This is a genomic window from Stenotrophomonas sp. RS-48, from assembly GCF_030053245.1.
GTDB lineage: Bacteria > Pseudomonadota > Gammaproteobacteria > Xanthomonadales > Xanthomonadaceae > Stenotrophomonas > Stenotrophomonas maltophilia_P.
Map to the genome: position 1 here is coordinate 1 of NZ_JASGBV010000032.1, position 54,619 is coordinate 54,619.

53 protein-coding genes, 1 tRNA gene, 1 other RNA gene and 1 pseudogene (1 of these 56 cut by a window edge) are annotated in these 54,619 nt (G+C 67.5%); 35 read left to right on the top strand and 21 right to left on the bottom strand.

Annotated features, from left to right (window positions below):
* Nucleotides 1–81 precede the first annotated feature (81 nt).
* Nucleotides 82–714, top strand: a complete 633-nt coding sequence (gene catB, locus QMZ25_RS07175) for a type B chloramphenicol O-acetyltransferase (RefSeq protein ID WP_111186780.1) — start codon at nt 82–84, stop codon at nt 712–714.
* Nucleotides 715–886: 172 nt separating this feature from the next.
* Here the strand turns inward: catB and QMZ25_RS07180 are convergent, their stop codons facing one another.
* From QMZ25_RS07180 to gmk, 3 genes are all read right to left on the bottom strand, one after another.
* Nucleotides 887–3,049 (bottom strand): bifunctional (p)ppGpp synthetase/guanosine-3',5'-bis(diphosphate) 3'-pyrophosphohydrolase, encoded by a 2,163-nt coding sequence (locus QMZ25_RS07180; protein WP_053519455.1) that lies wholly within the window; start codon nt 3,047–3,049, stop codon nt 887–889.
* A 106-nt stretch (nt 3,050–3,155) separates the two neighbouring features.
* Entirely contained in the window at nt 3,156–3,455 is a 300-nt protein-coding gene (gene rpoZ / locus QMZ25_RS07185; protein ID WP_005410877.1) for a DNA-directed RNA polymerase subunit omega, read from the bottom strand.
* 110 nt (nt 3,456–3,565) lie between these two features.
* Nucleotides 3,566–4,231 carry a guanylate kinase gene (gene gmk, locus QMZ25_RS07190; RefSeq protein ID WP_053519456.1) on the bottom strand — a complete coding sequence of 222 codons (666 nt, stop codon included), beginning with the start codon at nt 4,229–4,231 and terminating at the stop codon, nt 3,566–3,568.
* A 351-nt stretch (nt 4,232–4,582) separates the two neighbouring features.
* Between gmk and fdnG the strand changes: the two genes are divergently transcribed.
* The 9 genes from fdnG (at nt 4,583) to selD (ending at nt 15,063) form a co-directional block, all read left to right on the top strand.
* The gene (gene fdnG / locus QMZ25_RS07195) at nt 4,583–7,651 is read left to right on the top strand and encodes a formate dehydrogenase-N subunit alpha (RefSeq protein WP_262100489.1); all 3,069 of its coding nucleotides are present in this window, start codon (nt 4,583–4,585) and stop codon (nt 7,649–7,651) included.
* A gap of 10 nt (nt 7,652–7,661) precedes the next feature.
* The gene (gene fdxH / locus QMZ25_RS07200) at nt 7,662–8,579 is read left to right on the top strand and encodes a formate dehydrogenase subunit beta (RefSeq protein ID WP_065181684.1); all 918 of its coding nucleotides are present in this window, start codon (nt 7,662–7,664) and stop codon (nt 8,577–8,579) included.
* A complete protein-coding gene (locus QMZ25_RS07205) occupies nt 8,576–9,223 on the top strand; it encodes a formate dehydrogenase subunit gamma (protein WP_164150895.1) in 648 nt (215 codons plus the stop codon). The genes fdxH and QMZ25_RS07205 overlap by 4 nt, the downstream gene beginning before the upstream one ends.
* 107 nt (nt 9,224–9,330) lie before the next feature.
* Nucleotides 9,331–9,516 carry a hypothetical protein gene (locus QMZ25_RS07210; protein WP_283219372.1) on the top strand — a complete coding sequence of 62 codons (186 nt, stop codon included), beginning with the start codon at nt 9,331–9,333 and terminating at the stop codon, nt 9,514–9,516.
* On the top strand, nt 9,497–10,480 hold the full coding sequence (gene fdhE, locus QMZ25_RS07215) for a formate dehydrogenase accessory protein FdhE (RefSeq protein WP_111186782.1): 984 nt from the start codon (nt 9,497–9,499) through the stop codon (nt 10,478–10,480). Before QMZ25_RS07210 ends, fdhE begins: the two co-directional genes overlap by 20 nt.
* Nucleotides 10,481–10,493: 13 nt before the next feature.
* Nucleotides 10,494–11,909, top strand: a complete 1,416-nt coding sequence (gene selA, locus QMZ25_RS07220) for an L-seryl-tRNA(Sec) selenium transferase (protein ID WP_283219373.1) — start codon at nt 10,494–10,496, stop codon at nt 11,907–11,909.
* Nucleotides 11,906–13,837 (top strand): selenocysteine-specific translation elongation factor, encoded by a 1,932-nt coding sequence (selB, locus tag QMZ25_RS07225; protein WP_283219374.1) that lies wholly within the window; start codon nt 11,906–11,908, stop codon nt 13,835–13,837. Before selA ends, selB begins: the two co-directional genes overlap by 4 nt.
* A gap of 24 nt (nt 13,838–13,861) precedes the next feature.
* Nucleotides 13,862–13,957 (top strand) — tRNA-Sec (locus QMZ25_RS07230).
* A gap of 26 nt (nt 13,958–13,983) precedes the next feature.
* Complete coding sequence (gene selD, locus QMZ25_RS07235; protein WP_283219375.1) at nt 13,984–15,063, top strand: selenide, water dikinase SelD; 1,080 nt, start codon at nt 13,984–13,986, stop codon at nt 15,061–15,063.
* 33 nt (nt 15,064–15,096) lie between these two features.
* Here the strand turns inward: selD and QMZ25_RS07240 are convergent, their stop codons facing one another.
* The gene (locus QMZ25_RS07240) at nt 15,097–15,957 is read right to left on the bottom strand and encodes a YicC/YloC family endoribonuclease (protein WP_053519464.1); all 861 of its coding nucleotides are present in this window, start codon (nt 15,955–15,957) and stop codon (nt 15,097–15,099) included.
* Nucleotides 15,958–16,080: 123 nt separating this feature from the next.
* Here QMZ25_RS07240 and rph point away from each other — a divergent pair, with 123 nt between their 5' ends.
* From rph to pepQ, 7 genes are all read left to right on the top strand, one after another.
* Nucleotides 16,081–16,806, top strand: a complete 726-nt coding sequence (gene rph / locus QMZ25_RS07245; protein ID WP_053519465.1) for a ribonuclease PH — start codon at nt 16,081–16,083, stop codon at nt 16,804–16,806.
* Entirely contained in the window at nt 16,803–17,192 is a 390-nt protein-coding gene (locus tag QMZ25_RS07250) for a VOC family protein (protein WP_074899697.1), read from the top strand. Before rph ends, QMZ25_RS07250 begins: the two co-directional genes overlap by 4 nt.
* A complete protein-coding gene (gene rdgB / locus QMZ25_RS07255; protein ID WP_053519467.1) occupies nt 17,189–17,785 on the top strand; it encodes an RdgB/HAM1 family non-canonical purine NTP pyrophosphatase in 597 nt (198 codons plus the stop codon). The genes QMZ25_RS07250 and rdgB overlap by 4 nt, the downstream gene beginning before the upstream one ends.
* 56 nt (nt 17,786–17,841) lie before the next feature.
* On the top strand, nt 17,842–19,068 hold the full coding sequence (gene hemW, locus QMZ25_RS07260; RefSeq protein WP_262100484.1) for a radical SAM family heme chaperone HemW: 1,227 nt from the start codon (nt 17,842–17,844) through the stop codon (nt 19,066–19,068).
* A 172-nt stretch (nt 19,069–19,240) separates the two neighbouring features.
* Entirely contained in the window at nt 19,241–21,511 is a 2,271-nt protein-coding gene (locus tag QMZ25_RS07265; protein ID WP_197600572.1) for a DUF1631 family protein, read from the top strand.
* The gene (locus QMZ25_RS07270; RefSeq protein WP_065175725.1) at nt 21,508–21,882 is read left to right on the top strand and encodes a PilZ domain-containing protein; all 375 of its coding nucleotides are present in this window, start codon (nt 21,508–21,510) and stop codon (nt 21,880–21,882) included. The genes QMZ25_RS07265 and QMZ25_RS07270 overlap by 4 nt, the downstream gene beginning before the upstream one ends.
* A 74-nt stretch (nt 21,883–21,956) precedes the next feature.
* The gene (gene pepQ / locus QMZ25_RS07275; protein WP_065181689.1) at nt 21,957–23,288 is read left to right on the top strand and encodes a Xaa-Pro dipeptidase; all 1,332 of its coding nucleotides are present in this window, start codon (nt 21,957–21,959) and stop codon (nt 23,286–23,288) included.
* A gap of 444 nt (nt 23,289–23,732) precedes the next feature.
* Here the strand turns inward: pepQ and QMZ25_RS07280 are convergent, their stop codons facing one another.
* Together QMZ25_RS07280 and QMZ25_RS07285 are read right to left on the bottom strand one after the other, a co-directional pair.
* Nucleotides 23,733–25,055 carry an aminopeptidase P N-terminal domain-containing protein gene (locus QMZ25_RS07280; RefSeq protein WP_111186809.1) on the bottom strand — a complete coding sequence of 441 codons (1,323 nt, stop codon included), beginning with the start codon at nt 25,053–25,055 and terminating at the stop codon, nt 23,733–23,735.
* Between the two features lie 5 nt (nt 25,056–25,060).
* On the bottom strand, nt 25,061–25,609 hold the full coding sequence (locus tag QMZ25_RS07285) for a UPF0149 family protein (RefSeq protein ID WP_053519828.1): 549 nt from the start codon (nt 25,607–25,609) through the stop codon (nt 25,061–25,063).
* Nucleotides 25,610–25,762: 153 nt separating this feature from the next.
* Here QMZ25_RS07285 and QMZ25_RS07290 point away from each other — a divergent pair, with 153 nt between their 5' ends.
* The 8 genes from QMZ25_RS07290 to QMZ25_RS07325 all read left to right on the top strand — a co-directional run bounded on the left by QMZ25_RS07290 (nt 25,763) and on the right by QMZ25_RS07325 (nt 29,833).
* Complete coding sequence (locus QMZ25_RS07290; protein ID WP_005410898.1) at nt 25,763–25,984, top strand: TIGR02449 family protein; 222 nt, start codon at nt 25,763–25,765, stop codon at nt 25,982–25,984.
* Complete coding sequence (locus tag QMZ25_RS07295; RefSeq protein WP_053519829.1) at nt 25,981–26,277, top strand: cell division protein ZapA; 297 nt, start codon at nt 25,981–25,983, stop codon at nt 26,275–26,277. The genes QMZ25_RS07290 and QMZ25_RS07295 overlap by 4 nt, the downstream gene beginning before the upstream one ends.
* A gap of 98 nt (nt 26,278–26,375) precedes the next feature.
* Nucleotides 26,376–26,561: non-coding RNA, 6S RNA (ssrS, locus tag QMZ25_RS07300), on the top strand.
* A gap of 83 nt (nt 26,562–26,644) precedes the next feature.
* Nucleotides 26,645–27,238 carry a 5-formyltetrahydrofolate cyclo-ligase gene (locus tag QMZ25_RS07305; protein ID WP_053519830.1) on the top strand — a complete coding sequence of 198 codons (594 nt, stop codon included), beginning with the start codon at nt 26,645–26,647 and terminating at the stop codon, nt 27,236–27,238.
* Nucleotides 27,235–27,714 (top strand): EVE domain-containing protein, encoded by a 480-nt coding sequence (locus QMZ25_RS07310; RefSeq protein ID WP_283219376.1) that lies wholly within the window; start codon nt 27,235–27,237, stop codon nt 27,712–27,714. Before QMZ25_RS07305 ends, QMZ25_RS07310 begins: the two co-directional genes overlap by 4 nt.
* A 22-nt stretch (nt 27,715–27,736) precedes the next feature.
* A complete protein-coding gene (rpiA, locus tag QMZ25_RS07315) occupies nt 27,737–28,384 on the top strand; it encodes a ribose-5-phosphate isomerase RpiA (protein ID WP_065175077.1) in 648 nt (215 codons plus the stop codon).
* Nucleotides 28,385–28,407: 23 nt separating this feature from the next.
* Entirely contained in the window at nt 28,408–28,854 is a 447-nt protein-coding gene (locus tag QMZ25_RS07320) for a DUF192 domain-containing protein (RefSeq protein WP_053519833.1), read from the top strand.
* 133 nt (nt 28,855–28,987) lie between these two features.
* A complete protein-coding gene (locus QMZ25_RS07325) occupies nt 28,988–29,833 on the top strand; it encodes a SirB1 family protein (protein ID WP_053519834.1) in 846 nt (281 codons plus the stop codon).
* A 39-nt stretch (nt 29,834–29,872) separates the two neighbouring features.
* On the opposite strand, the gene QMZ25_RS07330 is transcribed toward QMZ25_RS07325, so the two are convergent.
* Nucleotides 29,873–30,097 carry a rubredoxin gene (locus QMZ25_RS07330; RefSeq protein ID WP_053519835.1) on the bottom strand — a complete coding sequence of 75 codons (225 nt, stop codon included), beginning with the start codon at nt 30,095–30,097 and terminating at the stop codon, nt 29,873–29,875.
* 34 nt (nt 30,098–30,131) lie between these two features.
* On the opposite strand from QMZ25_RS07330, the gene thiE reads away from it, so the two are divergent.
* A complete protein-coding gene (gene thiE, locus QMZ25_RS07335) occupies nt 30,132–30,758 on the top strand; it encodes a thiamine phosphate synthase (protein ID WP_111186788.1) in 627 nt (208 codons plus the stop codon).
* A 15-nt stretch (nt 30,759–30,773) separates the two neighbouring features.
* Nucleotides 30,774–32,063, top strand: coding sequence for a glutamate-1-semialdehyde 2,1-aminomutase (hemL, locus tag QMZ25_RS07340; RefSeq protein ID WP_065175080.1), 1,290 nt, complete (start codon nt 30,774–30,776; stop codon nt 32,061–32,063).
* Between the two features lie 159 nt (nt 32,064–32,222).
* Here hemL and azu read toward each other — a convergent pair whose 3' ends face one another.
* The gene (gene azu / locus QMZ25_RS07345; RefSeq protein ID WP_050509801.1) at nt 32,223–32,672 is read right to left on the bottom strand and encodes an azurin; all 450 of its coding nucleotides are present in this window, start codon (nt 32,670–32,672) and stop codon (nt 32,223–32,225) included.
* Nucleotides 32,673–32,795: 123 nt separating this feature from the next.
* On the opposite strand from azu, the gene QMZ25_RS07350 reads away from it, so the two are divergent.
* Nucleotides 32,796–33,398, top strand: coding sequence for an HAD-IA family hydrolase (locus tag QMZ25_RS07350; RefSeq protein ID WP_197572400.1), 603 nt, complete (start codon nt 32,796–32,798; stop codon nt 33,396–33,398).
* 110 nt (nt 33,399–33,508) lie between these two features.
* On the opposite strand, the gene QMZ25_RS07355 is transcribed toward QMZ25_RS07350, so the two are convergent.
* Nucleotides 33,509–34,735 carry an acetylornithine transaminase gene (locus tag QMZ25_RS07355; RefSeq protein WP_164150873.1) on the bottom strand — a complete coding sequence of 409 codons (1,227 nt, stop codon included), beginning with the start codon at nt 34,733–34,735 and terminating at the stop codon, nt 33,509–33,511.
* Nucleotides 34,736–34,798: 63 nt separating this feature from the next.
* On the opposite strand from QMZ25_RS07355, the gene QMZ25_RS07360 reads away from it, so the two are divergent.
* Nucleotides 34,799–35,671, top strand: coding sequence for an ion transporter (locus tag QMZ25_RS07360; protein WP_053519846.1), 873 nt, complete (start codon nt 34,799–34,801; stop codon nt 35,669–35,671).
* 105 nt (nt 35,672–35,776) lie between these two features.
* Here QMZ25_RS07360 and QMZ25_RS07365 read toward each other — a convergent pair whose 3' ends face one another.
* Entirely contained in the window at nt 35,777–36,757 is a 981-nt protein-coding gene (locus tag QMZ25_RS07365; RefSeq protein WP_283219377.1) for a YiiG family protein, read from the bottom strand.
* Nucleotides 36,758–36,833: 76 nt separating this feature from the next.
* Nucleotides 36,834–37,652, bottom strand: coding sequence for an NAD(P)-dependent oxidoreductase (locus tag QMZ25_RS07370; protein ID WP_065181697.1), 819 nt, complete (start codon nt 37,650–37,652; stop codon nt 36,834–36,836).
* A 108-nt stretch (nt 37,653–37,760) separates the two neighbouring features.
* Between QMZ25_RS07370 and QMZ25_RS07375 the strand changes: the two genes are divergently transcribed.
* Nucleotides 37,761–38,444, top strand: a complete 684-nt coding sequence (locus tag QMZ25_RS07375; RefSeq protein WP_111186792.1) for a hypothetical protein — start codon at nt 37,761–37,763, stop codon at nt 38,442–38,444.
* A 34-nt stretch (nt 38,445–38,478) separates the two neighbouring features.
* Here QMZ25_RS07375 and QMZ25_RS07380 read toward each other — a convergent pair whose 3' ends face one another.
* Both QMZ25_RS07380 and QMZ25_RS07385 read right to left on the bottom strand, forming a co-directional pair.
* The gene (locus QMZ25_RS07380) at nt 38,479–38,985 is read right to left on the bottom strand and encodes a DUF2867 domain-containing protein (RefSeq protein ID WP_283219378.1); all 507 of its coding nucleotides are present in this window, start codon (nt 38,983–38,985) and stop codon (nt 38,479–38,481) included.
* A pseudogene (locus tag QMZ25_RS07385) lies at nt 38,982–39,643 on the bottom strand (serine/threonine-protein kinase). The gene QMZ25_RS07380 and the pseudogene QMZ25_RS07385 overlap by 4 nt, the downstream one beginning before the upstream one ends.
* 85 nt (nt 39,644–39,728) lie before the next feature.
* Between QMZ25_RS07385 and QMZ25_RS07390 the strand changes: the two are divergent.
* Nucleotides 39,729–41,726 carry a bifunctional DedA family/phosphatase PAP2 family protein gene (locus QMZ25_RS07390; RefSeq protein WP_065175086.1) on the top strand — a complete coding sequence of 666 codons (1,998 nt, stop codon included), beginning with the start codon at nt 39,729–39,731 and terminating at the stop codon, nt 41,724–41,726.
* A 96-nt stretch (nt 41,727–41,822) separates the two neighbouring features.
* On the opposite strand, the gene QMZ25_RS07395 is transcribed toward QMZ25_RS07390, so the two are convergent.
* The 3 genes from QMZ25_RS07395 to QMZ25_RS07405 form a co-directional block, all read right to left on the bottom strand.
* Complete coding sequence (locus QMZ25_RS07395; RefSeq protein WP_065175087.1) at nt 41,823–42,401, bottom strand: LON peptidase substrate-binding domain-containing protein; 579 nt, start codon at nt 42,399–42,401, stop codon at nt 41,823–41,825.
* On the bottom strand, nt 42,398–43,762 hold the full coding sequence (gene mpl / locus QMZ25_RS07400; RefSeq protein WP_065181702.1) for a UDP-N-acetylmuramate:L-alanyl-gamma-D-glutamyl-meso-diaminopimelate ligase: 1,365 nt from the start codon (nt 43,760–43,762) through the stop codon (nt 42,398–42,400). The genes QMZ25_RS07395 and mpl overlap by 4 nt, the downstream gene beginning before the upstream one ends.
* Nucleotides 43,763–44,084: 322 nt before the next feature.
* Complete coding sequence (locus QMZ25_RS07405) at nt 44,085–44,648, bottom strand: adenylate kinase (protein WP_053519211.1); 564 nt, start codon at nt 44,646–44,648, stop codon at nt 44,085–44,087.
* A 135-nt stretch (nt 44,649–44,783) separates the two neighbouring features.
* Here QMZ25_RS07405 and QMZ25_RS07410 point away from each other — a divergent pair, with 135 nt between their 5' ends.
* Together QMZ25_RS07410 and QMZ25_RS07415 are read left to right on the top strand one after the other, a co-directional pair.
* The gene (locus QMZ25_RS07410) at nt 44,784–46,040 is read left to right on the top strand and encodes a 6-phosphofructokinase (protein WP_283219379.1); all 1,257 of its coding nucleotides are present in this window, start codon (nt 44,784–44,786) and stop codon (nt 46,038–46,040) included.
* An 8-nt stretch (nt 46,041–46,048) separates the two neighbouring features.
* A complete protein-coding gene (locus QMZ25_RS07415) occupies nt 46,049–46,438 on the top strand; it encodes a DUF488 family protein (RefSeq protein ID WP_053519206.1) in 390 nt (129 codons plus the stop codon).
* Between the two features lie 119 nt (nt 46,439–46,557).
* On the opposite strand, the gene QMZ25_RS07420 is transcribed toward QMZ25_RS07415, so the two are convergent.
* On the bottom strand, nt 46,558–47,061 hold the full coding sequence (locus QMZ25_RS07420; protein WP_065175090.1) for a hypothetical protein: 504 nt from the start codon (nt 47,059–47,061) through the stop codon (nt 46,558–46,560).
* Between the two features lie 282 nt (nt 47,062–47,343).
* Between QMZ25_RS07420 and QMZ25_RS07425 the strand changes: the two genes are divergently transcribed.
* Nucleotides 47,344–49,371 (top strand): sodium-translocating pyrophosphatase, encoded by a 2,028-nt coding sequence (locus tag QMZ25_RS07425; protein WP_065175091.1) that lies wholly within the window; start codon nt 47,344–47,346, stop codon nt 49,369–49,371.
* 49 nt (nt 49,372–49,420) lie between these two features.
* Here QMZ25_RS07425 and QMZ25_RS07430 read toward each other — a convergent pair whose 3' ends face one another.
* Nucleotides 49,421–49,852, bottom strand: coding sequence for a YbaN family protein (locus tag QMZ25_RS07430; RefSeq protein WP_345782729.1), 432 nt, complete (start codon nt 49,850–49,852; stop codon nt 49,421–49,423).
* A 31-nt stretch (nt 49,853–49,883) separates the two neighbouring features.
* Nucleotides 49,884–50,471 (bottom strand): biliverdin-producing heme oxygenase, encoded by a 588-nt coding sequence (locus QMZ25_RS07435; protein WP_065175093.1) that lies wholly within the window; start codon nt 50,469–50,471, stop codon nt 49,884–49,886.
* Between the two features lie 107 nt (nt 50,472–50,578).
* On the opposite strand from QMZ25_RS07435, the gene QMZ25_RS07440 reads away from it, so the two are divergent.
* Nucleotides 50,579–50,836, top strand: coding sequence for a DUF2789 domain-containing protein (locus tag QMZ25_RS07440; RefSeq protein WP_053519195.1), 258 nt, complete (start codon nt 50,579–50,581; stop codon nt 50,834–50,836).
* A gap of 71 nt (nt 50,837–50,907) precedes the next feature.
* Here QMZ25_RS07440 and QMZ25_RS07445 read toward each other — a convergent pair whose 3' ends face one another.
* Together QMZ25_RS07445 and QMZ25_RS07450 are read right to left on the bottom strand one after the other, a co-directional pair.
* Nucleotides 50,908–53,823, bottom strand: coding sequence for a TonB-dependent receptor (locus QMZ25_RS07445; protein WP_283219381.1), 2,916 nt, complete (start codon nt 53,821–53,823; stop codon nt 50,908–50,910).
* 169 nt (nt 53,824–53,992) lie between these two features.
* Nucleotides 53,993–54,619, bottom strand: the 3' portion of a protein-coding gene (locus QMZ25_RS07450; RefSeq protein ID WP_283219382.1) for a FecR domain-containing protein. The gene runs 312 nt beyond the window's last position; only the last 627 of its 939 coding nucleotides appear in the window; the start codon falls outside the window, past its right edge — the gene reads right to left on this strand; its stop codon occupies nt 53,993–53,995.

The following is a 54,619-nucleotide window of genomic DNA, read 5'->3' on the forward strand; positions in this document are numbered from 1 at the left end:
CGCTACCGGTGCACCATCCACCCATGGTCTCCGGGCCGGGCGCATCCGTAGACTGGCTGCTGATTCCTGTGGGACCAAGCCATGGCAAACGTGTTCGACTCCCCCTTCAAGGGCAAGCTGCTGACCGAAATGGTCACCAACCCCAACATCCTCGTCGGCCGCTACAGCTACTACTCCGGCTATTACCACGGGCACGGCTTCGACGACTGCGCGCGCTACCTGCTGCCTGATCGCGACGACGTGGACAAGCTGATCATCGGCAGCTTCTGCTCGATAGGAAGCGGCGTCAGCTTCATCATGGCTGGCAACCAGGGCCACCGGCACGATTGGGCATCGACGTTTCCGTTCTTCTACATGCAGGAAGAGTCGGCCTTTGCCGCGGCCAATGACGCCTTCAGGCCGGCCGGTGACACCGTGATCGGCAACGACGTGTGGATCGGCGCCGAGGCGATGATCCTGCCGGGAGTGCGCATTGGCGATGGTGCCGTGATCGGTAGCCGGGCACTGGTGACCCGCGACGTGGCGCCCTACGCCATCGTGGGCGGCAACCCGGCCAAGGTGCTGCGCAGCCGGTTCGAAGCGGAGGACATCGCGCGGTTGCTGGAAATGGCGTGGTGGGAGTGGCCGCTGGCGCAGATCAAGGCAGCGATGCCGTTGCTGACCGCTGGGGATATCCCGGCGCTGCATGCGTATTGGCGCGAACAGGCGGCGTGATCCGACCTCGCGCATCGTGTGCACGGAATATCATCCACGCATGGCGTGGATCTACTTCAATCCGGGCCTGCGATGCGCCATCCGTAGAGCCGAGCCCATGCTCGGCTGCTTCAGGCAAGAGCAGCCGAGCGTGGGCTCGGCTCTACAAGAACCATCCACGCATGGCGTGGCTTTACTGGCGGCGCACCGACTGCACGACCGACAGGCGGCGCAGGCGCCGCATGACCTCGGCCAAGTGGTTGCGGTCGCGCACCTGGATGTTGAACGCCAGCACGGCAGCGTTGAAGTCGCGATCCAGATAATCCACGCGCTCGATGTTGGACTGGCTCTGCGCGATCGCGGCGGCAAGCTGGGCCAGCACGCCGGTACCGTTCTCCACCTCCACCACCAGCGAGGTGTCGTAGTCACCGGAAACGGTGGTATCCCAGCCGATCAGCACCCAGCGCTCGGGCGACTTGCGCAGCTCGGCCAGGTTCGGGCAGTCCATGCGATGCACCACGATGCCCTTGCCGGCGGTGTGGTAGCCCATGATGTCGTCGCCGGGAATCGGCTGGCAGCAGCCCGCGAAGGTGACCACGCCGCGCTCGCTGCCATTGATCAGGATCTTCTCCTGCGAGTGGTGGCGCGAATGCGGGCCGCCACGCAGTTCCGCATAGGCCATCAGCGCCTGCGCGGCCTGGGTCGGCATCCAGTTGCCGAGCGCGACTTCGGCCAGCAGGGCCTCCAGACGCGGGAAACGGTGCTCGGCCAGGAATGCATCCAGGCGCCCCTTCGGCAGCCGCTCCAGCGAGGAATCCATCGCCTCCAGCGCACGGTCAAGCATGCGGTGGCCCAGCTGCACGGCGTCCTCGTGCTCCAGCTGCTTGAGCTGGTGGCGGATCGCGGTGCGTGCCTTGCTGGTGACCACGAACTCCAGCCACTGCGGTTTGGGCGTGGCCGAACGCGCGGTGATGATCTCCACCGACTGCCCGGAGACCAGCTTGGTGCGCAACGGCACCAGCTTCTTGTCCACGCGCGAGGCCACCGCCATGTTGCCGACATCGGTATGCACGGCGTAAGCGAAATCGAGCGCGGTGGAATTGCGCGGCAGGGCCAGGATCTTGCCCTTCGGCGTGAACAGGTAGACCTCGTCCGGGAACAGGTCGACCTTCACGTTGTCGAGGAATTCCAGCGAGGAGCCGGCCGCGCGCTGCGAATCGATCAACTCGACGATCCACGCGTGGGCACGGCTCTGCGCGCTGTTGGGAGAATCGCCACCGAACTTGTAGGTCCAGTGTGCGGCCACGCCTCGCTCGGCAATCAGGTCCATTTCCTCGGTACGGATCTGCACCTCGATCGGCGAGCCGTACGGTCCGAAGAGCACGGTGTGCAGCGACTGGTAGCCGTTGGCCTTGGGAATGGCGATGAAGTCACGGAAGCGGCCGTCCAGCGGCTTGAACGTGGCATGCACCGAGCCCAGTGCGTGATAGCAGGTGGGCACGCTGCGCACGACCAGGCGGAACCCGAACACGTCCATCACCTGGTCGAAGCTCTTGTTCTCGTCGCGCATCTTGTTGTAGATGCTCCACGGCGTCTTGATGCGGCTGACCAGGCGGTGTTCGATGCCCTCCTTCGCCAGGCGCTGCGACAGCTGCACTTCCACCTGCGCCATCGCCTCGCGGCGCACCACCGGCTGGCTGCGGATGTGCTTTTCCAGGATCGCGTGGCGCCACGGATACAACGCCTTGAAGCCCAGGTTCTGCAGCTCGCTCTTGACCAGGCTCATGCCCAGCCGCTGCGCGATCGGCGCGTAGATCTCCAGCGTCTCGCGGGCGATGCGGCTCCTCGCTTCGCGGCTCTGGGCGCCCAGCGTGCGCATGTTGTGCAGGCGGTCGGCCAGCTTGATCATGATCACGCGCAGGTCGCGCGACATCGCCAGCAGCATCTTGCGGAAGCTCTCCGCGGCAGCTTCCTGGCGGTCCCGGAACTTCAGCTTGTCCAGCTTGGTCACGCCATCGACGAGTTCGGCAACCGGCTCGCCGAACTCGGCGGCCAGCGCCTCGCGGGTCAGCGGCGTGTCCTCGATGGTGTCGTGCAGGATCGCGGCGATCAGCGCTTCGACATCCAGGCCGAGCTCGGCCAGCACCTGCGCAACCGCCACAGGATGGGTGATATAGGGCTCGCCCGACTTCCGTGTCTGCCCAGCGTGCGCAGCGGCCCCGACTTCCCAGGCACGGCGCAGCAGCGGCAGCTGCTCCGGCGGCAGGTAATGGGCGGCGCGTTCAAGCTGGAGGACGTAGTCGGGTACGGCGGCAGTGGGGGCTGCGGCGACCTTGGCAGTGGGGCCTGGGTTCATGCCCGAAGCCTATTCCAGCGCGACGTTTACGGCAAATCCTGAATGCGAAACAGCCCGCACGGGGCGGGCTGTTCGGCGTGTCCAGCGATGACGTTGATCGATGCGATCAATCGTCGTTCTTGGACATGTCTTCATCGGCGACCACTTCCGCGGCGGCCCACTCCAGCGCTTCGCGCTCGGCGCGCTCACGCTCGGCCTTCTCGACTTCGTCGATCAGCGCGTTGTCGATCTTGCGGGCAGCGATCTCGCGCAGCGCCAGCACGGTCGGCTTGTCCTCGGTCTCGCTGTTGTCCAGCGTGGCCTGCACGCCATTGGCGAGCTGGCGGGCACGCTTGGAGGCCATCATGACCAGCTCGAAACGGTTGTTAACGACTTCCAGGCAATCTTCTACGGTGATGCGGGCCATACGGGCTCCCGGCGACCGGTCGGCCGCTCAGTCGAATGAGGGAAAGGGGACGGAGTGTACCGGCAGGGGCTGGACAAAATCAAGCCAACCCTCACCCGATTCTTTTGGAATCAGTCAGTTGCGCCCGGATCAGGGGTCAACAGGGCCTGGATCAGCCCGGCGTGGCGGACCTTCTGGGCCTCGCGGCGCAGGCGGCTGGCGGTGAAGATCGCGCACAGCTCGTCCACGGCGGTGTCGAACACCTCGTTGACGATGACGTAGTCGAACTCGTTGAAGTGCAGCATCTCGTCGCGGGCGGCGCCCAGGCGCTGGGCGATCACCGCCTCGCTGTCCTGCCCACGCTTGCGCATGCGATCCTGCAGGGCCTGCTTGGACGGCGGCAGGATGAACACGGTGACCGTGCCCGGTACCAGCTGCCGGACCTGCTGCGCGCCCTGCCAGTCGATCTCCAGCAGCACATCCTGGCCGGCCGCCAGCTGCGGTTCCACCGACTGCCGCGCCGTGCCCTTCCAGTCTCCGTGCACCCATGCATGCTCGAAGAAGTCGCCCGCAGCAATCATCTGCTCGAACTTCTCTGCGGTGACGAAGTGATAGTGCTCACCGTTCACTTCACCCGGTCGCATGGCTCGCGAAGTGAAGGAGATCGACAGGGCGATCTGCGGGTCGCGGGCCAGCGTCGCGTTGACGATGCTGCTCTTGCCGGCGCCTGAAGGGGCGGCAACGATGTACAGCGTGCCGCGCGCGATGGTGGCCGACGGGGTGGACGGGGCGCTCATGCACGGAACCCAACTGGTTGATTTCGCAAAATTTTTCCTCGATGTTCCAGACATGGCGCGGAGGATCGCGCCAGGACGGCGGGGACTGCGCGGAACAACCTGGAACCAGGCCCGGCAGACGGCTCCCCGAGGTGCGGGCACGCAACTTTACCAGAGCGGCCCCTCCCCGCGCCCGGCCACACCCGGCCGGCCTTGTGCCACATGGGCATGCGGGGGGCTGTGCTATAACCGGGGCATTGCGGTCGTTCCCGGAAAGACGCTCGCGGCATGCTGGCGGTTCTCCCCTTCGACGGCCGTACCCACCGACAGCCCGGAGGCCTGCACGCCTCCCCGCCATCCAAGGAGAACGGCATGCCCTCGATGAGTCGCCGCCAGTTCCTGAAGGTCACCGGGACAACCCTGGTGGGCTCCAGCCTGGCCCTGATGGGCTTCGCGCCCGGCATCGCGCTCGCGGAGGTGCGGCAGTACAAGCTGACCCGCGCCACCGAGACCCGCAACACCTGTACGTACTGTTCGGTGGCCTGCGGGATCCTGATGTACAGCCTCGGCGATGGCGCCAAGAACGCCGAGCCGAGCATCTTCCACATCGAGGGCGACCCGGACCATCCGGTCAACCGTGGCACGCTGTGCCCGAAGGGCGCCGGCCTGGCCGACATCATCCACAGCAAATCGCGCCTGCTCTACCCGGAATACCGTGCACCGGGTACGAACGAATGGAAGCGCCTGAGCTGGGACGACGCTCTGGACCGCATCGCGCGGCTGATGAAGGAAGACCGCGACGCCAACTTCGTGCAGAAGAACGAGGCGGGGCAGACGGTCAACCGCTGGCTGACCACCGGCATGCTGGCGGCCTCGGCCACCAGCAATGAAACCGCGGTATTGACCCACAAGGTCGTCCGCTCGCTTGGAATGCTCGCATTCGACAACCAGGCACGTGTCTGACACGGCCCGACGGTGGCAGGTCTTGCCCCGACGCTAGGCCGAGGTGCGATGACGAATCACTGGGTCGACATCAAGAATGCCGACCTGATCCTGATCATGGGTGGCAATGCCGCCGAGGCACACCCGTGCGGGTTCAAATGGGTGACCGAGGCCAAGGCACACAACAAGGCCCGCCTGATCGTCATCGATCCACGCTTCAACCGCTCGGCCGCGGTGGCCGATGTCTACGCGCCGATCCGCACCGGCACCGACATCGTGTTCCTGGGTGGCCTGATCAACTACCTGCTGGCCGAGGACCGCATCCAGCACGAGTACGTGCTGAACTACACCGACATGTCGTTCCTGGTGAAAGACGAATTCGCCTTCACCGACGGCCTGTACTCGGGCTATGACCCGCAGAAGCGCAGCTACGACCGCTCCAGCTGGGACTACCTGTATGGCGACGACGGTTACGTACGCAGCGACCCGACGCTGAAGGACCCGCGCTGCGTCTACAACCTGCTCAAGCAGCACTACGCACGCTATACCGTGGAGATGGTCGAACGCATCTGCGGTACGCCCGCCGACAGCATCCGCCAGATCTGGGACATGATCGCGTCCACCGCCGGCAAGGACAAGGCGATGACCATCCTGTACGCGCTGGGCTGGACGCAGCACTCCGTCGGTGCGCAGAACGTGCGCGCCGGCACGATGGTGCAGCTGCTGCTGGGCAACATCGGCGTGGCCGGCGGCGGCATGAACGCCCTGCGTGGGCATTCCAACATCCAGGGCCTGACCGACATCGGCCTGATGTCCGACCTGCTGCCGGGCTACCTGACACTGCCCAGGCAGGACGAGCAGGACTACAACGCCTACATCGCCAAGCGCACGCAGAAGCCGCTGCGCGCCAACCAGATGTCGTTCTGGCAGAACTACCCGAAGTTCCATGTCAGTCTGATGAAGTCGTGGTGGGGCGATGCCGCCACCGCCGACAACAACTGGTGCTTCGATCACCTGCCCAAGCTCGACAAGCCCTACGACATGCTGCAGGCCTACGAGCTGATGAACGAAGGCAGGATCCATGGCTACATCTGCCAGGGCTTCAACCCGCTGGCCTCGGCACCGAACAAGGGCAAGCTGATCAGCGCGTTCTCCAAGCTGAAGTTCATGGTCAGCATGGACCCGCTGGAAACCGAAACCATCGCCTTCTGGCAGAACCATGGCGCACTGAACGACGTCGACCCGAGCACGATCCAGACCGAAGTGTTCCGCCTGCCGACCACCTCGTTCGCCGAGGAGAACGGCGCGGTGGTGAACTCCTCGCGCTGGCTGCAATGGCACTGGAAGGGCGCCAACGCACCGGGCGAAGCGCGCAGCGACATCGAGATCATGTCCGAGCTGTTCCACCGCATCAAGGCGCTGTACGAGAAGGACGGCGGCGCGTGGTGGGAGCCGGTGCGCGACCTCGCCTGGAATTACGCCGACCCGAAACTGCCGACGCCGGAAGAACTGGCGATGGAGTACAACGGCAAGGCACTGGTGGACGTGTTCGATCCGAAGGACCCGACCCGGCTGGTGCGCAAGGCCGGCGAACAGCTGGCCGCGTTCGGCGACCTGCGCGACGACGGCAGCACGTCTTCCGGCTGCTGGATCTACATCGGTGCGTGGGGGCCGACCGGCAACATGATGGCACGGCGCGACAACAGCGATCCCACCGGTATCGGCAACACGCTGGGCTGGGCCTGGGCGTGGCCCGCCAACCGCCGCGTGATGTACAACCGCGCCTCGTGCGACGTCGCCGGGCAGCCGTTCGATCCACGACGCACCCTGCTCGCCTGGAACGGCAGGAACTGGGGCAACATCGACGTGCCCGACTTCAAGGCCGATGAAGACCCGGCCGGCGGGATGGGCCCGTTCATCATGAACCCCGAGGGCATCGCCCGCTTCTTCGCCAAGGCCGGCATGGCCGAAGGCCCGTTCCCGGAACACTACGAGCCCTTCGACACGCCGTTGCGCAGCAACCCGCTGAGCCCGGGCCAGGCGCTGACGCTGAACAATCCGGCCGCGCGCGTGTTCGACAGCGACCGCGCGCAGATCGGCTCGCCGGACGAGTTCCCGCACGTGGCCACCACCTACCGGCTGACCGAGCATTTCCACTTCTGGACCAAGCACGGCAAGCTCAACGCCATCATCCAGCCGGAGCAGTTCGTCGAGATCGGCGCAGCCCTGGCCGAAGAGCTGGGCATCGGCAACGGCAGTCGCGTGCGGGTCAGCTCCAAGCGTGGCCACATCGAAGCCGTGGCGATGGTGACCAAGCGCATCAAGGCACTGCAGATCGATGGCAGGACGGTGCACCAGGTGGGCGTGCCGATCCACTGGGGCTTCCTGGGCGCTGCCAAGCCCGGTTACATCGCCAATACGCTGACCAACGCCATCGGTGACGGCAATTCGCAGACGCCTGAATCGAAGTGCATCTTGGTCAAGGTCGAGAAGGTGTAGGAGACACGCCATGTCACTGCAATCGCTGGACATCATCCGCCGCTCGGCCACCACCACGCCCTCGCCGCAGGCGCGCGGTGCCCACACCGGACAGGTCGCCAAACTGATCGACGTGAGCAAGTGCATCGGCTGCAAGGCCTGCCAGGTCGCCTGCATGGAGTGGAACGACCTGCGCGACGAGGTCGGCAGCTGCGTCGGCAGCTATGACAACCCGCCGGACCTGAGCGACCAGTCGTGGACGGTCATGAAGTTCCGCGAGTACGAGGACGAGAAGGGCAAGCTGGAGTGGCTGATCCGCAAGGAGGGCTGCATGCACTGCAGCGACCCGGGCTGCCTGAAAGCCTGCCCGTCGCCGGGCGCGATCATCCAGTACGCCAACGGCATCGTCGATTTCCAGGAGGAGAACTGCATCGGCTGCGGCTACTGCGTGACCGGCTGCCCGTTCGACGTGCCGCGGATCTCAAAGAAGGACCACAAGGCCTACAAGTGCACGCTGTGCTCGGACCGTGTGGCCGTGGGCCAGGAGCCGGCGTGCGTGAAGACCTGCCCGACCGGGGCGATCACGTTCGGCAGCAAGCAGGCGATGACCGAGCATGCCGCCGGCCGCGTCGAGGACCTGAAGTCACGCGGCTACGAGAATGCCGGGTTGTACGACCCGCAGGGCGTCGGTGGCACCCACGTGATGTACGTGCTGCAGCACGTGGACAAGCCGGAGCTGTACGCCGACCTGCCCAAGGACCCGCGCATCAGCCCCATGGTCGAGGTCTGGAAGGGGGTGGCCAAGCCGCTGGGCGTGCTGGCAATCGCCGCGACAGCCTTCGTGGGCTTCCTGCACTACATCGGCATCGGCCGCAACACGGTCAACGATGAGGAGGAAGAGCAGGCCGAGCACGAAGCAAAGAAGATCGAAGAGGAGCAGCGGCCATGAAGTACGCCCCGCACCCCCGCCAGATCGTGCGCTACCGCGCTCCGACCCGCATCAACCACTGGATCGTGGCGATCTGCTTCGTGCTGACCGCGCTGTCCGGCCTGGCCCTGTTCCACCCTGCGCTGTTCCCGTTGACGGCGCTGTTCGGTGGCGGGCCGTGGACACGCATCCTGCATCCCTTCGTCGGCCTGGCCATGGTGGTGGGCTTCGCCCTGCTTGCCTTGCGCATGTGGCGTGACAACCTGCCTACCGCCGACGACCGCGCGTGGCTGCGCGGCATGCGCGAAGTGCTGCGCAACGAGGATGAGACACTGCCACCGGTTGGCCGCTTCAACGCCGGCCAGAAACTGCTGTTCTGGGCGATCATCGGCTGCCTTTCAGCGTTGCTGCTGACCGGCTTCGTGATCTGGCGGCAGTATTTCAGCCATCTGTTCCCGATCGGCGTGATCCGTTTTTCGGTGCTGGTGCACGCACTGTTTGGCTGGGTACTGGTATGCGCCATCGTGGTGCACATCTATGCCGCGATCTGGATCAAGGGTTCGGTGCGCGCGATGACCCAGGGCAAGGTGACCTATGGGTGGGCCTACAAGCACCATCGGCAGTGGTTCAGGGACATCCTGCGCGGGCGGCGCGGAGAGGGGTAACGGCAGGGCCTGCGGCCCTGCACCCGCCGGATCAACGTCAACGTCAACGTCAACGTCAAAAGCAGGTTGCCGCCGGATGGCGGGGTGGGTCCCGCTGCTGTTGGTGGGTGTCGACCTTGGTCGACACGATGAACACGGCAACAACCGATGGGGTCAGATCCGTTTTCCTTTGGAAAACGGATCTGACCCCGACCTTTCAGGTGGCCGGCAACACGCTGGACGCCAGCGTCGACAACGGCGAGGATGGAGCCTGGTTCTTCCGGCTGGCCCCGCATGGCGCAACGCATCCTTGAACCCGGTGAGATCGAGACGCTGGCCTCGCGCGATGTCCCGCGCATCATTCTGCCGGATGCCGCCTCGCTGTTCGGCGGACGTGCGGACCGGCTGCGCAGCCTGGCCGGACGCAGTGCCATCGGTGGCTACCTGCAGCTGCTGGCGGCACTGGCCGATGCACAACAGGCGCTGCTGGACGAACTGACGCCGCAGCAACGCGAGGCGCTGCAGGCGCAGGCCCGCGCGCAGCAGTCGAGCGCGGCGGCCAGCGCCGGCATGCCATTGCGGCCCGCCAACACACTTCAGCTCGATGGTCGATGGCGCGACTGGTTGCGCGCGCTGTGCCGGCACTGCGCCGATGAAGCCGGGCTGCCTGCGGAGACCCGACAGGAACTGCAACGGGTTGCCGCGGCCGCTGACGCCTGGCTGGATGCACAGGCGCATGCGGTGCTGGAGCGCGACGACGCACCGTCGCTGGACGCGGTCGCTGCCCTGCTGGTGATGAACGCGCTGCAGGTGTACTGGGCCGTACTCGCGGCCAGCTTCCGCCCCACCGACCTGAAACCGCTTGCCGATGCACCCGGGCTGTGCCCGCTGTGCGGCTCGTTGCCGGTGGCCAGTGTGGTGCAGGCGCGCCCACCCTACGCCTCCTACCGCTATCTGTCGTGCTCGCTGTGCGCCTGCCAGTGGCACTACGTGCGCGTGCAGTGCAGCCAATGCGGCGCGGCCGGCAAGGACATCGCCTATCGCGCGCTGGCCGAGGTCGACGGCGATGCAGGCGAGGTGGTGCGTGAAGGCGCGATCCGCGCCGAGACCTGCGATCACTGCCACAGCTACCGCAAGATTCTGTATCTGGAGAAGGATCCGGCGCTGGAGCCGGTCGCCGACGACCTCGGCACGCTGGCGCTGGATCTGTTGCTGGGCGAGGAAGGCTACATGCGCGCCAGCCAGAATCCGCTGCTCTGGCAGTCCGACGGCGACTGAACCGATGCCTCGCGTGCACGCCCCCACCGCCCCGGCCAGCGCCCTGCCCTCGCTGGACCGCCTGCTGCGCCTGCCGGCGTTGTCGACGCTGATCAGGGACCACGGCCGCAGCCGCATCGCCCATCTACTGCGCGAGCACGTGCAGGGGTTGCGCGAGCGCAGCGGCCGCGGCCAGCTGTCACCCGAACAGCTGCAGCGGGCCGTCGCGGAACCCGGCGTGGTCGCGGCCCTGCAGTCGGCGCTGGCAGCCGATGCACGCCTGGATCTGCAGCCGGTATTCAACCTCACCGGCACGGTGCTGCATACGAATCTCGGCCGCGCGCTGTTGCCGGACGCCGCGGTACGCGCAGTGACCCGCGCGATGACGGCGCCGGTGGATCTGGAATTCGACATCGCCCTGGGCCGTCGGGGGGACCGCGATGCGCGCGTGCGGGCACTGGTCTGCGAACTGACCGGCGCCGAAGCGGCGACCGTGGTCAACAACAACGCAGCAGCAGTCCTGTTGCTGCTCAACAGCCTGGCCAATCGCCGCGAGGTAATCGTGTCGCGGGGCGAACTGGTGGAAATCGGCGGCGCCTTCCGAATTCCCGATGTAATGCGCAGCGCCGGTGCGCGGCTGCGCGAAGTGGGCACCACCAACCGCACCCATCCGGCCGACTTCGACAGCGCCATCGGCACGCGCACCGCGCTGCTGATGGAAGTGCACGCCAGCAACTACGCCATCACCGGCTTCACCGCCAAGGTCGATACTGCACGGATGGCATCGATCGCGCACGGGCACGGGCTGCCACTGGCGGTGGACCTTGGCAGTGGCAGCCTGTGCGACCTGTCTGCCCACGGTCTACCGCGCGAACCTACAGTGCAGGAAACGCTGGCGGGGGGCGCCGACCTCGTCTCGTTCAGCGGCGACAAGCTGCTCGGTGGACCGCAGGCCGGGATCATTGCCGGCCGCGCCGACCTCATCGCACGCATCAACCGCAATCCGCTCAAGCGCGCCCTTCGTATGGACAAGATGGGCCTGGCCGCGCTGGAAGCGGTACTGGCGCTGTACCGCGAACCGGAACTGCTGCCGCAGCGGCTGCCGACCCTGCGCACGCTGTCCCGCGAACAGGGAGACATCCATGCGCAGGCACAGCGCCTGCTGCCTTCCGTGCAGCAGGCGCTGGCCGCGCATTACGCGGTTGAAGCGGTGCCGATGTACAGCCAGGTCGGCAGTGGCGCGCAGCCACAGGCGCAACTGGCCAGCGCCGGCCTGCGCATCCGCGTCGCTGCAGCTGCCGGGTTGGACCGGCTGGCCAAGCGCCTGCGCGGCCTGCCACGGCCGGTGCTCGGGCGCATTGCCGAGGATGCGCTGTGGCTTGACCTGCGCGGGCTTGAGTACGGGGATGAGGCTGCTTTCCTCGCCCAGTGGAGCGCGCTGCAGGCATGATCGTCGGTACCGCCGGGCATATCGACCATGGCAAGACCAGCCTGGTGCGGGCACTGACCGGCATCGAAACCGATCGCCTGCAGGAAGAGCGCGCGCGCGGCATCTCCATAGAACTGGGGTATGCCTATGTGCCGGTGGAGGCCGCACGCGGAGAGGGGCCTCCGGCGATGCTGGGCTTCGTCGATGTGCCGGGTCACGAGCGCTTCGTGCACACGATGGTGGCCGGTGCCACCGGCATCGATGTGGCGCTGCTGGTGATCGCCGCCGATGACGGCGTGATGCCGCAGACCCGTGAGCATCTGTCGATCCTGCAGCTGCTGGGTGTGGACCGCGCTGCAGTGGCATTGACCAAGATCGACCGTGTGGATGCGGCGCGCATTGCCGAGGCCGAAGCGGAGATCGTTGCCCTGCTGGCCGGCACACCGCTGCAGGGGTCTGCAGTATTCGCCTGCAACAGCACCGACAGCGCGGATGCCGGCATCCATGCGCTGCGCGCCCACCTGCATGCGTGGGCCGCCGCTAACGACAGCCTCCGGACGGCCCAGCGCCGCAGCGAGCTGTTCCGCATGCCGGTGGATCGCGTGTTCTCGCTGGCCGGTCACGGCACACTGGTCACCGGCGCGGTACAGGGCGGCGTGGCCGCGGTCGGCGCGCATCTGCAGTTGATGCCGACCGCCATCGACGTGCGCATCCGCAGCATCCATGCGCAGAACCAGGCCAGTGGACAGGCTGCCGCGGGACAGCGCTGTGCCCTGAACCTGGCCGCCATCGCCCGCGACGGCATCACCCGCGGCGACTGGATCGCCGATCCGCGCGCGCTGCAGGCCACCACCCGCGTCGACGTACGCCTTCGCCTTGCGGCACAGGTGCGGCCCCTGCGCGACTGGACACCGCTGCACATCCACTGGGGCACGATGCACCGGCAGGCCCATGTGGTGCTGCTGGAGGATGAAGACAGTGGCAACGGCCAGCTGGTGCAGCTGGTGTTCGATGCCCCGGTCTGCGCGATGTGCGGCGATCGCTTCATCGCCCGCGATTCGGCTGCAGCGCATACGCTGGGCGGCGGCACCGTGCTCGATCCCGATCCACCGCAACGACGTCGGCGCAGCCCGGCACGCCGGGCGTGGTTGGCAGCCCTTGAACAGCTCGCGGCCGGCGCCGGCGTCGGGCCGCTGCTGCAGCAGGCACCGGCCGGCATCGCGCTGGCCGCCCTGCAACGCTACTGCCGGCGTGAGGCCGCACAGATCGATCTCCCTGCAGATGCCCGGCGCATCGCCACCCGCGAGGACACCGTGATCATCCTCGCCTTGCACTGGCAGGCGCTGCGCGCACAGGTGATCCGCTCGCTGCATGACTGGCACGAGCGACGGCCGGACGAGCCCGGTGTCGACAGCGGGCGCCTGCAGCGCAGCACCCTGCCCGCGCTCTCGACCAGTCTCTGGAACGCACTGCTGCAGGACCTGTTCGACGATGGCGCGTTGCAGCGCGTGGGCGCGTGGTGGCGGCTGCCAGGCCACGACCATGCGCCGCCGGAACGCGAGCGCGCGCTTCTCGAACGCGTGCTCCCGCGTCTGGATGCCGGTGGTTTCGATCCGCCCTGGGTGCGCACGCTTGCGGCCGATCTCGGCTTCGCCGAGGAGGAGATGCGTGCGGTCCTGCGTCGCGCCGCAGCGCGCGGCGAGCTGTTCCAGGTGGTGCCGGACCTGTTCTACGCACCGGCCCGCATCGACGCGCTGGCGGCAACGGTCGCCCGGCTGTCACAGGCAACCGGCATGGTGGATGCTGCAGCATTCCGCGATGCCATCGGTCTGGGCCGCAAGCGCAGCATCCAGATCTTGGAGTTCTTCAATCGCGTTGGCTACACTCGACGCGTCGGTGACCAGCATCGGCCGCGCGGCGACCTGCAATGGAACACCGCCCACGGTTGACTGCACCGGTACCGCCGTACCTTCGGAAGGCATGCGCATCCGGGCATGCGGCTGGGCTTCAAACCCAGCAGGGGGCGTCGATCGCTCCCTGGTAGGTTCGACTCCTGCTGCCTTCCGCCATTCGTGTTCCTGCAGGAGATGCCGGCATGGCCTCGCATGTGCAGTCCCCACTCCCCCCGTCGGCCGAGGCTCCGCAGCGATTGACTTCGCTGGCCCACGGCGGCGGTTGTGGCTGCAAGATCGCACCCGGCGTGCTGGCCGAACTGCTGCGGGGCACCCCGGCGTTCCCTGCGCCGGCCGAACTGCTGGTCGGCCGCGAGACCAGTGACGATGCCGCGGTCTACCGGCTTGATGATCGCCAGGCGATCGTCGCCACCACCGACTTTTTCATGCCGATCGTCGATGACCCGTTCGACTTCGGCCGCATCGCCGCCACCAATGCGCTGTCGGACCTGTATGCGATGGGCGCGCGGCCGCTGTTCGCACTGGCCATCGTCGGCATGCCCATCAATACGCTGCCACAGGACACGATCCGCGGCATCCTGCAGGGCGGCGAACGTGCCTGTGCCGACGCCGGCATCGTGGTGGCCGGGGGCCACAGCATCGACTCGGTGGAGCCGATCTATGGCCTGGCCGCGATCGGCGTGCTGGATCCGCAGCGGCTCAAGCGCAATGCCGATGCCCGAACCGGCGATGTGCTGGTGCTGGGCAAGCCATTGGGCGTGGGCGTGTATTCGTCGGCGCTGAAGAAAGAAGTGCTGAATGCCGAGGGCTACCGGCAGATGGTCGAGTCGACCACCCGCCTGAACAGCGTGGGCCTGCCCCTTGCCGCGCTGGACGGCGTGCATGCCATGACCGACGTCACCGGCTTCGGCCTGCTCGGCCATCTGCTGGAGGTGTGCCGTGCCAGCGGGGTCGCCGCCGAGGTGGACAGCACACAGGTGCCTCTGCTGCCGCAGACCCTGGACCTGCTGCAACGTGGCTGCGTTACCGGCGCATCCAACCGCAACTGGGCCTCGTATGGCGGCCAGGTGCATTTCGCCGAAGGCGTGGCCGCCCACTGGCAGCCACTGCTGACCGACCCGCAGACCAGCGGCGGCCTGCTCGTATCCTGCGCAGCGGACGCCGTGGATGCGGTGAAAGCCGTTTTTGCCGACGCCGGGTTTGCCCAAGCCGCGGTGATCGGCCACCTGCTGGCGGGGCCTGCCGGCGTCAGCGTGCGCTGAAACGATGAGGGCGCCCGAAGGCGCCCCGCAGCATCACTCGATGTTCTGCACCTGCTCGCGGATCTGGTCGATCAGCACCTTCAGCTCGACCGCGGCATTGGACGTGCGGCTGTCCACCGACTTCGAGCCCAGCGTGTTGGCTTCGCGATTGAACTCCTGCAGCAGGAAGTCCAGGCGGCGGCCGACCGGCTCGCGCTGCGTGAGCACGCGGCGGATCTCGACGATGTGGCTCGACAGGCGGTCCAGCTCCTCATCCACATCCAGCTTCTGCAGCCACAGCACCAGCTCCTGCTCAGCGCGGCCGGGATCGACCGGATGCGGCAGATCGGCCAGGCGCGCAGCCAGCTTGGCACGCTGGCCATCACGGATGGCGGGAATCAGCGTGCGGACGTCACCCGCGATGCGCTCGATGCCATCCACGCGCTCGGCAATGGCCGCGGCGAGCTTGCCGCCCTCGCGCTCGCGGGCCTCGACGAATCCGTCCAGCACCTGATCCAGCAAGGCCAGCGCCTCGACCTGCAGGGCCGCCGCATCGGTGGCCTCGCCCCGGGTCACGCCCGGCAGCTGCAGCAGATCGGTGAAGCTCACCTGCAGGTTGGGAAAATCCGACGTCAGGCGGTGGGCCAGATGCCCAAGCTGGCCCAGCAGGGCCTCATCGACCTGCAGATTCCCCGCCGCGTCCGGCGCACGCAGTCGCAGCACCAGATCCAGCTTGCCGCGGCTCAGGCGCGCGGCGATGCGCTCGCGCAGCTGCGGCTCCAATGCCCGCAGCTCTTCAGGCAGGCGGGTGCCGACCTCCAGGAAGCGGTGGTTGACCGAGCGCAGCTCGCAGCCCAGCGTGCCCCACGGGGTGACCCGCTCGCCACCCGCGTAGGCGGTCATGCTTCGAATCATGGAATGTGTCCGGTGCGTGCAAAGGGGGAATGGTACCCTAGCGCCCTCACCAGAGCCCCCCTGCCCGCCCCGTGAAGGTCGCGGGCATGGCGGCGTACTCCCCGCCCTTACGGAACCCGCATCATGTCCGATTCCCGCCCCAGTGGCCGCCAGCCCGACCAGCTCCGCCCGGTCGTCATCCAACGCGGCTTCACCCGCCACGCCGAAGGCTCGGTACTGGTGTGCTTCGGTGAAACCCGCGTGCTGTGCACGGCCAGCGTCGAGAACCGGGTTCCGGGCTTCCTGCGCGGCAAGGGCGAAGGCTGGGTGACCGCCGAGTACGGCATGCTGCCGCGCGCCACCCACACCCGCAGCGACCGTGAAGCGGCGCGTGGCAAGCAGGGCGGCCGCACGCTGGAGATCCAGCGCCTGATCGGCCGCAGCCTGCGCGCCTGCGTGGACCGCAATGCCCTCGGCGAACGCACCATCACCCTGGACTGCGACGTGCTGCAGGCCGACGGCGGCACCCGCACCGCGGCCATCACCGGCGCCTACGTGGCCCTGGTCGACGCCGTGAACGTGCTGATCAAGCGCGGCGAGATCAAGCGCAACCCGATCCTGGGTGCGGTGGCAGCGGTGTCGGTGGGCGTTTACCGCGGCACTCCGGTGCTGGACCTGGACTACGCCGAAGACAGCGACTGCGACACCGACATGAACGTGGTGATGAACGATGGCGGTGGCTTCATCGAGCTGCAGGGCACTGCCGAAGGCCATGCCTTCCGCCGCGATGAACTGGACGCGCTGCTGGGACTGGCCGAAAAGGGCGTGAACGAACTGCTGGCCGCACAGCAGGCGGCGCTGTCGGCATGAACCGGCGCCTTGCCCTGACCACCCTGGTGGTGGCCGACTATGACGAGGCCATCGCCTGGTATACCGGCAAGCTCGGCTTCGCACTGCTGGAGGACATCGACCAGGGCCACAAGCGATGGGTCGTGGTCGGACCGACCGACGGCAGCGCCGCCGCCCTGCTGCTGGCGCGCGCCAGTGACGAGGAACAGCGCAGCCGCATCGGCAACCAGACCGGTGGGCGCGTTGCGTTCTTCCTCAACACCGACGACTTCCACCGCGACCATGCGGCGATGCTGGCCGCCGGGGTGGAGTTCCTGGAATCGCCGCGCGAAGAACCCTATGCAACGGTCGCGGTGTTCCGCGATCTGTATGGCAACACCTGGGACCTGCTGGAGCCCCGTCAATGAAGAAACTGGTACTGGCCAGCCACAACGCCGGCAAGCTGGTGGAGATGCAGGAGATCCTTGCCGACCTGCCGCTGCAGATCACCTCGGCCGCCGAACTGGGCCTGGGCGACGTCGACGAGACCGGCCTGACCTTCGTCGAGAACGCGCTGCTGAAGGCGCGCGCGGCCTGCGAAGCGACCGGCCTGCCGGCGCTGGCGGATGATTCGGGGCTGATCGTCGATGCGCTCGGCGGCGCACCCGGCCTGTACAGCGCGCGCTATGCCGGCCACCCGACCAATGCCGCCGCCAACAACGCCAAGCTGCTGGACGCGATGGCCGACATCCCCGATGGCCAGCGCAGCGCCCGCTTCTATGCGGTGATCGTGCTCCTGCGCCACGCCACCGACCCGCAGCCGCTGATCTGCGAGGGCCGCTGGGAAGGGCAGATCATCCGCGAACTGCGTGGCACGAACGGTTTTGGCTACAACCCGGTATTCCTGGACACCACCCACGGCCTGACTGCTGCGGAAATGGAGCCGGCCCTGAAGAACGCCATCAGCCACCGTGCCATTGCCCTGCAGCAGCTCAAGCAGCAGCTGGCGACGCTGTACTGAAGCCATCCGATCGAACCAGGGAAGCCGGCCAGCGGCCGGCACTACCGATGAAGCCCATGCCGCACGCCCACGACCACTGCAACCACCTGCCCGGCGAAGCCTGCTCCGCTGACCACGACAGCCCACCGCGACTGGTGCCACCGCCGCTGTCGTTGTACGTGCACCTGCCGTGGTGCGTGCGCAAATGCCCGTACTGCGATTTCAACTCGCACCAGGCCAAGGGCGAGCTGCCGTTCGAGGCCTACATCGATGCACTGCTGCGCGACCTGGACCAGGACCTGCCGCTGGTCTGGGGCCGGGTGGTGCACAGCGTGTTCTTCGGTGGTGGCACGCCCAGCCTGTTCCCGCCGGAGGCGATCGATCGCTTCCTGCAGCAGGCCAGCGCCCGCCTGCGCTTCGCGCCGAACGCCGAGATCACGCTGGAAACCAATCCCGGCACCGCCGAGCATGGCCGCTTCGACCGCTACCGCGCGGCTGGCGTGAACCGCCTGAGCTTCGGCATCCAGAGCTTCGACGACGACGCGCTGAAGCGGCTGGGCCGCATCCACGACAGTGGCGAAGCCGAGCGTGCGGTGAAGATGGCCCAGGATGCGGGGTACGACAACTTCAACATCGACCTGATGTACGCACTGCCCGAGCAGACGCTGGCCGGTGCCGAATCGGACCTCGAGCGCGCCTTTGCACTGCAGCCGGCGCACATCTCGCACTACCAGCTGACCCTGGAACCGAACACGGTGTTCTTCGCGCGCCCGCCGCAGGGCATTCCCGATGAAGACAACGCCTGGGACATGCAGGAACACTGCCAGGCGCTGCTGGCGCAGGCCGGCTTCGGCCAGTACGAGGTCAGCGCCTACGCGCGCCCCGGCCGGCAGAGCGCGCACAATCTGAACTACTGGCGCTTCGGCGATTACCTGGGCATCGGCGCCGGTGCACACGGCAAGATCAGTTCCGGCGCCGAAGAGCACGTGCTGCGGCGCTGGAAGCTCAAGCATCCGCAGGCCTACCTGGACAGCGCTGGCACCCCGGCGTCGTTCGGTGGCGATGACGTGATCACGCCCGCGCGGCTTCCGTTCGAGTACATGCTCAACCTGCTGCGCCTGCACGAGGGCTTCAGCCTGCGTGATTTTGAATCGCGCACCGGCCTGCCGCGCAGCGTGCTCGACGCACCGCTGGCCGAGGCCGTGCAGCGCGGCTGGCTGGAGACGGCCGATGGCCAGGTCCGCCCGACCGAACTGGGCCGCCGTTTCACCAATGATGTGGTGAGCCTGTTCCTGGACGAATGAGCGCCCCGTCGCATCCGCCGGGCATGGCCCGGCGCCACCCAGCGGCCAGCATGCGGTAGCGGCGGGCCATGCCCGGCGTGCAGCGTGTGCATTCACACTAAAGTAGCGCCGGCCTCGGCCGACACGGTAAATTCACAGGATCGCTCCGCGGGAATCCGGGTACCGCACGCCGATGTCAGCTGTCTTCTCCCTCTCCGCCACCGACGCTGCCCGCCTAGCCAGCACCGACCTGCCACCGCGGGTACGTGAACTGCTGGGGGCGTTGACCGGCCTGTGCCGGCAGGCACTGACCGCGCCGCTGATCCTGACCGTCGAAGCGCTGGAACAACTTCTGTTGCACGATGCCGACCGCGCGCGCAGTCCGCAGCAGCAGGCTGAACTGATGGCGCAGCGTAGCCAACTGCATGCCTTCGCCGGCCACTTCAGCGAGCGCATGCTCGATGCGGTGGCCGAGGCACTGGCGCGGCTGCGCGAACCGACCGCCTTCACGGCAGCAGCACCACCGCCCGCACTGCCGGGCACGATCGGCCTGTCGCTGGTCGACGAGCACGAGGTCGACCGCGAACTGCTGCTCACCGAAATGGTCCGGCGCGAGACGCAGCGCTCAGCCAACGCCCTGAACCTGCTCGGCCAGCGCCTGGGCGTGCTGGCTGCGGCGCCTGCGTTCGAAGCCGATACCCTTCCGCTGGCACCACAGGCGCTGTGCGCGATGGTGCGCAGGGTCGCCGAACAGGATGGCCTCGGGGCAGAGGTGCAACTGGCGCTGTATCGCAGTTTCGAGCGCCAGGTGCTGGAACGTCTGGGCGACCTGCTTGATCGGGCCAATGCCCTGCTCGCCCAGCAGGGCGTGCTGCCGGGCCTGGTCTACACCCCGTATCTGGCCCGCTCGTCGAGTACGCGACGGATCATCACCCAGTCCGTCGCCGGCGGCCGTGCCACGCAGCCAGCCAGGCGCGCGGCGGCCCCCATGACCGGCTGGGGCGAGAACCTGCCTGCCGGCTCCTGGTCGACCCTGATGCAGGATGCCTTCCAGTCCGGTTCCGCATCCGCTGCAGCGACCCCCGGGCTGACCACCGCCACCGGCACCCTGCTGCACGACCTGCTGCAGCGCGCGCGTACCACCCCGGCGGCAGACGCGCCTGCGGTACCGACTGCTGCCGTCGATGCGGTATTGGCAAGGCTGCAAAACCAGGCCAGCGCCGCTACCGGTGTGGTCGACCTGCAGGCCGCCGTGGTCGCGCAGCTGCGCAGCGAGCATGGCCCGCATGCGCAGATCGGCAGCCATGATCGCGACAACCTGGACCTGCTGCGCCTGTTGATGCAGCAGATCCAGCAGCAGCAGCGCCCGGACCCGGTGCCCGCCGCCCTGCTGGCGCGCCTGCAGGTACCGTTGGCACGTGCAGCGATGGCCGATCCGGGCTTCTTCGTACGCGACGAGCATCCTGCGCGCGAGCTGCTCAACCATATCGCCGAAGCCGGTGCCCGCTGGCTGGGGGACGACGACGTCGATCCGCAGTTTCTGCAGCGCATGGCACAGAGCGTGCAGAGCCTGCTCGGCGAGGATGCACGCACGCCGGAAGCCTTCGCTGCTGCCAACGAAGAGGTGCAGCAGCACCAGCGCGCGGCCGCCCATCGCGCCGAACTGGCCGAACGCCGCCACGTCGAAGCCGCGCGCGGCAGGGAGCGCCTGGAACTCGCGCGGCGCCAGGCCAGCGCCCAGATCGAGCAGTGCTGCAGCACGCAGCAGCCGCCGCGCTTCGTCCAGACCCTGCTGCGCCAGGCCTGGTCCGACGCGCTGACCCTGACCCGGCTGCGCCATGGCGAGGACTCGCCCCAGTGGCAGGAGCGGCTGCAGCAGACCGAGCGCATCGCGGCCGTTACTGCAACCGCCGCCAACGGCGTCGATGGCACCGATGGCGCCTTGGCCGCCGATGTGGAGGCCGCGCTGCTGCAGGTGGGCTATCACGCCGAGGAAGCCTCAGCGGTGGCCCGTCGCCTGGCCACGCCCGGGGGCGAGGACGACAGCACGTCGCGTACCGAACTCAGCGCGCGGCTGAAGGCCCGCGCCCGGCTGGGCGAGCACACCGACAGCCGCAGTGCGTCCGCCCCTGCCGCGCCACGCAGCAGTGCGGAGGAGGCCGCCTACGAGCAGCTGTGCTCCCTGCCCTTCGGCAGCTGGTTCGACATCGACAACGGCGACGGCACGCTTCGCCGCCAGCGCCTGTCCTGGTACAGCCTGCTGACCGGCCATGTGCTGTTCGTCAATCCGCGCGGGCAGAAGATTGCCGAAACCGACCTCGACAGCCTGGCGCGGCAGATCAGCGCTGGGCGTGCGCATCTGGTCACCGAAGACAAGGGCCGGCTGGTCGACCGCGCCTGGAAGGCCAGCCTGGGCGCCCTGCGTGCGCTTGCCGGCCGCAACCCGCAGGACACCCCCGCATGAGCATGACGCCGCCGCAGGACACCCGCCGCGCCCCCCGACGCCAGGTGTCGGACCTGGTGCCGGTGACCGACCAGATGCGCGACTGCGTGGTCGGTCGCCTTGGCAATGTGTCCGAAACCGGCATGCTGATGCTGGCCAGCACTGCGCTGCGCGACGACGCGCTGTATCAGTTCCGCTTCCCGCTGCCGCTGGGCGATGGCCAGCAGGCAGCCATCGACGTGGGCGTGCACCTGTTGTGGAGCGAGCCGGCGCACGCCCCGGGACAGAGCTGGGTGGGCTTCCGGTTCCTCACCCTGTCACGCGAACACCGCCAGCTGCTGCGGCAGTGGGTAGGCGAAGACAGCGACGAAGGACCGCTTTCGACGGACTGACTGCCGGTTCCGGCACAGCGGTTTCTGCCGGTATGCGGCAGAATCTAGGGCCGTTTCCGTGTCGAGCCACCGCAATGATCCAGCAAGACCCCGGCGCCCTGTATCCCGATCACCTGGCCGTGCTGTGCCGACGCGCCGAGCAGGCGCTGGCGCGCGGCGGCTTTGATCACCTCGTGGTGCCCAGCGGCACCCTGCACTACCAGGTGTTTGATGATCGCGACTATCCCTATGCGGTGAATCCGCAGTTCAAGGCATGGTTGCCGCTGACGCGCGTGCCCAACAGCTGGATCGTGTTTACGCCCGGCAAGCGGCCGGTGGTGATCTTCCATCAGCCGTTCGATTACTGGCACGTAGTGCCGGACGCGCCGAGCGGCTGGTGGGTGGAGCACTTCGACATCCACATCATCCGCACGCCGGATGAAGCGCTGGCGTTGCTGCCGGCCGATCCGTCGCGCTGCGCGATCCTGGGTGAGCCGCAGAGCGCACTGGGCAGCCACGTGCCGAACAATCCTCCGGCGGTGGTGAATTACCTGGAATGGCACCGTGGCAGCAAGACGCCCTACGAAATCGCCCTGATGCGCCAGGCACAGGTGCTGGGCGTGCGCGGCCATCGCGCCGCCGAAGCCGCGTTCCGCAACGGTGCCGACGAGTTCAGCATCCACATGGCGTACTGCCAAGCGGTGGGCCAGGACGCCAATGAACTGCCCTACGGCAACATCGTGGCGTTGAACGAGCACGCCGCCGTTCTGCACTACACCGAACTGGGCCGCAAGGCACCGCAGCCGCTGCGCAGCTTCCTCATCGATGCCGGCGCCAGCGCGCACGGCTACGCCAGCGACATCACCCGTACCTACGCGGCGCACGGCCACGACGAATTCGCTGCGATGATCGCTGCCGTCGATGCCGCCCAGCAGCAGATGTGCGCGGCGGTGCGCCCGGGCGTTGATTACAGGACGCTGCACGTGGACGCGCATCTGTCGCTGATGGGCGTTCTGAAGGACTTCGGCGTCATCAGGGTATCGCCGCAGACCGCGCTGGAAACCGGCGTCAGCGCCGCATTCTTCCCGCACGGCATCGGCCATCTGATCGGCCTGCAGGTGCATGACGTGGCCGGATTCGCCGCCAGCGACGAAGGCGGCCGGATCGAACGTCCGGCGGGTCATCCCTATCTGCGTCTGACCCGCGTGCTGGAACCGGGGATGGTGGTGACCATCGAGCCGGGCCTGTACTTCATCGACATGCTGTTGAACGAGGTCAAGGACGCCGGCCATGGCGATGCGATCAACTGGGAGCGCGTGGACTTCTTCCGTCCGTATGGCGGCATCCGCATCGAGGACGAAGTGCTGTGCACCGATGGCGAAGCGGACAACCTGACGCGACCGGAGTTTGCGGCAGCCAACGGCTGAGCCCCTCGTGGTTGGCCTCACAGGTAGAGTCGACTGTTAGTCGACTGGCATCATGCGTGATGCGCGCTTGGCGGGGCGGGTAGGCCATGCAGGGGACGCTGCAAGTACGTCCCTGCATGCCCCCCCGCCCCACCTCTGACAGTCTTCTGCGCGCATCCAACCACGGAAAAGAAGAAAGAAAAGCAAAAGCGGGTCGCTCGCTGCGCTCGCTCTGTGTCGACCAAGGTCGACACCCACCAACAGCCACCGGCCAGCTGTCGAAGGCGGGGCACTGTGGGTTTGCGGGGTGTGAGCCGCATGGATGCGGCGACCAAGCCTCCAGGGATGGATTCACGGCGTCCCCGCAAACCCACAGTGCCCCGCCATCCCACGGATAGCCCGCTGTTGCTGTTGCTCCAGCTGTTGCGTCTGCGGGTGCAGGGCTGCAAGCCCTGCCGATAACCCTTACCCCGCCATCACCGCTTCGATCTCGTCCGCACTCCGCGCCAGCCCTTCGGTCAGCACGCGATGGCCATCGTCGGTGATCAGCACATCGTCCTCGGTGCGGATGCCGATGCCACGCCAGCGCGGCTCCACCGTCGTATCGTCCACGCCGATGTACAGGCCCGGCTCGATGGTGAACGCCATGCCCGGCTCCAGCAGCCGCGAGTCACCGGCCAGGCGGTAGTCGCCCACGTCGTGCACATCCAGCCCGATCCAGTGGCCGGTCTTGTGCCGGTAGAAACGCTGGTACAGGCCTTCGGAAAGATTCTTCTCCAGCGTGCCCTTCAGCAGGCCGAGCCGCAGCAGGCCCTCGGTCAGCGTCTGCACCGCCGCCAGGTGGCCGGCTTCGTAGGGTACGCCGGGCCGGGCCTGGGCCAGCGCCGCCGCCTGGGCCTGGCCGACCAGATCATGCAGCGCGCGCTGCTCGGCGCTGAAGCGCCCGTTCACCGGGAAGGTACGGGTGATGTCGCTGGCGTAGCCACGGTACTCAGCACCCGCATCGATCAGCACCAGCTCGCCGTCGCGCGCACGCCCGTTGTTGTCGCGATAGTGCAGGATGCACCCGTTGCGGCCGGCGCCGACGATGCTGCAGTACGCCGGCACCGCATCGCTGGCACGGAACACGCGCTCCAGTTCGGCCTGCAGTTCGTACTCATGGATGCCCGCCTTCGCCGCCTTCATCGCTGCCAGGTGCGCACGCACGCTGATCTGGGCGGCGTGCTGCATCAGCGCCACCTCCGCGCCGGACTTGAACAGGCGCTGCTCATGCAGCAGGTGGCCCAGCTCCAAGAACTCGTGCGGCGGCTGCGCACCGTGGCGCACCTGGGAGCGGACACGGTTGACCCAGCCGATCAGCTTCAGGTCGAAGTCCGCATCACGGCCGAAGTGGTAGTAGACGCGCGAGCGTCCCTCCAGCAGGCCCGGAAGGATGTCGTCCAGATCATCGATCGGATAGGCATCGTCCATGCCGAACTGCGCCACGGCGCCTTCCTGGCCGGCGCGGCTGCCGTCCCAGGCCTCGCGCTCGGCATCGCGTTCGCGGCAGAACAGGATCGCCTCGCCGTGACGACGCCCGGGAATCAGCACCAGCACGGCTTCCGGCTCCGGGAAGCCGCTCAGGTACTGGAAGTCCGAATCCTGCCGGTACGGGTAATGGGTATCCAGGCTGCGCACCTTCTCGGACGCGGCGGGCAGCACCAGGATGGCGTCTTCGCCGGCCATGTCCATCAGCTGCCGGCGACGACGCTTGTACTCGCCGGCCGCGATGCCGGTGCGCTGCTTGATGTCCATCAGTTCAGGCGCTGCCGGTGGCGCGCGGCCAGCACCACATCGCCGTGCAGCAGCAGCACCGCCACGCGGATGAATTCCTCGATCTCCGACAGCGCCTCATCGTCGTCCTCGCCACCTGCCTCGAAATCCTCGCTGGAAGCACGCGCCAGGCTGGCCATGTCGGTCAGCGCCTCTTCGCCCTCTTCGGACAGGGCCGGACGACGGCCGCCACTGCCCAGTCCGAATCCACCCAGGAAGGCGCGGGTCCAGCTGAACATGGCGTCGGCCTGCGCAGCCACGTCCTCGCTGTCGCTCAGCAGCAGCTCGAACGCGAAATCGCGGTCCTCCAGCTGCTTGATGGTGGCCTGCAACAACTGCCCGAGGGCGCTGTCGGCCGCCACCGGCGGCAGGCTGTCGTCGGCCAGCACACGCGCCGGCCAGTCGTTGCCGGGAGCTCCACCGGCGGCCAGCCAGCCGCACAGGCCGCCATGCAGCTCGGCAGCGGTGGCGCCCAGGCCCAGGTCCTGGCTGGCGCGGGAAACGTCGTCGACGGAGGGAAGTTCGGTCATCGTGCGGCTCGTTCGGAGAAGGAAACCCCGAGCGCGCACGCGCGCGCCCGTGAGCCCTGTAGTGTAGCAACCCGATAGCGACCTCACCGTGGCCATCGGGGCCTGCTGCGACAGCGCTTGACCGCCCAGACCCGGCTTGCCTATCGTGCCTGCATGGAACCCGCCGATCCCCTTGCCCAGCTGCAGGACTTCGCCGCCCGCGTGGAAGCGTTGCTTGAACGCAACCAGCGCCTGGCCGAAGAGAACCGCAGCCTGCGCCACCAGCAGGAACAGCTGGTGGCCGAGCGCTCGACGCTGCTGGCCAAGAACGAACAGGCGCGCTCGCGGGTGGAAGCGATGATCAGCCGGCTCAAATCCCTGGAGCAGCACACATGAGCGCCGAACCGGTCAGCGTCCGCATCCTCGACCGCGAGTACACCGTCGGCGTGGGCGCCGATGAACGCGACAGCCTGATGGCGGCCGCGCGCCTGCTCGACGCACGGATGCGCGAGATCCGTGGCAGCAACCGCATGGCGGCGGTCGACCGCATCGCGGTCCTGGCGGCACTGAATCTGGCCCATGAACTGCAGCTGCTGCGTGACGAGAACGCCCGCCAGGCCGTGGCCCTGCAGCAGACGCTGGCCGACCTGAACCGGCGGCTGGACCGCGCCATCGACGGCAATCCCTGACAGATCGCGCGACACGCGTCTTCTCATTTCTGAATTGGCACGGACTGTTGCCGACGAACGGCCTATCCAGATCAGGACCGGCCGCTATAATGGCCCTGCGTTCTCTGCGGTACTCGACGGCATGTGCAAACATTCGCCTTGTCCCTTAAGAACGACACCGGGAGCGCGACAGCGCCGGGAGTGCAGGTCCGCCTTGTAGCGGGAAGCCCGATGGTTCTCCAGCGTTCCCACTTGAGCCCCCGGGTTCAAGGTCGTTTCGCATGCATCGACATTGCGGAGAATGCAATATTCCAGCAAGGGCGGCGTCTTCGGGCGTCGCCCTTGTTCTTTCCGGCACAATGACGGCTGTTCCTTGCCGCACTCTGCCATGACCGACCCGCGCCAGGCCCTGCGCCACGACCTGCGGCAACGCCGCCGTGACCTTTCCGCCAGCGAGCGCATCGCCGCCGCCGATGCCCTTGCCGATGGGCTGCTGGCGTTGCCGTTTGCGCCGCTTCACGGCCACGTTGCCGGCTATTGGGCGCTGGACGGTGAGATCGCGCTGCATCGCTGGCAGCTGCAGCTGCCCGATGGACTCACCTACTGCCTGCCGGTGCTGGCCGGCGACACGCTGCGCTTCGCGCCCTGGCGGCCCGGTCAGCCCCTGACCGGCAATCGCTACGGCATTCCGGAACCGGACGTGGCCGTGGAAGACACGCTGGAACCGGCGCAGATGGCGCTGGTAGTGACCCCGCTGGTGGGTTTCGACACACAGTGCCGGCGGCTGGGCATGGGGGGCGGCTGGTATGATCGCAGCTTCGCCTTCCGCCACGACCGGCCGGCGCCGCCCTGGCTGGTCGGTGCTGCCTTCGCGGTGCAGCAGGTCGAGTCCTTGCCGGTGGCGTCGTGGGACGTGCCGGTGGATGCGATCTGCACCGAAGCCGGCACCCTGTTCCCCTCCGCTGCCCCCGTGAACGCATGACCGCCCGCAAGCGCTACTGGCTGATGAAGTCCGAACCGGACGCCTTCTCCATCGATGACCTGGCCAAGGTCAAGGTCGAGCCCTGGAACGGGGTGCGCAACTACCAGGCGCGCAACTTCATGCGCGATGGCATGCAGGTCGGCGACGGCATCCTGTTCTACCACTCCAATACCAAGGTCCCCGGCATCGTCGGCCTGGCCACGGTCGCCAGCCCGGCCTACCCGGACGATACCCAGTTCGACCCGAAATCCGACTACCACGACCCGAAAAGCACGCGCGAGAACCCGCGCTGGATGCTGGTGGACGTGGCCTTCGACCGCAAGCTCAGCCAGGTGATCGCGCTGGACGAGATCAAGCTGCACGCCGAAGCGCTCGGCGAGGGCTTCCCGCTGGTTGCCAAGGGCAACCGGCTGTCGGTGTTCCCGGTGACCGCCGCGCAGTGGAAGCTGCTGCTGTCGCTGGAAAAGAAATCCTGATTCCCTGCTGAGAGTTCCTCCCATGTCCGAAGCCAAGCGCCTGGCCGCCGAGAAAGCCATCGAGTACGTCGAAGACGGCATGATCGTCGGTGTCGGCACCGGTTCCACCGTCGCCTATTTCATCGATGCGCTGGCGCGCATCCAGCATCGCATCAAGGGTGCGGTGTCCAGCTCGGAACAGAGCACCGCGCGCCTGAAGCAGCACGGGATCGAGGTGATCGAGCTGAACCACACCGGCAACCTGTCGCTGTACGTCGACGGCGCCGACGAGTGCGATCCCGGCAAGTGCCTGATCAAGGGCGGTGGCGCTGCACTGACCCGCGAGAAGATCATTGCCGAGGCCAGCGAGCGCTTCGTCTGCATCGTCGACCCGAGCAAGCAGGTCCCGGTGCTGGGCAGGTTCCCGCTGCCGGTGGAAGTGATTCCGATGGCACGCAGCCTGGTGGCCCGGCAGATCCGCGACATGACCGGGGGCCAGCCGACCTGGCGCGAGGGCGTGGTCACCGACAACGGCAACCAGATCCTGGACATCCACAACCTGCAGATCACCGATCCGGAAAAGCTCGAGCGCGAACTCAACCAGCTGCCGGGCGTGGTCTGCGTCGGCCTGTTTGCCCGTCGCCGTGCCGACGTGGTGATCATCGGCGGCGAACCGCCGGTCGTGCTCTGACCCTCACGCGAAGGATCCTGACGATGTCGCTGCTGCGTTCGCTGCTGATGCTTCCCTTGCTGGCCCTGGCCGGCTGTGCCACCGATGCGGCCCGTCACTGGGTCGAACTGGACGGCGCCCGCTACCACGTGGAGCTGGCAACCAATGATGAGACCCGCGCACGCGGGCTGATGTTCCGCGACCAGATGCCCGTTGACCACGGCATGCTGTTCATCCATGACCGCGAGGAAATGCAGGCGTACTGGATGAAGAACACCAAGATCGCGCTGGACATCCTGTACTTCGACAGCCAGCGCCGGCTGGTGAGCCAGCAGCGCGACGTGCCGCCCTGCTCGGCCGGCGACATGTGCCCGCCCTATCCCAGCGGCGGCCCGGCCCGGTACGTGCTGGAACTCAACGCCGGCCAGGCCGAGAAGCTCAAGCTGAAGGACGGTACCGAACTGACCTTCGGCCCGGGCATCGAGAAGTAGGCCCACGCGGCCCGGCGGCCGGCCGGCACCCCGGTCGGGGTCGGATCCCTTTCGCACGCGGACGGGATCTGACCCCTGGATTTTTCACGCCACACCGCTTGAATCCGTCTGCGATTGCCGCCAGTCTGTGACCATGCCGGACCGGATCACACTCCCCGACTGGGATGCACTGGCCGACCTCGAAGACGAGGCGCTGCCGTTGTTGCCGACCGCGCTGCTGATCGCGCGCGATGAATATCCGGATCTGCAGCCGTCCACTTACGACGCGCTGATCCAGAGCCATGTCGACCACCTTCGCGCCGAAGTGGACAGCATCGAGCGCAGTCCGCTGAAAATGGCCGCGATCAATCGCCACCTGTTCGACGAACTGGGCTACAGCGGCGACCACGACGAGTATTACGATCCGCGCAACAGTTATCTCAACCAGGTATTCGAGCGCAGGCTCGGCAATCCGATCTCGCTGGCGCTGGTACAGATGGAGGTCGCGCGGCGGCTGGGCATTCCGCTGGACGGCGTGTCCTTCCCCGGCCACTTCCTGGTGCGCCTGCCGGTGGATGACGGTGTCCTGGTGATGGACCCGTTCAACGGCGGTCGGCCGCTGGATGTAGACGAACTGCGGGAGCGCGCAAAGTCACATCTGGGCGGGCAGATGCCCGACGACCAGGTGCTGGCGCAGATTCTCGATCCGGCACCGTCCCGCGCGATCCTGATGCGGATGCTGCGCAACCTGCACGGCGTGTATGCCGAGGCCGGTGAATGGGACCGTGCCGCGCGCAGTGCCGACCGCCTGCTGAAGCTGGCGCCGGAGCAGGACGACGCCCTGCGCGACCGGGGCCTGGCCTACCTGCAGCTGGAGTACCTGACGGGAGCCCGGCACGATCTGGGGCAGTACCTCAAGCGCAATCCCGAGGCCAGCGACGCGCAGTGGCTGCGCGAGAAGCTGATCGATCTGGGCGGGCCGATGCCACGGCTGCATTGAGGCGGTCGGTGCGCGGACCTGCGGCCCGCCCCACGTCCGTCAATCGACCTCGACCATCTCGAAATCGGCCTTGGTAACGCCGCAGTCCGGGCAGGTCCAGGTGTCCGGAATGTCTTCCCAGCGCGTGCCCGGCGCAATGCCCTCTTCCGGCAGGCCGTCGGCCTCGTGGTAAAGGAAGCCGCAGACCACGCACATCCAGGTACGCAGGGTGGTGGGGGTGGCGTCGCTCATCGGATAATCGGGGTTGAATTCACGGGCCGCCATTGTCCCATCGCGGTCCACTCACCGGTAGCCATCGATGACCTCTGCTTCCCCGGCGCCCCGTGGCGTCTACCTCATCACCCCGGATGAGCCCGACACCGCACGCCTGCTGGCCCGCACCGCGCCCTTGCTGGCCGCCGGCGCCACCTGGCTGCAGTACCGCAACAAGACCGCCAGCGACGCGCTGCGGCTGGAACAGGCCACCGCACTGCAGGCGCTGTGCGCAGAGCACGGCGTGCCGCTGATCGTCAATGATGACCCGGTACTGGCCCGGGCCGTGGGCGCAGCCGGCGTGCATCTGGGCGGTACCGACGGCGACATCGCCAGCGCGCGCGCCCTGCTCGGTGCCGACGCCATCATCGGCGCCTCCTGCTACGACCAGCTGGCCAACGCCGAGGCCGCCGCAGCCGCTGGCGCCAGCTATGTGGCCTTCGGCGCCTTCTTTCCGACCACCACCAAGATCACCACCAGCCGTGCCCACATCGATCTGCTGCGGCAGAGCGCCGCACTGGGCGTACCGCGGGTGGCGATCGGCGGCCTGACGCCGGACAATGTCGGTCCCCTCATCGAGGCCGGCGCCGACCTGGTGGCCGTGGTCAGCGGCATCTACGCCGCAGCGGACCCGGTCGCCACCCAGCGCGCCTACCTCGCCCAGTTCCGGTAACACCCAGGAAACCCGATGAACCACGACCAGTCCCACGCCCTGTTCTCCCGTGCCCAGCACTTGCTGCCGGGCGGCGTCAATTCGCCGGTCCGCGCGTTCAAGTCGGTCGGCGGCGAGCCCTTCTTCGTCGAGCGCGCCGATGGCGCCTACCTGTACGACGTGGACGGCAACCGCTACATCGACTATGTCGGTTCCTGGGGTCCGATGATCGTCGGCCACAATCATCCGGCCGTACGCCAGGCGGTGAAGAAGGCCGTCGAACAGGGCCTCTCGTTCGGCGCGCCGTGCGCCGCCGAAGTGACGATGGCCGAGACCATCACCCGCCTGGTGCCGTCCTGCGAGATGGTGCGGATGGTCAACTCCGGCACCGAAGCGACCCTGTCGGCGATCCGCCTGGCGCGCGGTGCCACCGGTCGCAACCGCATCGTCAAGTTCGAAGGGTGTTACCACGGCCATGGCGACTCGTTCCTGGTGAAGGCCGGCAGCGGCATGCTGACCCTCGGTGTGCCCACCTCACCGGGCGTTCCGGCAGGCCTGAGCGAACTCACCCTGACCCTGCCCTACAACGACTTCGAGGCCGCCACCGCACTGTTCGAGGCACAGGGCAGCGAGATCGCCGGCCTGATCATCGAACCGGTAGTGGGCAACGCCAACTGCATCCCGCCACGCGACGGCTACCTGCAGCACCTGCGCGAGCTGTGCACGCAACACGGCGCACTGCTGATCTTCGATGAAGTGATGACCGGCTTCCGCGTGGCGCTCGGCGGCGCGCAGGCGCATTACGGGATCACGCCGGACCTGACCACCTTCGGCAAGATCATCGGCGGCGGCATGCCGGTGGGCGCCTATGGCGGTCGCCGCGACCTGATGCAGCAGATCGCCCCCGCCGGCCCGATCTACCAGGCCGGCACGCTCAGCGGCAATCCAGTGGCGATGGCGGCCGGCCTGGCAATGCTGGAACTGGTCCAGCAGCCCGGCTTCCACGCCGACCTGGCCGAGCGCACCGCACGCCTGTGCGAGGGCCTGGAAGCTGCGGCCGCAGACGCCGGAGTGGCCGTGACCACGACCCGGGTCGGGGCGATGTTCGGGCTGTTCTTCACCAGCGAGAAGGTGGAGACCTATGCGCAGGCCACCGCCTGTGACATTCCGGCGTTCAACCGCTTCTTCCACGCCATGCTGGACCAGGGCGTGTTCCTGGCGCCGTCGGCGTACGAGGCCGGCTTCCTGTCCAGTGCGCACGACGATGCGGTGATCGAAGCGACGCTGGCCGCTGCACGCGTGGCGTTCAAGGCCGCCAAGGGCTGAGCCCTGCCCATGGCGGGTGCCAACCTTGGTTGGCACTGCCTTGCACCGTATCCACGCCTGGCGTGGATCTACTGCAACGTGTAGAGCCGAGCCATGCCCGGCTCATCGTACGCAGCGCGGAAAAGAGCAGTCGAGCATGGTGCGACGCTGCAAACGGCATCAACCAAAGACGAACGTGCCCTTCATCATCGCGAAGTGGCCGGGGAACGAGCAGAAGAAGGTGTAGTCACCGCCCTTCTGCAGGCCCTGGGTAGAGAAGCGCACGCGCGTGGTCTCGCCGCCGCCGATCACCTTGGTGTGCGCCAACACGCGCTTGTCGGCCTTCGGCAGGTAGCTGTCGGCCAGGGTCATGCGCATGCCCGCCATCGCCACCGGCTGGTAATCGGCACTGCGGGTCAGCACCCAGTTGTGGCCCATGGCAGTGGCGGCCAACTTGCCGGTGTGGCGCAGGGTCAGATCCACGGCGGTGCAGTCGGCGGCGACCTTGATCTCGCGGCTGCTGAAGCTCATCTGGTCGGTGCTGTCGATGCTCACCGCACACACACGCGCCATCGCCGACGGCGCCAGCATCAGCGCGCCCAGTCCCACTGCCACCATCCAAGCCTTCATCGTTGCCTCTCCTGCGGATTCAAGCGCCATTCTAGGCAGCCCCCTGTGGCCGCGTCTGCGACCGTCTGTCGCATGCCCGCTCCAGGGTTTCCCGCACACTTGCCGCAATGGCATGCTCGGCCGATGCGGATCGACCTGTTGCTGCTGGATGTAGACGGCGTGCTGGTGCATTACCAGCGCGCGCAACGCGTGCTGCATCTGGCGAAGGCGCTGGGGGTTCCGACGCAGGCCGTGCAGACCGCGTTGTACGACAGCGGGCTGGAAGCCGCGCATGACAATGGCTCGCTGGGCGGCCCTGCCTATCTGGCGCGATTGGGAGAGCTTCTGCACAGGACCATCGACGTGGACACCTGGACCGCAGCGCGGCAAGCCGCGAGCCATCCGCAGCGCGCAGTCCTGCAACGGCTGCAGGCCCTGCAGCTGCCGATGGCGGTGCTGACCAACAATGGCGCGCTGATGAAGCAGGCGTTGCCTTCCCTGCTGCCGGAGCTGTTCCCTGCCCTGCTGGGTCGCGTGTTCTGCAGCGCCGATTTCGGCCTGCGCAAACCGGCGCCGGAGGTGTTCCTGCGCACGCTGGAGATGCTTGATGCAGCGCCTGCGCACACGCTGTTCGTCGATGACCTGTTCGCCAACGTGCGCGGCGCACGCGCCGCTGGGCTGCACGCGGAAACGGTGCACGATGGCCGTGGGCTGGGCAAGGTGTTGAAGCGCTACCGGATCACGTGACCGCTGTAGAGCCGAGCCCATGCTCGGCTGCTGTTGCCTGACGTGGAGATGAGCCGAGCATGGGCTCGGCTCTACAGCGATTCCGCGGCAACGGGGTCAGCGCCAAGGCTTCAGCGTGCGGCGACGAACGCCGCAACAGCGGCACGCAGGCGCTTCAGGCCTTCGGCCACTTCTTCGTCGGTGATGTTCAACGACGGCACGAAGCGCAGCACGTCCGGACCAGCCTGCAAGGTCAGCAGGCCGTGTTCGGCCGCGTGATCGAGGATGGCACCGGCCTGCCCGGCGAAGTCCTTGGCCAGGACCGCGCCCAGCATCAGGCCGCGACCGCGTACGCCACTGAACACGCCGAATTCCTCGCTGATGCGGGCGAAACCATCGCGCAGCGCCTTCGACTGGCGGCTGACATTGGCGGCGATCTCAGGCGAGGACAGTTTGCGCAGCGCTACGCGGGCGACGGCAGCAGCCAGCGGATTGCCACCGAAGGTGGTGCCGTGCGCACCGAACTGCATGGTCTCGGCGACCTTCGGGCCGGCCAGCATCGCGCCGATCGGGAAGCCGCCTCCCAGCGCCTTGGCCAGGGTGACCATGTCCGGCACCACGTCATCCTGCCAGTGCGCGAACAGCGTGCCGGTACGGCCCATGCCCGCCTGGATCTCATCCAGCACCAGCAGCGCGCCGTGCTGGTCGCACAGCTCGCGCACGCGCTTGAGGAAACCGGACTTGGCCGGCATCACGCCACCTTCGCCCTGCACCGGCTCCAGCATCACCGCCGCCACGTCGCCCGCGGCCATCGCCGTTTCCAGCTGCACCTCATCGTTGAAATCGATGTAGCGGAAGCCACCGGGCAGCGGCTCATAGCCTTCCTGGTACTTCGGCTGGGCGGTGGCGGTCACCGCGCCCAGGGTGCGGCCGTGGAAGCTGCCGCGGAACGTGATGATCACCCGCTTGTCAGCCGGCCGCCCCTGGCTGGAGGCCCACTTGCGCACCATCTTGATCGCCACTTCATTGGCTTCGGCGCCGGAATTGCACAGGAACACGCGCTCGGCGAAGCGGCTGGCCTTCACCAGCTCTTCCGCCAGGTACAGCGGCGGTGCGCTGTAGAACACATTGCTGGTGTGCCAGAGCTTGCCGGCCTGCTCGACCAGTGCCGCCACCAGATCCGGGTCGTTGTGGCCCAGGCCGCACACGGCGATACCGGCCGCCAGATCGATGAACTCACGGCCCTGGCTGTCCCACACGCGGGCGCCCTGGCCACGCTCCAGCACCACCTGGCGAGGCTTGTAGACCGGCAGGTAGTAGTGCGAAAGGGAGATCAGCGGGTCGGTCGCGGCGGTCATGGCAGTCGGCAGGATTCAGGAATGCCCATTCTCGCGCCGGAACCCCTGCGGCACAATGCGCCCATGCGACCGTTCTCCGCCCCCCAGCTGAACCCCGCCACCGAAACCGGCTGGCGCCGCCAGTGGTTCGACATCATCTACCGGCACGATACCCGGCCCTCGCGCAATTTCGACCTGCTGCTGGTGGTGACCATCATCGCCAGCATCCTGGTGGTGATGATCGACAGCGTGCAGCACCTGCACGCCGAGTGGTCCACCAGCCTGTACGTGCTCGAGTGGGGCTTCACCCTCATCTTCACCGCCGAGTACCTGCTGCGGCTGGCGGTGGTCAAGCGCCCGCTGCGCTATGCCGTGAGCGTGTGGGGCATCATCGACCTGCTCTCGATCCTGCCCGCGTACCTGTCGATGTTCATCCCCGGCGCGCAGAGCCTGCTGGTGGTGCGCGCACTGCGCATCCTGCGCGTGTTCCGCATCCTCAAGCTGACCCGCTACATCGAGGAAAGCGGCGTGCTGATGCAGTCGCTGTGGCGCAGCCGGCGGAAGATCCTGGTGTTCCTGTTCACGGTGATCACCATCACCATCATCGCCGGCGCGCTGATGTACGTGATCGAAGGACCGGAGAACGGCTTCAGCAACATTCCTGCCAGCATGTACTGGGCGGTGGTGACCATGGCCACGGTCGGCTTCGGCGACATCGTGCCGCAGACCGTGCTCGGCCGCTTCGTCACGTCCGTGCTGATCCTGATCGGCTACAGCATCATTGCCGTGCCCACCGGCATCTACACCGCTGAACTGGCCAGCACCATGCGCGAGGCCGAGCTGGCGGCACGCCGCGATGCCCGAGGTTGCCCGCACTGCGGGCTGGAAGGCCACGAACCGGATGCACGCCACTGCCGGGCCTGCGGCAACGCGCTGCCGGAAGCCTTCAACCGCTGACCCGTACCTGCGCGGGGCGGTGAGCGGCCTGCCGCCGCTCCCGCCTCAGCGCATCTGATTGCTGGCACTGACCAGTGCGTCGGCACACTGGACTGTCACCCGGATCTACTGCCGGTTGCTCTGGAACACCAGCGCGTTGTAGATATGCAGCAGTCGCCCGGCCGAACCCCGCGGGGCCATCGACGGCGAATCCAGCATGCGCCGCTCGAAGTCGTTGTACGGGGTCTTGCTGCTGACCCGCTGCAGGCGCTCCTTGCCCTCGCGACGGAAGTTCTCGGCTTCGCGCTCGAAGCTGTTCCAGTCCAGCTTGCCCGGCTCCTGATCGGCCACCTTGGCATGTGCTTCGTCGGAAATGCGATTGAAGGCCTGCAGCCGTTCATCGGCCTGCGCCGGATCGAAATCGTCGTCGCCCATCAGGTCCATGATCGCTTTCGCTTCCAGCATCATCGCCAGCCGGTAGTACTCGCGGGTGCGGCCCTCGGCCTGTTCCAGCGCCTTGAGGTGCTCGCGCTGGGCAGCATCGTTCTGGCGTTCCAGTTCAACGTTGAACGTTTCGCTGGCGCCGGCGAAGGCCTTGAACGCAGCCATAAGCGGCGCGTGCAGCTGCTTGCCCTTGGCGAACTGGTCGTCCTCGTAATCCTGGCGCTCGTAGTAGTCGTGTGCCTCATGGCTGACCGGCACCAGTGCCTTCAGCGCCTGCAGGTAGCGGCCAGCCGCCGCATCGAGTTCCGGCAGCGCGGGCTGGGCCGCGATCGCCTCGGTGATCGGTGCGTCGCACTGCTTCATGTCGTAGTCGTCGATCTCGCTCGGTCCGTACACACGGGTCTCGCGTCCGCTCGGACCGGCCTCCAGATCCTTGATCCAGCCCGTGTAGGCGCGGGCGCTGCCATGCACCTCGGAATCGACCGCGTTGAAGCAGCCGATATAGGCGTTGAGCTTGGCGGTCAGCTGCTGCTGGGCATCCTGCGCCGGCGCGGCATCGGCCTTGTCGGACGTGCCGGACGAGGAGGGCGGCTTGCCACCACAGGCGACCAGGGCAAGCGACAACGACGCAGCGAGCAGCGCTGCAGTGGTACGACGGAGCATCTACGCACATCCTTGTTGAAAACGATTACAGCCGCGAATTCTATCGCAGTTGGCCGATCATGACACTCGCATCGGATCAGTCGAGGAACAGATCCGGCACCAGCGGCCGCGACGGATCCACCGCGTAGCCGGAAAGGTCGGTGATGCCGGCCTGTGCCAGCACCTCGTCATCGATCAGGAACTGGCCGTGGAAACCCGCGGCTTCGCGTACCAGCACTGCATGCGCGGCATCGGCCATAATCTGCGGCGTGCGGCATCCCGCCGCGTCAACGCCGGGGATCATGTTGATGGCGTCGGTGGCGATCACCGTGCGCGGCCACAGCGCATTGACCGCCACGCCCTGCGGCCCGAACTCGGCGGCAAGACCGAGGGTGACGAAGCTCATGCCCATCTTCGCCAGCGTGTAGCCGGTATGCGCACCCCACCACTTCGGTTCCAGGCTCGGCGGCGGCGCCAGGGTGAGGATGTGTGGATTCGGGGCCTGCCGCAGGTACGGCAGGCAGGCCTGTGCGCACAGGAAACTGCCACGCGCATTGACCTGCTGCATCAGGTCGAAGCGCTTCATCGGTGTCTCCAGCGTGCCGCGCAGCCAGATCGCGCTGGCATTGTTGACCAGGATGTCGATGCCACCGAAGGTATCGACCGTAGCGGCGACGGCCGCCTGCACCTGCTCTTCCTCGCGGATGTCGCATTTCAACGCCAGGCCCTGGCCGCCGGCCGCATTCACCGCATCGGCAGCGCTGTGGATGGTGCCCGGCAACTTCGGGTTAGGCACCGACGACTTGGCCGCGATGGCCACGTTGGCACCATCGCGCGCGGCACGCAGCGCGATCGCCAGGCCGATGCCACGCGAGGCACCGGTGATGAAAAGGGTCTTGCCCTGCAGACTGCCCACGTTCCAGACTCCAGCGTATGCAATGAGCGGCTAGTATGCCGCGGCGACGCGGAGTTCACCCCGTCTTGACGATACTCGGGCCTCCAGTCAACGCACGAGGTCCACGCCATGCGCCGTTCCCGTCTGCTGCTGCCTGCCCTCGCACTCGCCCTGATGACCGCCTGCCAGGGCAGCTCGCCCGAGCCCGGCAAGGAACCTGTCGCCACGGACACCCCCAGCGCGGAGAAGGCAGCGACCGATGGCCGGATGCGCTGGAGCGAGGCGGTGGTGTGGGACGGCGATCTCAACGCCTGCCGTCAGGGAGGCGATGCGGCGACGCGCGACTGCCTGCGCGATGCGATGCGCAGCGGCGGCGCCAGCTCGGATGCAATCACGGCCGCCGAGCAGCTTTCCACCGGCGGCGAACTGGCCTATGTCAGCGCGTGGCATGAGCATGACGGACTGGGCGTGGCCACGGTTGAATATCCCTTCCGCGCCAACACCAACCAAGGCACGCGCCTGGTGGATGCAGGCGGCAAGCGCATCGATGTCGATGCGGTGCAGCTGGACGATGCGCTGCGCGCCGACCCGACTGTGCAGGCAGTGCTGAAGGCCAACCCGCAGGCGACGCCGTTCGCACCGGCGCAGGCCGCAGGCACCGCACCACTGGAAGGCGGCGGCATCCGCCTGCTGTACCGCACGCCGCTGCGCGACTGCCATGCCTGCCCGGATGTGGGGCAGCTGCAGATCGGCTATGACTTCGATGCCAAGCGGAACTTCATTGGCCAGCAGCTGGTGCCGGCAACGCCCTAGCGCTCCGGTGGCGCCGGGTGCCGCCGGGCCCGGCCTACTCGTACGCGCGTACCTGCCTGCGCAGCAGATGCGGCACGATCAGCCGGTGCATCGGGTCCACCGGCAGCATGTACAGGCGCCCGAACGCGTTGTGCGTATGCACCACCGTCGCCACTTCCAGCGTGTCACCCTGCCACTGCAGCGCCAGCTGCACGTGCAGGTGCCGGTCGTCATCCTCCAGCACGATGGCATCATCGTGCAGCGACTGCAGGGTGAAAATGCCGAGCCGCTGCCCGGGACTCGGATGCTGCGCAGCCTGCACCGCACGCAGCGAACCCAGATCCTTCATCCCGAGCAGGCGCATGCCCTGGTTGCGCAGCGCCATCAGCCCGTCAAACCACGCGGGGACCGTCGCTGCCATGTCGCGATAGGCCTGCAGTGCACTGCGCCCCTGTCGATGGGTGGCGACGCGGCAGGCATGCACGAAACCCGCACCCGCCAGCTGCGGATGCAGGACGCTGGCCGCGCTCGGCAGCGTGGTCACTACGTTCCACCGTCTCACGGCTTCGGCCCCTGCCCTTCGTTGTCTTCCCAGTGCAGGATGCGCCGTGTGACGAAGCGGTAGACCGGCTTGCCGGTGGCGAACCACAGTCGCGTACCCACGACGTGCGCTTGAGCACGCGCTTCTCCACCGGCGTCAATGACTCGCGGCAGTACATGCGTTTGTGCTTGAGCAGATGGCGCAGATCCTCGCGGGCCAGCAGGCGCATCCAGCGCGAGCGCGGATTGCCGATCACCGCCAGCTGGAAGTCGATCAGCGCCGGACGACCATCGTCGGTGACCAGCCAGTTGGCCTCCTTGGCCAGGTCGTTGTGGGCGACGCCGCGCCGGTGCAACTGCTGCAGCAGGCGCCGCGCGGCGCGGAACCAGGCGAGGTCGCCGCGCGGCGGGCGCTGGTACATGGCATCGCCGGCCATGAAACTGCGATCCAGGTGGCGGCCATCCCAATCGATCAGCTGCGGGACATCGGCCATGCCGTGGATATGACGCAGCGCGCGTGCTTCGCGCCGCGCCAGCCACCACGCCGGCAGGCGCAGCCACAACGGCGTCGCCCCCAGATCGCGGCGCACGAACGGCCCGTCGGGGCCCTCCATACGAAGGATGCGGCCGAAGCTGTCGGCCTTCAATGCATGTGGTGGGACGTCTGGCGAATGCGGCATGGCGCCATTCTAGGCGATGCCGACGGTGGCAAACGGTCGGCAAGCGGCTGGGAACCAGTCACCTTCACGCCCTTATAATCGGGCAATGGACTCTTCATGGATCGACGCCACCCTTGCGTGGATTGCCGCTCATCCCGTGCTGGCGGGCGCGGTCATTTTTCTGATCGCGTTCTGCGATGCGGTCATCATTCTCGGCGCCATCGTGCCCGCACTGCCCCTGCTGTTCGCCGTGGGCGTGTTCATCGGCCTTGGCCAGATCTCCGGGCCGTACGCGGTCGCTGCGGCAGCGCTGGGTGCATTCGCGGGCGACGGCATCAGCTACTGGATCGGCCGCCGCTGGGGCGATCGCCTGCGCGGCGTGTGGCCGTTCAGCCGCTACCCGCAACTGCTGGACCGTGGCGAGAACCTGTTCCGCCGCAATGCCTTCAAGAGCATTCTTGTGGCCCGCTACGTCGGCGCGATCCGGCCGTTCGTCCCCGCCATCGCCGGCATGATGAACATGCCCGCCAGCCGCTACATGCAGGCCAGCGGCATCGCCAGCATTTCCTGGGCCGTGCTGTTCCTGGCGCCAGGCTGGATCCTGGGCGAAGCCTATGACGCGGTCGCGGCCGTGGCAGGTCGCCTGGTGGTGGTGGTCGGCCTGCTCGCGGTGATCCTCAGCCTGGTCTGGGCGATCGTGCTGTACGGCTACCGCTGGTCCGCCGCGCGCATGGATCATTGGCTGTCGCGCCTGCTCGACTGGTCCAACCGCCATCCGACTCTGGGCCGTTACACGGTCGGCGTGCTCGACCCGAAGCGGCGCGAGTCGGTGCCGTTGGCGATGCTGGCACTGATGCTGCTGCTGCTCGGCTGGGGCTGGTTCGCACTGCTCACCCTGGTGGTTGCGCACGGTGAACCGCTTGCGGTCGATCTGCTGGTGCACCAGGCCATGCTGGCGCTGCGCAACCCGCTGGCCGACTACCCGATGGCGGCGCTGGCCTCGCTCGGCGCATGGCCGGTACTGCTGCCGGCCACCGCCGCGGCGATGGGCTACCTGATCTGGCGCCGGCGCTGGATGGCTGCGGCGCACTGGCTGGCCGCGCTCGCCTTCGGCCTGGCCCTGACGCTGCTGCTCGGCGCGACCGTGGATGTGGTCCGCCCGGTCGACGCCAGCAGCGGCTTCGGCTTCCCGTCGGTATCGGTGACCATGGCCACCATCACCTTCGGCTTCTTCGCGGTCCTGATCGCGCGCGAGATGCCCGGCCGCACCCGCGTCTGGCCGTACCTCGTATCGGGCATCGTGGTCAGCCTGATCGGCTTCTCGCGCCTGTATCTGGGCGCACACTGGCTGAGCGATGTGATCGGCGGCATGCTGTTCGGCACGTTCTGGCTGCTGGTGCTGGGCATTGCTTACCGCCGCCGGTTCAACCGGTCGTTCTGGGTCAAACCGGTCGCCTGGCTTTTCTACGGCGTCTTCGCCGTTGCCGCGATGTGGTATGCGCCGCGCAACATCGCGGTGAAGCTGGAACGTTTCGAGCCGTCCCTGCCCGCCGCGCAGGCGATGGATATGCAGGCGTGGTGGCAGCACGACTGGTCCGCGCTGCCGGCGCGCCGCAACGAGTTCGACGATGACCAGCGCTGGCCGCTCGATGTGCAGGTCGCCGGTCCCCTGGCCCCGTTGCAGGCACAGCTGGAGGCACGTGGCTGGACGCTGCAGGAGCAGGCCGGTTGGCAGGAAGCATTGCTGATGCTGGACAAGGACACCGGTGCGGAGCAGCTGCCGGTCTTGCCGGCAACGCTGGACACGCGCGTGGAAGCATTGCTGATGGTGCGCCAGGGGGCGCGTCCGGACGAGCGCTACGTGCTGCGCCTGTGGCCGGCCGCCGTGCAGCTGCAGCCGGGCGACACGCCACTGTGGCTGGGCAGCGCACAGACCCTGCGCTACGAGCGCCACTTCCAGTGGATCGGCATGTGGCATCCGCTGCGCGGCGTGGATCCAGCCTTGAACGCGGTGAAGGACGCCGTGCAGGACCTGCCGCAACGCGAGGATGTGCACGGCGAAACCGGGTTGCCGGTACTGCGGTTGAAGACCATCGCACCGTGAGGAGCCGCCGGGCGTGGCCCGGCGCTACCGCGATGCCGTGTGGTAGCGCCGGGCCATGCCCGGCGGCACCAGTTCCAAGCGCTGCGTGAATGATTCTTACGGCATCCAGCCCAGCAACTGCTGCAGGCGCTGATGCGGATCGTCCATCTGCAGCAGTTGCAGGCGCTGCTGTTCGCTCAACGGCAGCAGCTCGGCCAGCCGCCAACCGACCCAGCTTGCCTGGTCCAGCAACGCAGGGTTGGCCGGAGCGTAGGCTTCGCCGGCCTGCTCGATGATGTGACCCAGCACGGTGGCCAGCAGCGCATGCTGTGGACGCAGCTCGTCATCCGGGTCTTCTTCGCACCAGCGCACATCGGCCACCACCAGGCCGTTGTCGCGCACCCGGGTGCGCTCGACATGGAAGCGGCGGGTACCGCGCAGGCGCAGCTGCAGCACGCCGTCGGCGCCGACATCGAAGTCCTCGATGCGTACCTGCACACCGTAGGCGGCCGGCGTTGCCGGCGCACCGACCTCCTGGCCATCAAGGATCAGGCAGACGCCGAATCCCTCCGCACTGCGGCCGCTGTCGCGGATCAGGTCCAGATAGCGGCGCTCGAACACGCGCAGGCCGATCGCCGCGCCAGGCAGCAGGGTGGCGTGCAGCGGGAACAGGGGCAGTGACGCGTCCGTGCTCATCGCGCCTGCAATGCTGCGAGGAAACGGCGCGGCGCGCCGTCGAAGCCACCATTGGACATGAACACCACGTGGTCACCGCGGTGCACGCGCTCCTGCAGCTGTGCCAGCAATGCGTCGGTATCGGGTACCGCGTGCGCGTGGCCGCGCACCGCTGCGATCACCGACGCTGCGTCCCAGGCCAGCTCGGGACGATGCAGGAACACCACCTCGTCGGCCAGCGCCAGCGAGGGCGCAAGCGCGTGTGCATGTGCGCCCAGCCGCATCGAATTGCTGCGCGGTTCCATCGCCACCACGATGCGTGCATCGCCCACCTTGGCGCGCAGGCCCTCGAGGGTGGTGGCGATCGCGGTGGGATGGTGCGCGAAGTCGTCGTAGACGGTGATGCCGTCGTGGCTGCCGATCACTTCCATGCGCCGCTTGACGCTGCGGAAGCGCGCCAGCGCCGGGATCACCTCGGCCGGTGCCACGCCCACCGCATGGGCAGCGGCCAGCGCAGCCAGGCCATTGAGCACGTTGTGCCGCCCCAGCAGCGACCATTGCACATCGCCCAGCGCTTGCCCGTGATGGTGCACGCGGAAGGCGCTGCCGTCGGCGGCCAGCAGTTCGGCATGCCATTCCAGCGCCGGATCGAATCCGAAACGCTCGACCGGCGTCCAGCAGCCCATTGCCAGCACTTCGGCCAGGTGCACGTCCTCGCCGTTGACGATCAGGCGGCCGCGCGCCGGCACGGTGCGCACCAGATGGTGGAACTGGCGCTGGATCGCGGCCACGTCCGGGAAGATGTCGGCGTGGTCGTATTCGAGATTGTTGAGGATGGCGACCAGCGGCCGGTAGTGGACGAACTTGCTGCGCTTGTCGAAGAAGGCGGTGTCGTACTCATCGGCTTCCACCACGAACTCACGGCCCTGGCCGAGGCGGGCGGAAACGCCGAAATCCTCGGCCACGCCACCGATCAGGAAACCCGGTGCGCGACCGGCATTCTCCAGCAGCCAGGTGAGGATGGTCGTGGTGGTGGTCTTGCCGTGGGTGCCGGCCACAGCCAGCGTGTCGCGGCCCGGCAGCACCTGCTCGGACAGCCACTGCGCGCCGGAGCTGTAGCGCTGGCCGGCGTCGAGCACGGCCTCCACGGCCGGGTTGCCACGCGAGAGCGCGTTGCCGATCACCACCTGATCGGTGCCCGCCGGCACGCTGTCGACCCGGTAGCCCTGGTCCAGGGTGATGCCCAGCTGCTCCAGCTGGGTCGACATCGGCGGATAGATGGCCTGGTCACTGCCGCTGACCGTATGGCCCAGTTCCCGCGCCAGGGCGGCCACGCCACCCATGAAGGTGCCGGCGATTGCAAGGATATGTACGCTGCTCATGAGCGAGGATTGTGACCGATCACGGCTGTATAGGGCCAATGTCCGTAATGGGGTCAGACAAGTCCTACACCCGATGTGAGAAAACTCCAGCCACCTGTCAGGGAATTCCCGATAGCGATGTTCTGTGAACCCGGACACAATTCGGATTGCCAGCCGCAGTACCCGAACCGGTCCTACTCCCCAAGAGGCCATCCCCAAGGGAGCTCATGCTGCGGGGCCCTGAGCAAGCCCTCCGCTGGCACCTATGAAAACGACACAGGCCTGGTCCGCAAGGACCAGGCCTGTGTTCTGCATGCCGACCGCAGCCGGCCGCGCGCCTGGTTCAGGCCTTGATCGCGGCCAGGATGCGGGCTTCGATCTCGTCGAGCTCGCCGACGCCATCGACGCGTGCCAGGGTGCCCCGGCCTGCATAGAAATCCACCACCGGCGCGGTCTGGTCGTTGTAGACCTGCAGTCGCTGGCGCACCGATTCGGGATTGTCGTCGGCGCGGCCCTGCTCCTTGGCGCGGCCGGCGATGCGTTCGACCAGCAGTTCGGTGGCCACATCCAGCTGCACCACCGCATCCAGCGGCTGACCGATCTTGGCCAGCAGGCCGTCCAGCGCATTGGCCTGCGCCACGTTGCGCGGATAGCCATCCAGGATGAAGCCCTTGGCGACATCCGCCTGGGCCAGCCGCGACTCAAGCATGCCCAGCAGGATCTCGTCCGACACCAGGTTGCCGGCATCCATCACCGCTTTCGCCTGCTTGCCCAGCTCCGAGCCCGCAGCGATCTCCGCGCGCAGCATGTCACCGGTCGAGATATGGGCGATGCCCAGCTTGTCCTTCAGGCGCGTCGCCTGTGTCCCCTTGCCCGAACCGGGCGGTCCCAACAGAACCAATCGCATTGACCTGACTCCAACGTGTTGAAAACAAAGAAGGTTCGCGTCCCGGACGGTCCGGTATCGCTGCACCGCAATAGCGCCACTTTAACGCATCCGGGTAATGTCCCTGCAATGTCCCTCCCCTGAGCAGGTAGAAGCATGCGCAACGGTACCCTCCTCTATGCCCAGTCCGGTGGTGTCACCGCGGTCATCAACGCCACCGCTGCGGCGGTGATCGAACAGGCCCGGGCCAAGGGCATCAAGGTCCTGGCGGCCCGCAACGGCATCCTGGGCGCCCTGCGCGAAGAGCTGATCGATACCAGCAGGGAGAGTGCGGCGGCCATCCGCGCCCTCGCCCATACACCGGGCGGTGCCTTCGGTTCGTGCCGCTTCAAGCTGAAGTCGCTCGATGCCGACCGTGCGCGCTACGAACGTCTGCTGCAGGTCCTGCGCGCGCACGACGTGCGCTGGTTCCTCTACAACGGCGGCAACGACTCGGCCGATACCGCGCTGAAGGTCTCGCAGCTGGCCAAGGCCTCCGGCTACGACCTGACCTGCATCGGCGTGCCGAAGACCATCGACAACGACCTGGCTGTTACCGATACCTGCCCCGGCTTCGGCTCGGCGGCCAAGTACACCGCGGTGTCGGTGCGCGAGGCGGCGCTGGATGTCGCGGCGATGGCCGAGACCTCCACCCGCGTGTTCATCTACGAGGCGATGGGCCGCCATGCCGGATGGCTGGCCGCTGCCGCAGGCCTGGCCGGCAATGGCGACGATGAGGCCCCGCACATCATCCTGCTGCCCGAACGTGCCTATGACGAGGCCGCCTTCCTGGCCAAGGTCAAGGCGGTGGTCGAACGCGTCGGGTACTGCGTGGTCGTGGCCTCCGAGGGCATCGCCACGGCGGATGGCCGCTTCGTCGCCGATGCCGGCGGCAGCAAGGATTCATTCGGTCATTCGCAGTTGGGCGGCGTCGCCGCGCACCTCGCTGGCCGGGTCAAGGACCAGTTGGGGCTGAAGGTGCACTGGGCCCTGCCCGATTACCTGCAGCGCTCGGCACGTCACATCGCCAGCCGCACCGACTGGGACCAGGCGCAGGCCGTGGGCAAGGCGGCCGTGCAACTGGCATTGAAGGGCCAGAACGGGGTGATGCCGGTGATCGTGCGCAGCAGCGACGCACCGTACCGCTGGAAGATCGAGTCCGCGCCGCTGTCGAAGATCGCCAACCACGAGAAGAAGATGCCGGCCAGCTTCATCCGGCGCGACGGCTTCGGCATCACTGCCCGGGCGCGCGCCTATCTGTCACCGCTGATCAAGGGCGAAGCGCCACTGCCGTACGGCGCCGATGGCCTGCCGAAGTATGTGACGCTGAAGAACGTGGCAGTGAAGAAGACGCTGCCGGCCTTCGAGGTCTGACTGCGATCATGGCCCTGCGGATCGTCCGCCTCGGTTCTCCGCGCGTTCCGGGCGAAGGCCTGCGCATCGGCACCGTACGCCGCCCGCCGCGCGGCGTGCCACGCAGCGAGTTCGCCCGCCAGGACTGGTACGACGTGTGGTTCCCGACGTTGTCGCCCAGCGCGGAACGGGTGAAACAGGCTCGCGGGGCGACCACCGCGGCCGACTGGAATGCCTTCTTCCGCAGCTACCGTGCCGAGATGAAGGCGCCCGACGCAGCCCACGCGCTGGATCTGCTGGCCGCGCTGTCGCAGCACACCGACATCAGCGTGGGCTGCTACTGCGAGGATGAGGCGCACTGCCATCGTTCGGCACTGCGTGACCTGCTGGTGGCCCGCGGTGCGAAGCTGGCCGAGTGATGGCAGGGGTGCCGGCCAGCGGCCGGCACTACCGGGTTCTCCGCCGGGCATGGCCCGACGCTACCGGTGCGCGCCGAAGTACATCCACGCCCTGCGTGGCTTCGCCCTGCCGGACGGCGTCAGTTGCAGGCCTTGCCTTCCACCTGCAGCTGCGCGGCGAACATCGTCACCTGCGGAATCTTGCCGGCGGCGGCCTGCTTCTTTGCTTCTTCCAGATAGATGCGCGACTGCCCCTGGCCGTCCAGCGCCTGGCGGTTGTCGACCGGCAGACGCCACACCCGCACCACCGCCTGCTGTGCCGGGCACGTCGCGCTGGGCACGCGGATCACGTCATTGAGCTTCCAGCCCTTGTCGACAGCGGGCTGCGCCTTGGCGAAGTCGACAAAACGAGCGCGCGGCTGGCACTGCTCGCTGGTACGGACCACGGCGAATCGATACGGCTCGGCAGCCTGGCCGGTGAAGGCGCCCTCCAGCCGCGCACAGGCTTCGGGAATCTGCCGCAGCGTGTGTACCGCTCCCACCGCCTGCGGCGCACCCACCGCGCGTTGCAGTTCCGGGGTCTCGGCGGCAGATGCAGGCATTGCCGGCACAAGGGCGGCAAGCATCAACAGGGACAGACGCATGGGAGGGTCTCCTTCAGGACTGAGCGCAGGCTTGCAGAGGAAGGCTTAACAGGGTGCAAAGGCGCGTCGGTGGAGGGGCAAGCGCTGCGCCTTCCACGCACGGCGCTACCATCCGGGCGCATGTGCACGCATACTGCGGCCACCAGGGAATGCTGAACACCGCCATACGTCGGACGACCGCCACGGTCGGCACGGGTTGGTTCCAGGCTGCAGCCCGTCGTCCCCCTCGTGGTGAAGTTCATCGCCACTGGATGCTCATCATCCATTCTGCGGAGGGGTCTAATGCTGGAACGTCACGGGCTGTCATTGGCGCTGGGCTGCGCCATTCTCGCGATCCTGTTCGGAATCGTCTCGGCGCGCTGGATCCTGCGCCAACCCACCGGCAATGAGCGCATGGTCGCGATCGCCACCGCGATCCAGGAGGGCGCACGCGCCTATCTGAACCGCCAGTACCTGACCATCGGCATCGCTGGCGCGGTGTTGTTCGTGCTCGTAGGCGTGTTCCTGAGCTGGTACACCGCTGTCGGCTTCGCGGTGGGTGCGGTGCTGTCCGGCGTTGCCGGCTACATCGGCATGAACGTGTCGGTGCGCGCCAACGTGCGGACCGCTGAAGCCGCACGCAACGGCATCAGCGCCGCGATGGACGTAGCGTTCCGTGGCGGTGCGATCACCGGCATGCTGGTGGTCGGCCTGGGCCTGCTGGGCGTGGCCGGCTATTACGCCCTGCTGCTGCGGCTCGGGCTGCAGATGGACCAGGCGCTGCATGCGCTGGTCGGCCTGGCCTTCGGCTCTTCCCTGATCTCGATCTTCGCGCGCCTGGGCGGCGGCATCTTCACCAAGGGCGCCGACGTCGGCGCCGACCTGGTCGGCAAGGTCGAAGCCGGCATTCCCGAAGACGATCCGCGCAACCCGGCGGTGATCGCCGACAACGTCGGCGACAACGTCGGTGACTGCGCCGGCATGGCCGCCGATCTGTTCGAAACCTACGCGGTCACGGTGATCGCAACCATGCTGCTGGGCAGCCTGATGCTCGCCGAAGCCGGCGCCAACGCCGTGCTGTATCCGCTGGTGCTGGGAGGCGTGTCGATCATCGCATCGATCATCGGCGCGCTGTTCGTCAAGGTGAAGCCCGGTGGCTCGATCATGGGGGCCCTGTACAAGGGCGTGATCGTGTCGGGTGTTCTGGCGGCGATCGCCTTCTACCCGATCACCACGGGGCTGATGTCCGACAACGTGCACGGTCCATTGGCGCTGTATGGCTGCGCCCTCATCGGCCTGGTCCTGACCGGCCTGATCGTCTGGATCACCGAGTACTACACCGGTACCCAGTACAAGCCGGTGCAGCACGTCGCCCAGGCGTCGACCACCGGACATGGCACCAACATCATCGCCGGCCTCGGCATCTCGATGAAGTCCACCGCGCTGCCGGTGGTGGCGGTCTGTGCCGCGATCTGGGGCGCCTACGCGCTGGGCGGCCTGTACGGCATCGCCATCGCCGCTACTGCCATGCTGTCGATGGCCGGCATGATCGTGGCCCTCGACGCCTACGGACCGATCACCGACAACGCGGGCGGCATCGCGGAGATGGCTGAACTGCCCTCGGAGATCCGGGACATCACCGATCCGCTTGACGCGGTGGGCAACACCACCAAGGCCGTGACCAAGGGCTATGCGATCGGCTCGGCGGCGCTGGCGGCGCTGGTGCTGTTCGCCGACTACACGCACAACCTGCAGGCGGCGAACCCCGGGCAGGAGTTCCGCTTCGACCTCAGTGACCACACGGTGATCATCGGCCTGCTGATCGGCGGCCTGATTCCGTACCTGTTCGGCGCGATGGCCATGGAGGCGGTGGGTCGGGCCGCAGGCGCGGTGGTGGAGGAAGTGCGCCGGCAGTTCCGCGACATCCCCGGCATCATGCAGGGCACCGGCAAGCCGCAGTACGACAAGGCCGTGGACATGCTGACCCGTTCTGCGATCCGCGAGATGATCCTGCCCTCGCTGCTGCCGGTGGTGGTGCCGGTGGTGGTCGGCCTGCTGCTGGGCCCACGCGCGCTGGGGGGCCTGCTGATCGGAACGATCGTCACCGGCCTGTTCGTGGCGATTTCGATGACGACCGGCGGCGGTGCCTGGGACAACGCCAAGAAGTACATCGAGGATGGCCACTTCGGCGGCAAGGGCAGCGAAGCGCACAAGGCCGCGGTGACCGGCGACACGGTCGGCGACCCGTACAAGGACACGGCCGGGCCGGCGATCAATCCGCTGATCAAGATCATCAACATCGTGGCGCTGCTGCTGGTGCCGCTGCTGTAGCGGATCGGTGGAGCCGGGCGTGGGCCCGGCTCCACCCCCTCACGCGGACTCAGCGATTCCAGCGACGCCCACAGCGGCGCGGATCGCCGACATCGCCACGTTCGACACTCTGGGGCGGCTCCAACCGTGGCGCCGGCCGGCTGAGCACATAGCCGGCGCTGACCGCGAAGAACAGGCCCACGCCCAGCAGCAGCCGCCAGGAAGGGTGCGCGCCCCAGCAGAACAAGGCGAACCCCGCCGCCATGCCAGCGCTGGCCAATGCCTTGCCCCGGCGCGACACCGCGCCCTGTTCCCGCCACAGTCGCAGCGGCGGGCCGTAGCGAGGATGTGCCAGCAGCCGTTGCTCGAACCGTGGCGAACTGCGCGCGAAGCAGCCCAGCGCCAGGATCAGGAAGATGGTGGTGGGCATCACCGGCAGCAACGCGCCGATCACCCCCAGCCCGACCATCATCCAGCCCAGCGCGAACCACAGCCAGCGCATCAGCGCATCGCCCGCAGGCAGAGCCCGGGCATCAGCCGAACTCGATTTCAACGTGGCCATGCACGCTACGGAACGCGGCATCGGCGGCATCGATCACCTGCTGTTCCTGCGCGGCGCTCAGGGGCACCGCATCCAACGCGGCGGTGAATTCCCGCCAGTGGCGGGCCGCGCCATCCGGGTGCGCAGCCAGGTGGCGGGCACCGAACCCTTGGTCCAGGCCAAGCCGCGCGGCCATCTTGTACAGCACCGTGCCCCCCAGGTTGGAGCCTTCGGCCACGTACAGCCACCCCAGCGCCACCGGCAACGGCAGGTCACCTGCCAACGGCGCCATGTCCGCGCCAGGGAGATCCTGCCCCAGGTCGTGCAGATCAGCTGCCACCTGCTGCAGACGCCGACGCCCGGCCAGCCCCGGCAGCAATGCGTCCAGCGCCGGGCTGGCGTACAGCCGGTCGATGCTGCGGTGGAAGCGGTACTGCACGCGCAGGAAGCGGGCGAAGCTGCCGAGATCGGCAAAGATGTCACCGGCCATGATGCGCTTGTCCAGTGCGCCGTGGCTGTCGCGTGTGGCGGCCTTGAGGCGCAGGCTGCGGCTGTCTTCAGGAGCGATGTGTGCGTTCATGGAGGGTACCTGGGAGAGAGGTCCTGCTGTAGACGTGTGGCGCAGGGCTTTCCCCAACCCCGCTTGCGTCGATAATGCCCCTCCCTCTTTCCCGCCGGGAACCGATGATGATCACCACCGAACCGCGCATGACCAACCTGTTCCTGCAGCTGGGCCTGGATGCCAGCGCCGAGGGCATCGCCCGCTTCATCCGCGACCACCAGCTGGCTACCGGCGTGGCGGTGGCCGACGCGCCCTACTGGAACGATGGCCAGCGGCAGTTCCTGGCCGAATCGCTGCAGGCCGATGCGGCCTGGAGCACGGTGGTCGATGAACTGAACGAGTCGCTGCACGAAGATGCGGTGAAGGCAGCGACCGGGCTGTAAGCCCGCGGTCGCGGCAAGGCGGTGCAGTGGCCGGTTCGCACCGGCCGCTGCAGGACGCCCACAGGCTACGCTCAGTATCTCCAGGTGAACGCAAGGCGCGCGGTACGGCCCGGGGCGGGCATCACGCCCAGGGCGAGCGGATCGAGATAGTAACGATCCGTCACGTTGTCCACATTCGCCTCCACCGACAGCTGGTCGCTGAAGCGCCAGCTGGCGAACAGATCCACCAGGGTGGTGGGCCGGTACAGCTGCTGGATCGCCGAAAGGCCGACATTCCAGTCCTTGTCCAGTCTGCTGATCGGGCCGGCGTTGTGGATCACCCGGGTGCCGAAGGTCAGGCGCTCGTCGAACAGGCGCGATCCAGCCGTCAGGTTCACCATGTAGCGCGGCGGGTTCTGCGTATTGGTGTAGGAACCCTCGAAGCCACCGTCCACGCAGTTGGGCGTACTGGCCAGTTCATCATTGTTGCGCTGTGCACCGTACGCCCGGCGCTCGGCGGCGATGTCCGGGGCGCAGGTCTTGGCCTTGAAGTAGTAATGCGCGGACAGGTCGGCAAATACCTTGCCGCTGTCATAGCTGGACTGGAACTCCATGCCTGAGACCTTGAACTGGTCGACGTTGCGGATCAGGCCGGCCGACAGCGTGCGGTAGTCACGCGTGATCAGGTCATCGATGCGCGTATCGAAGTACGCCAGCTTCAGCGCGAGGCGATCATCGGCGGTGAACAGGTCATGGTGGACGGTGCTGGCACCGATTTCCCAACTGCGCGCGCGCTCCGGCTTCAGCTCTCCGACGGGTCTGGCGGCGGTGAACAGGCCCAGTGTCGTCTCGAACAGGCTCGGAAGCTTGGTGCCCTCGGCGTACTTCACGTAGACCATCGTGTCCTCGCTGAAGCGATAGGCCACGCTGGCGGTGGGTGAGAAGGCACTGTCGCGGCGACGGATCGGCTGCGACCAGGTCCAGCTGACCGGCACCTCCAGGTCTTCCGGTGCATCAGCGTCGTAGAAGTTCCAGCCACCGATGTCAGCCACCGTGCCTTTCTTATACGGCGAGGCCAGCAGCGAGGCCTGGGTGAACGCACCCTCGGCGTCCGGATACCAGTTCAGCAGCGCGATGCGCTTGGCGCGCCAGGAGGGCAGTGCCGGGTTGCCATCCAGCAGCTCGGTGTAGCGGTACTGTCCCTGCACTTCATAGGCATCGGGTGTGGCCAGACGATTGCGGTCATGCACGTCCACCCGGTTCCAGCGGCCGCCGGCCATCAACTCCCAGTGTTCGTCGGGCTGCCACTTCAGCGACGCCACGGCGCTGTACTCCTTGCGCTCAGCGTTGCGCAGGAAACGGTTGTTGACCAGATCATCCTGCTTGATCGGTGCGGAGCTGCCCGGTGCGATGTCCTCGTTGCTGTAGGACAGGCCGTAGTCGAGGGTGAACACGCCTGCACGGGTGTCGAAGATCGAGGTGTTGCTGGCATCCAGGCCTAAGCGCTTCTGTCGCAGCGGATTGCGGTAGGCATCCTTGTAGCCCGGATCGCCGCTGAAACTCGGCGCGTCGTACCACTCGGTACGGCGGTCGAAGTACCACGGCGTGATGCCGGTCAGGCTGTTGTACATCACGCTGTCAGCATCGGTGTACCAGGCGTTGACGCGCAGATCGATCCGTTCGCTGTCTGGATCGAAGCGATAGCGCAGGCTGTAGCTGTCCATGTCGACGTGGCCGGAATCCCACTGTGGGATGCGATCCCGCTCAACGCGGATGATCTGCGAGGCCATGATCTCGCCGGCGCGGCCCTCATAGCGGCGATAGCCAGCTTCGAGGGTCTGCGCATCGTCGATGCGCCAGGTGCCCTTGAGCAGGGCCGACGTCGAGCGCGAGGAGGTGTTGAACACTTCGGTGCGCGGCGGATTCAACGGTGCCAGCGTGCGCCGTGTCTGCGGAAAGTCATCGTATCCGTGCCTGCCGGAGAAGTAGTTGCCGTTGTCGCGGCGGGCGTACGCCGCGACCAGATCGAAGCGGTCCCACTGCCCGGCGGCGGCAACGTTGAAGAACTGGCTTCCGGTGGCGCTGCGGTCCGTCCGGGGCACGGCGCTGTAAGCCGGCACGCTGTTGGCGCTGGCGTTGGCCAACCCAGCGCGCACGCGGACGCCGACGTCGCGGCCCTCGCGCAGGATGTCACCCACGTTCAGCGTCTCCATCTCCACCACGCCGCCGATGCCGCCGGACGCGTTGGCCTGCAGGCTGGGGCCCTTGGTGATGGTCAGGCGTGAGATCAGGTCCGGATCAAGATAGCTGCGCTGTGACTGGCCGGCGTAGCCTCGGTAGGTGTCCATGCTGGACTGCCCGCCATCGATGATGACGGGCACGCGGCTCTGGCCCTGGATGCCGCGGATGTTCACGTCGAAACCGTTGCCCACGCGCGGATCACCGGCGGTGACCCCGGCCACGCCCTTGACGATGTCGCCGCTGGATGTGCCACGGAAGCGCTCCAGCGTTGTGCGATCCAGCGTGGTGGTCGAGCCGACGCTGCGATAGGTGTCGAGCAGGCGCGCCTCGTCGCTGCCGATGCCTTCAGCGACGCGATCGCCGGCCACACGCAGCGGGCCGGTGATGGTCGGCGATTGCGCCTGCAGGGCGCCGGCCGCTGCCAGTGTCACTGCACCGTCGCCGACACGGCGCACGCCCATGCCACTGCCCTGCAGCAGCCGCGCCAGCGCCTCGTCTGCGGTGAGCGGGCCGCTGACCGCCTGCGACGTGACGCCGCTGGCCAACGCAGCCGGATAGACCACCTGTACGCCGGACTGCCGCATGTAGCTGCGCAACGCGCTGTCGAGCGGCTGCGCGGGAATGTCGAAGCGCTGCGCGGCTGCCTGCGGGTTGGCAGTGTCCTGGGCCAGCGCGGGCGGTACTGCGCCGGCAATACCGGCGGCGAGCAGTGCGACACACAGGCGGGACGGGCGCGGAGTGCGGCCCGGACGTGGGGAATCGAACATGGAGAAACCTGTCAGGAGAGCGGAGCCGCAGGCGCGGCGTCATCCACGGCACGCGTGGACACGGCGACGTACGTGGCGGCTGCGGGTACGTTCGTGGAGTAAGACGAACGGCAGCGCCACAGCCCCAAGGGGGATCACTGAAAATCGCGTCTCCACGCGTGACGTGGCGTCATCTGTGAACGATGACCACACCCATCGGCAGGCGGGTGATCCTCAGCCCCGTCGTCTCCGCGAGTGCATCCAGGGCTTGCTCGGGGCGATCGATACGCAGTGCGGCGCTCACGGCCGGCAAGGTCGAAAGGTCGCCCTGCACGAAGGTCGGACCGGCACGATAACGACCAAGCAGATGCACTGCATCGGCAACATTGGCCTGCTCAAGCAGCAGTTCGCCCTGGCGCCACGCACCCACGCTGTCGGCAGCGACATCGCTCAGGCGGACGACGCCGGACGCGGAACCGTACTGCGCACGCTGCCCCGCCTGCAGATAGGTCCAGCCACTGTCGGCCGGGGCGGCCACGCGCACCCTGCCCTGCCCTACCTGGGTTTCAACCGCTTCCTCGACCCGCGACACGGAGAATGCCGTGGAGATGTCTTCAACCACGCCGTTGCCTGCGGCCACGCTGAAGCGCCGCTGCGGATCGGCGACCACCTCGAACCAGGCGCGGCCACGCAGCAGATCGACCCGCCGAGTGCCCGCATCGAAGTGCACGGCGATCGCGCTGTCCGCGTCGAGCACCGCACGGCTGCCGTCGGGCAACTGCACATGCTGGACGCTCTGGCGGCTGCGGTGGTCCGC

Coding starts and splice junctions, on each gene's coding strand:
- catB (WP_111186780.1), top strand. CDS start 82: ATGGCAAACGTGTTCGACTCCCCCTTCAAGGGCAAGCTGCTGACCGAA.
- QMZ25_RS07180 (WP_053519455.1), bottom strand. CDS start 3,049: ATGAACCCAGGCCCCACTGCCAAGGTCGCCGCAGCCCCCACTGCCGCC.
- rpoZ (WP_005410877.1), bottom strand. CDS start 3,455: ATGGCCCGCATCACCGTAGAAGATTGCCTGGAAGTCGTTAACAACCGT.
- gmk (WP_053519456.1), bottom strand. CDS start 4,231: ATGAGCGCCCCGTCCACCCCGTCGGCCACCATCGCGCGCGGCACGCTG.
- fdxH (WP_065181684.1), top strand. CDS start 7,662: ATGTCACTGCAATCGCTGGACATCATCCGCCGCTCGGCCACCACCACG.
- QMZ25_RS07205 (WP_164150895.1), top strand. CDS start 8,576: ATGAAGTACGCCCCGCACCCCCGCCAGATCGTGCGCTACCGCGCTCCG.
- fdhE (WP_111186782.1), top strand. CDS start 9,497: ATGGCGCAACGCATCCTTGAACCCGGTGAGATCGAGACGCTGGCCTCG.
- selB (WP_283219374.1), top strand. CDS start 11,906: ATGATCGTCGGTACCGCCGGGCATATCGACCATGGCAAGACCAGCCTG.
- selD (WP_283219375.1), top strand. CDS start 13,984: ATGGCCTCGCATGTGCAGTCCCCACTCCCCCCGTCGGCCGAGGCTCCG.
- QMZ25_RS07240 (WP_053519464.1), bottom strand. CDS start 15,957: ATGATTCGAAGCATGACCGCCTACGCGGGTGGCGAGCGGGTCACCCCG.
- rph (WP_053519465.1), top strand. CDS start 16,081: ATGTCCGATTCCCGCCCCAGTGGCCGCCAGCCCGACCAGCTCCGCCCG.
- QMZ25_RS07250 (WP_074899697.1), top strand. CDS start 16,803: ATGAACCGGCGCCTTGCCCTGACCACCCTGGTGGTGGCCGACTATGAC.
- rdgB (WP_053519467.1), top strand. CDS start 17,189: ATGAAGAAACTGGTACTGGCCAGCCACAACGCCGGCAAGCTGGTGGAG.
- hemW (WP_262100484.1), top strand. CDS start 17,842: ATGCCGCACGCCCACGACCACTGCAACCACCTGCCCGGCGAAGCCTGC.
- QMZ25_RS07265 (WP_197600572.1), top strand. CDS start 19,241: ATGTCAGCTGTCTTCTCCCTCTCCGCCACCGACGCTGCCCGCCTAGCC.
- QMZ25_RS07270 (WP_065175725.1), top strand. CDS start 21,508: ATGAGCATGACGCCGCCGCAGGACACCCGCCGCGCCCCCCGACGCCAG.
- pepQ (WP_065181689.1), top strand. CDS start 21,957: ATGATCCAGCAAGACCCCGGCGCCCTGTATCCCGATCACCTGGCCGTG.
- QMZ25_RS07285 (WP_053519828.1), bottom strand. CDS start 25,609: ATGACCGAACTTCCCTCCGTCGACGACGTTTCCCGCGCCAGCCAGGAC.
- QMZ25_RS07290 (WP_005410898.1), top strand. CDS start 25,763: ATGGAACCCGCCGATCCCCTTGCCCAGCTGCAGGACTTCGCCGCCCGC.
- QMZ25_RS07295 (WP_053519829.1), top strand. CDS start 25,981: ATGAGCGCCGAACCGGTCAGCGTCCGCATCCTCGACCGCGAGTACACC.
- QMZ25_RS07305 (WP_053519830.1), top strand. CDS start 26,645: ATGACCGACCCGCGCCAGGCCCTGCGCCACGACCTGCGGCAACGCCGC.
- QMZ25_RS07310 (WP_283219376.1), top strand. CDS start 27,235: ATGACCGCCCGCAAGCGCTACTGGCTGATGAAGTCCGAACCGGACGCC.
- rpiA (WP_065175077.1), top strand. CDS start 27,737: ATGTCCGAAGCCAAGCGCCTGGCCGCCGAGAAAGCCATCGAGTACGTC.
- QMZ25_RS07320 (WP_053519833.1), top strand. CDS start 28,408: ATGTCGCTGCTGCGTTCGCTGCTGATGCTTCCCTTGCTGGCCCTGGCC.
- QMZ25_RS07325 (WP_053519834.1), top strand. CDS start 28,988: ATGCCGGACCGGATCACACTCCCCGACTGGGATGCACTGGCCGACCTC.
- QMZ25_RS07330 (WP_053519835.1), bottom strand. CDS start 30,097: ATGGCGGCCCGTGAATTCAACCCCGATTATCCGATGAGCGACGCCACC.
- thiE (WP_111186788.1), top strand. CDS start 30,132: ATGACCTCTGCTTCCCCGGCGCCCCGTGGCGTCTACCTCATCACCCCG.
- hemL (WP_065175080.1), top strand. CDS start 30,774: ATGAACCACGACCAGTCCCACGCCCTGTTCTCCCGTGCCCAGCACTTG.
- azu (WP_050509801.1), bottom strand. CDS start 32,672: ATGAAGGCTTGGATGGTGGCAGTGGGACTGGGCGCGCTGATGCTGGCG.
- QMZ25_RS07350 (WP_197572400.1), top strand. CDS start 32,796: ATGCGGATCGACCTGTTGCTGCTGGATGTAGACGGCGTGCTGGTGCAT.
- QMZ25_RS07355 (WP_164150873.1), bottom strand. CDS start 34,735: ATGACCGCCGCGACCGACCCGCTGATCTCCCTTTCGCACTACTACCTG.
- QMZ25_RS07360 (WP_053519846.1), top strand. CDS start 34,799: ATGCGACCGTTCTCCGCCCCCCAGCTGAACCCCGCCACCGAAACCGGC.
- QMZ25_RS07365 (WP_283219377.1), bottom strand. CDS start 36,757: ATGCTCCGTCGTACCACTGCAGCGCTGCTCGCTGCGTCGTTGTCGCTT.
- QMZ25_RS07375 (WP_111186792.1), top strand. CDS start 37,761: ATGCGCCGTTCCCGTCTGCTGCTGCCTGCCCTCGCACTCGCCCTGATG.
- QMZ25_RS07390 (WP_065175086.1), top strand. CDS start 39,729: ATGGACTCTTCATGGATCGACGCCACCCTTGCGTGGATTGCCGCTCAT.
- QMZ25_RS07395 (WP_065175087.1), bottom strand. CDS start 42,401: ATGAGCACGGACGCGTCACTGCCCCTGTTCCCGCTGCACGCCACCCTG.
- mpl (WP_065181702.1), bottom strand. CDS start 43,762: ATGAGCAGCGTACATATCCTTGCAATCGCCGGCACCTTCATGGGTGGC.
- QMZ25_RS07405 (WP_053519211.1), bottom strand. CDS start 44,648: ATGCGATTGGTTCTGTTGGGACCGCCCGGTTCGGGCAAGGGGACACAG.
- QMZ25_RS07410 (WP_283219379.1), top strand. CDS start 44,784: ATGCGCAACGGTACCCTCCTCTATGCCCAGTCCGGTGGTGTCACCGCG.
- QMZ25_RS07415 (WP_053519206.1), top strand. CDS start 46,049: ATGGCCCTGCGGATCGTCCGCCTCGGTTCTCCGCGCGTTCCGGGCGAA.
- QMZ25_RS07420 (WP_065175090.1), bottom strand. CDS start 47,061: ATGCGTCTGTCCCTGTTGATGCTTGCCGCCCTTGTGCCGGCAATGCCT.
- QMZ25_RS07425 (WP_065175091.1), top strand. CDS start 47,344: ATGCTGGAACGTCACGGGCTGTCATTGGCGCTGGGCTGCGCCATTCTC.
- QMZ25_RS07430 (WP_345782729.1), bottom strand. CDS start 49,852: ATGCGCTGGCTGTGGTTCGCGCTGGGCTGGATGATGGTCGGGCTGGGG.
- QMZ25_RS07435 (WP_065175093.1), bottom strand. CDS start 50,471: ATGAACGCACACATCGCTCCTGAAGACAGCCGCAGCCTGCGCCTCAAG.
- QMZ25_RS07440 (WP_053519195.1), top strand. CDS start 50,579: ATGATCACCACCGAACCGCGCATGACCAACCTGTTCCTGCAGCTGGGC.
- QMZ25_RS07445 (WP_283219381.1), bottom strand. CDS start 53,823: ATGTTCGATTCCCCACGTCCGGGCCGCACTCCGCGCCCGTCCCGCCTG.